Source organism: Streptomyces sp. NPDC018019, assembly GCF_044327805.1.
Classification (GTDB): domain Bacteria; phylum Actinomycetota; class Actinomycetes; order Streptomycetales; family Streptomycetaceae; genus Streptomyces.
In genome coordinates this window covers 1-57,671 of sequence record NZ_JBIRGD010000019.1, presented here as the reverse complement: position 1 = coordinate 57,671, position 57,671 = coordinate 1, and the positions used below count along the sequence as shown (strand labels likewise).

The 57,671-nt window shown below is 72.5% G+C and carries 46 protein-coding genes, 1 pseudogene and 1 riboswitch (1 of these 48 running past the window's edge); of the genes and pseudogenes, 27 read left to right on the top strand and 20 right to left on the bottom strand.

What is annotated here, in order from left to right:
- Window positions 1-956 carry the 5' portion of a S8 family peptidase gene (locus ACH4FX_RS28185; protein WP_398483556.1) on the bottom strand. 250 nt of this gene lie to the left of the window's left edge, so the window shows 956 of its 1,206 coding nt (coding positions 1-956); its start codon is at window positions 954-956; its stop codon lies beyond the left edge, outside the window.
- A gap of 380 nt (window positions 957-1,336) precedes the next feature.
- Here ACH4FX_RS28185 and glgP point away from each other — a divergent pair, with 380 nt between their 5' ends.
- Window positions 1,337-4,042, top strand: a complete 2,706-nt coding sequence (glgP, locus tag ACH4FX_RS28180) for an alpha-glucan family phosphorylase (RefSeq protein WP_398483554.1) — start codon at window positions 1,337-1,339, stop codon at window positions 4,040-4,042.
- A gap of 66 nt (window positions 4,043-4,108) precedes the next feature.
- Here the strand turns inward: glgP and ACH4FX_RS28175 are convergent, their stop codons facing one another.
- A complete protein-coding gene (locus ACH4FX_RS28175; RefSeq protein WP_398483552.1) occupies window positions 4,109-4,396 on the bottom strand; it encodes an antibiotic biosynthesis monooxygenase family protein in 288 nt (95 codons plus the stop codon).
- Window positions 4,397-4,449: 53 nt separating this feature from the next.
- Window positions 4,450-5,484, bottom strand: coding sequence for a GlxA family transcriptional regulator (locus tag ACH4FX_RS28170; protein ID WP_398483550.1), 1,035 nt, complete (start codon window positions 5,482-5,484; stop codon window positions 4,450-4,452).
- Between the two features lie 85 nt (window positions 5,485-5,569).
- Here ACH4FX_RS28170 and ACH4FX_RS28165 point away from each other — a divergent pair, with 85 nt between their 5' ends.
- Window positions 5,570-6,502, top strand: coding sequence for an NADP-dependent oxidoreductase (locus ACH4FX_RS28165; protein ID WP_398483745.1), 933 nt, complete (start codon window positions 5,570-5,572; stop codon window positions 6,500-6,502).
- 16 nt (window positions 6,503-6,518) lie between these two features.
- Here the strand turns inward: ACH4FX_RS28165 and ACH4FX_RS28160 are convergent, their stop codons facing one another.
- From ACH4FX_RS28160 to ACH4FX_RS28140, 5 genes are all read right to left on the bottom strand, one after another.
- On the bottom strand, window positions 6,519-8,135 hold the full coding sequence (locus ACH4FX_RS28160) for a sensor histidine kinase (protein WP_398483548.1): 1,617 nt from the start codon (window positions 8,133-8,135) through the stop codon (window positions 6,519-6,521).
- Window positions 8,136-8,217: 82 nt separating this feature from the next.
- Window positions 8,218-8,892 carry a response regulator gene (locus tag ACH4FX_RS28155; protein WP_398483547.1) on the bottom strand — a complete coding sequence of 225 codons (675 nt, stop codon included), beginning with the start codon at window positions 8,890-8,892 and terminating at the stop codon, window positions 8,218-8,220.
- Between the two features lie 141 nt (window positions 8,893-9,033).
- Window positions 9,034-10,686: a M4 family metallopeptidase gene (locus ACH4FX_RS28150; RefSeq protein WP_398483545.1), complete on the bottom strand. Its 1,653-nt coding sequence runs from the start codon at window positions 10,684-10,686 to the stop codon at window positions 9,034-9,036.
- A 268-nt stretch (window positions 10,687-10,954) separates the two neighbouring features.
- Complete coding sequence (locus tag ACH4FX_RS28145) at window positions 10,955-13,222, bottom strand: M4 family metallopeptidase (RefSeq protein WP_398483543.1); 2,268 nt, start codon at window positions 13,220-13,222, stop codon at window positions 10,955-10,957.
- A 345-nt stretch (window positions 13,223-13,567) separates the two neighbouring features.
- Window positions 13,568-14,626, bottom strand: a complete 1,059-nt coding sequence (locus tag ACH4FX_RS28140; protein ID WP_398483541.1) for a YncE family protein — start codon at window positions 14,624-14,626, stop codon at window positions 13,568-13,570.
- A 262-nt stretch (window positions 14,627-14,888) separates the two neighbouring features.
- Between ACH4FX_RS28140 and ACH4FX_RS28135 the strand changes: the two genes are divergently transcribed.
- Both ACH4FX_RS28135 and ACH4FX_RS28130 read left to right on the top strand, forming a co-directional pair.
- Window positions 14,889-15,395, top strand: coding sequence for a DinB family protein (locus ACH4FX_RS28135; RefSeq protein WP_398483539.1), 507 nt, complete (start codon window positions 14,889-14,891; stop codon window positions 15,393-15,395).
- Window positions 15,396-15,521: 126 nt separating this feature from the next.
- Window positions 15,522-16,523, top strand: a pseudogene (locus ACH4FX_RS28130) (carboxylesterase family protein).
- 551 nt (window positions 16,524-17,074) lie between these two features.
- On the opposite strand, the gene ACH4FX_RS28125 reads toward ACH4FX_RS28130, so the two are convergent.
- The 3 genes from ACH4FX_RS28125 to glgX all read right to left on the bottom strand — a co-directional run bounded on the left by ACH4FX_RS28125 (window position 17,075) and on the right by glgX (window position 23,228).
- The gene (locus ACH4FX_RS28125) at window positions 17,075-19,003 is read right to left on the bottom strand and encodes an ABC transporter ATP-binding protein (RefSeq protein ID WP_398483537.1); all 1,929 of its coding nucleotides are present in this window, start codon (window positions 19,001-19,003) and stop codon (window positions 17,075-17,077) included.
- The gene (locus ACH4FX_RS28120) at window positions 19,000-20,880 is read right to left on the bottom strand and encodes an ABC transporter ATP-binding protein (RefSeq protein ID WP_398483535.1); all 1,881 of its coding nucleotides are present in this window, start codon (window positions 20,878-20,880) and stop codon (window positions 19,000-19,002) included. The genes ACH4FX_RS28125 and ACH4FX_RS28120 overlap by 4 nt, the downstream gene beginning before the upstream one ends.
- 128 nt (window positions 20,881-21,008) lie before the next feature.
- Window positions 21,009-23,228 (bottom strand): glycogen debranching protein GlgX, encoded by a 2,220-nt coding sequence (gene glgX, locus ACH4FX_RS28115; RefSeq protein ID WP_398483743.1) that lies wholly within the window; start codon window positions 23,226-23,228, stop codon window positions 21,009-21,011.
- Between the two features lie 404 nt (window positions 23,229-23,632).
- Here glgX and ACH4FX_RS28110 point away from each other — a divergent pair, with 404 nt between their 5' ends.
- The 9 genes from ACH4FX_RS28110 (at window position 23,633) to ACH4FX_RS28070 (ending at window position 31,699) form a co-directional block, all read left to right on the top strand.
- Window positions 23,633-24,940: an Ig-like domain-containing protein gene (locus ACH4FX_RS28110; RefSeq protein ID WP_398483534.1), complete on the top strand. Its 1,308-nt coding sequence runs from the start codon at window positions 23,633-23,635 to the stop codon at window positions 24,938-24,940.
- Between the two features lie 217 nt (window positions 24,941-25,157).
- Window positions 25,158-26,387: an Ig-like domain-containing protein gene (locus ACH4FX_RS28105; RefSeq protein WP_398483532.1), complete on the top strand. Its 1,230-nt coding sequence runs from the start codon at window positions 25,158-25,160 to the stop codon at window positions 26,385-26,387.
- An 82-nt stretch (window positions 26,388-26,469) separates the two neighbouring features.
- Complete coding sequence (locus ACH4FX_RS28100) at window positions 26,470-27,237, top strand: enoyl-CoA hydratase/isomerase family protein (protein ID WP_398483530.1); 768 nt, start codon at window positions 26,470-26,472, stop codon at window positions 27,235-27,237.
- A gap of 275 nt (window positions 27,238-27,512) precedes the next feature.
- The gene (locus ACH4FX_RS28095) at window positions 27,513-28,055 is read left to right on the top strand and encodes an ATP-binding protein (RefSeq protein WP_398483528.1); all 543 of its coding nucleotides are present in this window, start codon (window positions 27,513-27,515) and stop codon (window positions 28,053-28,055) included.
- 486 nt (window positions 28,056-28,541) lie between these two features.
- Window positions 28,542-29,021: a hypothetical protein gene (locus ACH4FX_RS28090; RefSeq protein WP_398483527.1), complete on the top strand. Its 480-nt coding sequence runs from the start codon at window positions 28,542-28,544 to the stop codon at window positions 29,019-29,021.
- Window positions 29,022-29,081: 60 nt separating this feature from the next.
- Window positions 29,082-29,918, top strand: coding sequence for a DsbA family protein (locus ACH4FX_RS28085; protein WP_398483525.1), 837 nt, complete (start codon window positions 29,082-29,084; stop codon window positions 29,916-29,918).
- Entirely contained in the window at window positions 29,915-30,745 is an 831-nt protein-coding gene (locus ACH4FX_RS28080) for a cytochrome c biogenesis CcdA family protein (RefSeq protein ID WP_398483523.1), read from the top strand. Before ACH4FX_RS28085 ends, ACH4FX_RS28080 begins: the two co-directional genes overlap by 4 nt.
- A gap of 134 nt (window positions 30,746-30,879) precedes the next feature.
- On the top strand, window positions 30,880-31,044 hold the full coding sequence (locus ACH4FX_RS28075) for a DUF5993 family protein (RefSeq protein ID WP_398483521.1): 165 nt from the start codon (window positions 30,880-30,882) through the stop codon (window positions 31,042-31,044).
- Window positions 31,045-31,057: 13 nt separating this feature from the next.
- Entirely contained in the window at window positions 31,058-31,699 is a 642-nt protein-coding gene (locus tag ACH4FX_RS28070; RefSeq protein WP_398483519.1) for a disulfide bond formation protein B, read from the top strand.
- A 49-nt stretch (window positions 31,700-31,748) separates the two neighbouring features.
- Here ACH4FX_RS28070 and ACH4FX_RS28065 read toward each other — a convergent pair whose 3' ends face one another.
- The 3 genes from ACH4FX_RS28065 to ACH4FX_RS28055 form a co-directional block, all read right to left on the bottom strand.
- Window positions 31,749-32,096, bottom strand: coding sequence for a hypothetical protein (locus ACH4FX_RS28065; RefSeq protein WP_398483517.1), 348 nt, complete (start codon window positions 32,094-32,096; stop codon window positions 31,749-31,751).
- A gap of 234 nt (window positions 32,097-32,330) precedes the next feature.
- A complete protein-coding gene (nadE, locus tag ACH4FX_RS28060) occupies window positions 32,331-33,161 on the bottom strand; it encodes an ammonia-dependent NAD(+) synthetase (RefSeq protein WP_398483516.1) in 831 nt (276 codons plus the stop codon).
- Window positions 33,162-33,221: 60 nt separating this feature from the next.
- Complete coding sequence (locus ACH4FX_RS28055; protein WP_398483514.1) at window positions 33,222-33,776, bottom strand: GH25 family lysozyme; 555 nt, start codon at window positions 33,774-33,776, stop codon at window positions 33,222-33,224.
- Window positions 33,777-34,329: 553 nt separating this feature from the next.
- Between ACH4FX_RS28055 and ACH4FX_RS28050 the strand changes: the two genes are divergently transcribed.
- The 3 genes from ACH4FX_RS28050 to ACH4FX_RS28040 are packed head-to-tail and all read left to right on the top strand — an operon-like array spanning window position 34,330 to window position 36,273.
- Window positions 34,330-34,584: a hypothetical protein gene (locus ACH4FX_RS28050; protein WP_398483512.1), complete on the top strand. Its 255-nt coding sequence runs from the start codon at window positions 34,330-34,332 to the stop codon at window positions 34,582-34,584.
- A gap of 43 nt (window positions 34,585-34,627) precedes the next feature.
- Complete coding sequence (locus ACH4FX_RS28045) at window positions 34,628-35,266, top strand: class I SAM-dependent methyltransferase (RefSeq protein WP_398483510.1); 639 nt, start codon at window positions 34,628-34,630, stop codon at window positions 35,264-35,266.
- Window positions 35,263-36,273, top strand: a complete 1,011-nt coding sequence (locus ACH4FX_RS28040; protein ID WP_398483508.1) for an HNH endonuclease — start codon at window positions 35,263-35,265, stop codon at window positions 36,271-36,273. Before ACH4FX_RS28045 ends, ACH4FX_RS28040 begins: the two co-directional genes overlap by 4 nt.
- Before the next feature lie 111 nt (window positions 36,274-36,384).
- Here the strand turns inward: ACH4FX_RS28040 and ACH4FX_RS28035 are convergent, their stop codons facing one another.
- The 5 genes from ACH4FX_RS28035 to gcvT all read right to left on the bottom strand — a co-directional run bounded on the left by ACH4FX_RS28035 (window position 36,385) and on the right by gcvT (window position 42,867).
- Window positions 36,385-37,767: an L-serine ammonia-lyase gene (locus ACH4FX_RS28035; protein WP_398483506.1), complete on the bottom strand. Its 1,383-nt coding sequence runs from the start codon at window positions 37,765-37,767 to the stop codon at window positions 36,385-36,387.
- A gap of 113 nt (window positions 37,768-37,880) precedes the next feature.
- Window positions 37,881-39,704, bottom strand: a complete 1,824-nt coding sequence (locus tag ACH4FX_RS28030) for an APC family permease (protein WP_398483504.1) — start codon at window positions 39,702-39,704, stop codon at window positions 37,881-37,883.
- Between the two features lie 257 nt (window positions 39,705-39,961).
- Complete coding sequence (gene glyA / locus ACH4FX_RS28025; protein ID WP_398483502.1) at window positions 39,962-41,221, bottom strand: serine hydroxymethyltransferase; 1,260 nt, start codon at window positions 41,219-41,221, stop codon at window positions 39,962-39,964.
- A gap of 55 nt (window positions 41,222-41,276) precedes the next feature.
- Complete coding sequence (gcvH, locus tag ACH4FX_RS28020) at window positions 41,277-41,651, bottom strand: glycine cleavage system protein GcvH (RefSeq protein ID WP_398483500.1); 375 nt, start codon at window positions 41,649-41,651, stop codon at window positions 41,277-41,279.
- Window positions 41,652-41,739: 88 nt separating this feature from the next.
- The gene (gcvT, locus tag ACH4FX_RS28015; protein ID WP_398483498.1) at window positions 41,740-42,867 is read right to left on the bottom strand and encodes a glycine cleavage system aminomethyltransferase GcvT; all 1,128 of its coding nucleotides are present in this window, start codon (window positions 42,865-42,867) and stop codon (window positions 41,740-41,742) included.
- 140 nt (window positions 42,868-43,007) lie between these two features.
- Window positions 43,008-43,103: riboswitch (glycine riboswitch) on the bottom strand.
- A 251-nt stretch (window positions 43,104-43,354) separates the two neighbouring features.
- Between gcvT and ACH4FX_RS28010 the strand changes: the two genes are divergently transcribed.
- Entirely contained in the window at window positions 43,355-44,116 is a 762-nt protein-coding gene (locus tag ACH4FX_RS28010; protein WP_398483741.1) for an AAA family ATPase, read from the top strand.
- A gap of 253 nt (window positions 44,117-44,369) precedes the next feature.
- Here the strand turns inward: ACH4FX_RS28010 and ACH4FX_RS28005 are convergent, their stop codons facing one another.
- On the bottom strand, window positions 44,370-45,194 hold the full coding sequence (locus ACH4FX_RS28005) for a hypothetical protein (RefSeq protein WP_398483496.1): 825 nt from the start codon (window positions 45,192-45,194) through the stop codon (window positions 44,370-44,372).
- Window positions 45,195-45,381: 187 nt separating this feature from the next.
- Between ACH4FX_RS28005 and ACH4FX_RS28000 the strand changes: the two genes are divergently transcribed.
- The 10 genes from ACH4FX_RS28000 to ACH4FX_RS27955 all read left to right on the top strand — a co-directional run bounded on the left by ACH4FX_RS28000 (window position 45,382) and on the right by ACH4FX_RS27955 (window position 57,545).
- Window positions 45,382-46,179, top strand: a complete 798-nt coding sequence (locus ACH4FX_RS28000) for an enhanced serine sensitivity protein SseB (protein WP_398483494.1) — start codon at window positions 45,382-45,384, stop codon at window positions 46,177-46,179.
- Window positions 46,180-46,362: 183 nt separating this feature from the next.
- On the top strand, window positions 46,363-47,163 hold the full coding sequence (locus ACH4FX_RS27995) for an enhanced serine sensitivity protein SseB C-terminal domain-containing protein (RefSeq protein WP_360141136.1): 801 nt from the start codon (window positions 46,363-46,365) through the stop codon (window positions 47,161-47,163).
- Between the two features lie 506 nt (window positions 47,164-47,669).
- Complete coding sequence (locus ACH4FX_RS27990; RefSeq protein WP_398483492.1) at window positions 47,670-48,668, top strand: ABC transporter permease; 999 nt, start codon at window positions 47,670-47,672, stop codon at window positions 48,666-48,668.
- A gap of 70 nt (window positions 48,669-48,738) precedes the next feature.
- Entirely contained in the window at window positions 48,739-50,487 is a 1,749-nt protein-coding gene (locus ACH4FX_RS27985; protein ID WP_398483490.1) for an ABC transporter substrate-binding protein, read from the top strand.
- Window positions 50,488-50,564: 77 nt separating this feature from the next.
- A complete protein-coding gene (locus tag ACH4FX_RS27980; RefSeq protein ID WP_398483489.1) occupies window positions 50,565-51,575 on the top strand; it encodes an ABC transporter permease in 1,011 nt (336 codons plus the stop codon).
- Window positions 51,576-51,664: 89 nt separating this feature from the next.
- On the top strand, window positions 51,665-52,795 hold the full coding sequence (locus ACH4FX_RS27975; protein ID WP_398483739.1) for an ABC transporter ATP-binding protein: 1,131 nt from the start codon (window positions 51,665-51,667) through the stop codon (window positions 52,793-52,795).
- A complete protein-coding gene (locus ACH4FX_RS27970; RefSeq protein WP_398483487.1) occupies window positions 52,792-53,886 on the top strand; it encodes an ABC transporter ATP-binding protein in 1,095 nt (364 codons plus the stop codon). The genes ACH4FX_RS27975 and ACH4FX_RS27970 overlap by 4 nt, the downstream gene beginning before the upstream one ends.
- A gap of 145 nt (window positions 53,887-54,031) precedes the next feature.
- Entirely contained in the window at window positions 54,032-54,844 is an 813-nt protein-coding gene (locus ACH4FX_RS27965) for a class I SAM-dependent methyltransferase (RefSeq protein ID WP_398483485.1), read from the top strand.
- A 121-nt stretch (window positions 54,845-54,965) separates the two neighbouring features.
- On the top strand, window positions 54,966-56,369 hold the full coding sequence (locus tag ACH4FX_RS27960; protein ID WP_398483483.1) for a M1 family metallopeptidase: 1,404 nt from the start codon (window positions 54,966-54,968) through the stop codon (window positions 56,367-56,369).
- A gap of 114 nt (window positions 56,370-56,483) precedes the next feature.
- Window positions 56,484-57,545: an alpha/beta hydrolase gene (locus tag ACH4FX_RS27955; protein WP_398483481.1), complete on the top strand. Its 1,062-nt coding sequence runs from the start codon at window positions 56,484-56,486 to the stop codon at window positions 57,543-57,545.
- Window positions 57,546-57,671: the final 126 nt, after the last annotated feature.

The following is a 57,671-nucleotide window of genomic DNA, read 5'->3' as shown; positions in this document are numbered from 1 at the left end:
ACTTCCGCGCCCCAGTTGGAGAACGCGGCCCGCCGGTCCCGGGCGTCACTCGCCCCCACCGTGAGCGCCTCGCGCACCCGCCCCGGCGAAGAGGCCCCGGCCCGCCGCCCGTTGTTGCCGGCCGCGACCGTGACGGTGACGCCGGACGCGACGGCGCTGCGTACCGCCTGGTCGAGCTGTGGGCTGGGCGCGCTGCCCAGGCTGAGGACGGCCACCGCCGGGCGCCGCGCGTGCCGGGCCACCCAGTCGATCCCGGCGATGACCTGCGCGGTGGTGCCCCGGCCCGTACGGTCCAGGACGCGTACGCCGACCACCCGGGCTCGCTTGGCGACGCCGTACCGGGTGCCCGCGGCCGTCGCGGCGACGTGCGTGCCGTGGCCGTTGGCGTCGCCGGCGTCCGCGTCGCCGTCCACGAAGTCCCAGCCGCTGCGGGCCCGGCCGCCGAAGTCCCGGTGCGTGGTGCGGACGCCGGTGTCGAGCACGTACACCGTCACGCCCCTACCGCCCGACGGCGGCGCCGTGTAGGACCGGTCCAGCGGCAGGCCCGCGCGGTCCAGACGGTCCAGACCCCAGGACGGCGGGTTGCGCTGCGTACGGTCCAGCGAGACCGTCCGGTCGCGGGTCACGGACGCGACTGCCGGGTCCGCGGCCAGCCGCCGCGCCTGGGCCCGGGTCGCCCGTACGGCGAAGCCGTTGACCGCCGTGCGGTACGTGTGGCTGATCCGCGCCCCGTACCGCGCCGCCAGGGCCCGGCCCGCCGCGGACGCCGCCCGCACCTTCCCGGGCCCGGACGCCAGGGTGACGATGTAGCCGCCGCGCGCCGGGGCGGCCCCGGTGGCGGCGGCCGGCGCTCCCGGGCCGGGCGGGGCGGCGTGCGCGGGCAGGGCGGCGACCGCGAGCACGGCCGCGGCGACGGCCGCGGCCGGGCCCCCGCGGCGGGTCCGTATCGGTGACATGTGTCCCGTTCCCCTCCTCAACTCGGCGGGACACCACCGGGGTTGCGTACGGGAGCCGGGTACCGTCGCACCCGTGCCGGCGGCGCCACACCGCAGCCTTCCGCCCGGCGCGAGCCCGTACAAGAGTGCACGAGGGTGTGGAACCGGCCATATCGGCCGCAAGAGGTGGGTGGGGCCGGGGGAGGGATGCGCCGCATCCCGGCCGGTCCGGTGCGCCGCGCCGGGTCCCGGGACGGCCGGAAAGCGTCCTCCGGGGGCCCGGCTCGGCCGAACGGGTGACGGGCCAAGCGACGGCCGGAGCACGGCAGTTGGCGGCCGGATCCGTACGGATTGCGGGCTACCGGGCGAACCGGCGGGCCCCGCGCCGCTACCGTCGTAGCGTGAAGGCCATTCGTCGGTTCACCGTGCGCCCCGTCCTCCCGGAGCCCCTGCGACCCCTCAGCGACCTGGCGCGCAATCTGCGCTGGTCCTGGCACCCCGAGACCCGCGAACTGTTCCACGCCATAGCACCCGCCGGCCGGCGCCGCGCGGGGCTGGACCCCGTACGGCTGCTGAGCACCGTCTCCGCCGAGCGGCTGGCGGAACTGGCCGGGGACCGCAGATTCCTGCGCCGGCTCGGCGCCGCCGCCGACGACCTGCAGGACTACCTCACCGGGCAGCGCTGGTACCAGAGCGGCCGGGACGGGCGGCTGCCCGAGGCCGTCGCCTACTTCTCGCCCGAATTCGGCATCACCGCCGCCCTGCCCCAGTACTCCGGCGGCCTCGGCATCCTCGCCGGCGACCACCTCAAGGCCGCCAGCGACCTCGGCGTACCGCTGATCGGTGTCGGCCTGCTCTACCGGCACGGCTACTTCCGCCAGTCGCTCTCCCGTGAGGGCTGGCAGCAGGAGCACTACCCGGTGCTGGACCCCAACGAGCTGCCGCTGGACCTGCTGCGGGAGGCCGACGGGTCGCCCGCGCAGGTCGCGCTCGCGCTGCCCGGCGGGCGCCGGCTGCGGTCGCTCGTCTGGGTGGCCCGGGTCGGGCGGGTGCCGCTGCTGCTCCTGGACTCCGACGTGGAGGAGAACGCGCCGGGCGAGCGGGATGTGACCGACCGGCTCTACGGCGGGGGCAGCGAGCACCGCCTGTTGCAGGAGATGCTGCTGGGGATCGGCGGGGTCCGCGCCGTACGGACGTACTGCCGGCTGACCGGCCACGCCGCGCCCGAGGTGTTCCACACGAACGAGGGACACGCGGGCTTCCTGGGCCTGGAGCGCATCCGGGAGCTGGCGGACGCCGGCCGGGAGGGCGGCCCCGGCGAGGCCGGCGGGCCGGTCGGGCTCGGCTTCGACGGCGCCCTGGAGACCGTCCGCGCCGGCACGGTCTTCACCACCCACACCCCCGTCCCCGCGGGCATCGACCGCTTCGACCGCGAACTGGTCGCCCGCCACTTCGGCCCGGCGGCGGAGCTGCCCGGCATCGACGTCGAGCGGATTCTCGCGCTCGGCCTGGAGACCTACCCCGGCGGCGAGCCGAACTGTTTCAACATGGCGGTGATGGGCCTGCGGCTGGCCCAGCGCGCCAACGGCGTCTCCACCCTGCACGGCCGGGTCAGCCGGGAGATGTTCGCCGGGCTGTGGCCGGGCTTCGACCCGGAGGACGTGCCGATCACCTCCGTCACCAACGGCGTGCACGCCCCGACCTGGGTGGCGCCCGAGGTCTTCCGGCTGGGCGCGCGGCAGATCGGGGCCGGCCGCACCGAGGACGCGCTGTCGGTCGGCGACTCGCGGCGCTGGTCGGCGGTGGCCGACATCCCGGACGCGGACGTCTGGGACCTGCGGCGGGTGCTGCGCGAACAGCTCGTGGAGGAGGTACGGCGCCGGCTGCACGTCTCCTGGCGGCAGCGCGGCGCGGGCGCCGCGGAACTGGGCTGGATCGACGGTGTGCTCGACCCGGACGTGCTGACCATCGGTTTCGCCCGCCGGGTGCCCTCCTACAAGCGGCTCACCCTGATGCTGCGCGACCGCGACCGGCTGATGGAGCTGCTGCTGCACCGCGAGCGGCCGGTGCAGATCGTGGTGGCGGGCAAGGCCCACCCGGCCGACGACGGCGGCAAGCGCCTGGTGCAGGAGCTGGTGCGCTTCGCCGACGACCCGCGCGTACGGCAGCGGCTGGTCTTCCTGCCCGACTACGGCATGGCCATGGCGCAGAAGCTCTATCCCGGCTGCGACGTCTGGCTCAACAACCCGCTGCGCCCGCTGGAGGCGTGCGGCACCTCGGGCATGAAGGCGGCGCTCAACGGCTGCCTCAACCTGTCCGTGCTGGACGGCTGGTGGGACGAGTGGTACGAGCCGGACTTCGGCTGGTCCATCCCGACCGCCGACGGCCACGCCACCGACGAGAACCGGCGCGACGACCTGGAGGCCAACGCCCTCTACGAGCTGCTGGAGCAGCGGGTCGCCCCGCGCTTCTACGACCGCGACGCGAACGGCGTCCCGCAGCGCTGGGTCGAGATGGTCCGGCAGACGCTGGTCAATCTGGGGCCCAAGGTGCTGGCGGGCCGGATGGTGCGCGAGTACGTGGAGCGGCTGTACGCGCCCGCCGCCCGTGCCCAGCGGGCACTGACCCCGCAGGCCGCGACCGAACTGGCGGCGTGGAAGGCGCGGGTGCGGGCCGCGTGGCCGCAGGTCGCGGTGGACCACGTGGAGACCGGGGCGCTCGCGGTGGAGCGCGCGGAGCCGGCCGGCGTGCCGGGCGGCCCGCCCAACGGCAGCGCCGAACTGGGCGCCACGCTCGCGCTGCGGGTACGCGTCACGCTCGGCGAGCTGGCCCCGGACGATGTGGAGGTGCAGGTCGTCTCGGGCCGGGTGGACGAGTCGGACCGGATCACGGATGCGACGACCGTGCCGCTCAAGCCGACCGGCGGCCCGGACCTGGAAGGCCGCTGGCTCTACGAGGGGCCGCTCGCCCTGGACCGGACCGGCTCCTTCGGCTATACGGTCCGCGTCCTGCCCGCGCACCGGCTGCTGGCGTCCGCCGCCGAGATGGGGCTGCTGGCGGTGCCGTCACAGGCGACGGGCGAGGAGGCCGGGGTGCTGATGCGCTGACGGCCGGCCGCCCTCCGTACCGGCCGGGGCCGCGCACGGCGTCGTGCGCGGCCCCGGCCGTGGCGTTCACCGCGACACGAGGAAGTGGACCTGGCGGGGCCGGACCTCCAGGTCGCTCAGGCCCTCGGGTGTCGCGCCCAGCTCGCGGCCCACCTCGGCCGCCGCGCGGAAGGCCTCCTCGGTCTCGAAGGCGCCGGTGGTGACGACGGCTTCGCCGTCCGGGGTGACCCAGACCCCCACGGACAGGAAGCCCGGCTGCGACCGCGCCGCCTCGGCGACCTGGTGGCACTCGGCGACGAACTCCTCGACGTGCTCGGGAGCCGGGTAGTGGAAGGCGACGAATCCGAACGCCATGGTGGGGGTCCCCTCTCGGTGGTCCGTTCCGGTACGAGCCGGACCCGGCCAAGCTAGACCGGCTGTACGGCCGCGTACAGCCGGACGGGGGCGCGACGGGCGGGATCAGCCAGTGGGAACCGCCGGCTGGTCCCGCCCGTCGCCGCGCGAGGAGCCCGGAAGGTGCGCCGGTAGGTCTGCGGCGAGACGCCGATCGCGGCGTGCAGATGCTGCCGCAGGGACGCGCCGCCCGCGAAGCCGACCTGCCCGGCGATCAGGTCCACCGGCAGGTCGCTGGTCTCCAGCAGCTGGCGGGCGCGCAGCAGCCGCTGCTGGATCAGCCACCGCCCGGGGCTGAGCCCGGTCTCGTCGCGGAACCGGCGGTTGAAGGTGCGCAGGCTCATCCCGGCGTGCCGGGCTAGCCGGGTCAGGGTCAGCGGCTCGTCCAGGTGCTCCAGGGCCCACTGCTGGGTGGCCGCGGTGCCGGTCGCGGTCGGTGCGGGCACCGGCTGTTCGACGTACTGGGCCTGGCCGCCGTCGCGGAACGGCGGTACGACGCACTTCCGGGCCGCGTGGTTGGCGAGCGCGCCGCCGTGGTCCGCGCGCACCAGGTGCAGGCACACGTCGATGCCGGAGGCGGCGCCGGACGAGGTGAGCACGTCGCCGTCGTCGACGAAGAGCACGTCGGGGGTGAGCCGGACCTTCGGGAAGCGCCGCCGGAAGTCCTCGGTGAGCTGCCAGTGGGTGGTGGCCGGGCGGCCGTCCAGCAGTCCGGCGGCGGCCAGGACGTAGGCGCCGGTGCAGATCGACACGGTGCGCGTACCGGGGCGGACCATCGCCAGCGCGGCGGCGACCGTGTCCGGCAGCTCGCTGCGGACGTGGTCGGGGGCGATGGACGGGATCACCACCGTGTCGGCGGTGCGCAGCACCTCCGGCCCGTGCTCGACGGTGATCGAGAAGTCGGCGCCGCAGCGCACCGGGCGCCCGTCGGCCGAGCAGGTCAGCACTTCGTAGCGGCCGTCGGCGGCGCCGAAGACCCGCCCTGGTATGCCGAGCTCGAACGGATAGACGCCCTCCAGGGCCAGGACCACCACACGATGCGTACGCATGGCACGATCCTATCGGGAGATGGCCATCGTGCCATTGTCGCGGTCCGGACGGCCGATGATGCTGGACGGCATGAGCGAACACACCATGCGTGCCATCAGCCAGGACGTCACCGGCGGACCCGAGGTCCTGAAGGAAACCGAACTTCCCCGCCCCGAGCCGGGCGTCGGCCAGATCCAGATCGCGGTCCGCGCCGCCGGGGTCAACCCCACCGACTGGAAGCACCGCGCGGCCGGACTCTTCATCAAGGAGCTGCCCCGCGTCCTGGGCTGGGACGTCTCCGGCGTCGTGACGGCCGTCGGCATCGGCGTCACCCTGTTCGAACCGGGCGACGAGGTCTTCGGCATGGTCCCGTACCCGTACGGCGTCGGCACCCACGCCGAGTACGTCACCGGCCCCGCGCGCGCCTTCGTGCACAAGCCCGCCGCCCTCGACCACGTCCAGGCGGGCGCCCTGCCGCTGGCCGCGCTCACCGCGTACCAGGCCCTGGTGGACACCGCGGACATCGGGCCCGGCCGACGGGTCCTGATCCACGCGGCGGCGGGCGGCGTCGGCCACCTCGCCGTACAGATCGCCAAGGCCAGGGGCGCCCATGTGATCGGCACGGCCAGTGCGGGCAAGCACGACTTCCTGCGCTCGCTCGGCGCCGACGAGGTGATCGACTACCGGGAGACCGATTTCACCGAGGCCGCCGGGACGGTCGACGTGGTCCTGGACACCATCGGCGGCGACACCCTCACCCGCTCCCTGGAGGTGGTGCGCGAGGGCGGGACCGTCGTCACGATCCTCGTCGGCGCCACCCCGCAGGAGACCGCCCGGGCCGCCGAACGCGGGGTCCGCCTGGCACAGATGATCGTCGAGGCCGACCACGCGGGCATGCGGGAGATCGCCGCCCTCGCCGCATCCGGCAGGCTGCGTGCGCACATCGCCGCGGCCTTCCCCCTGGCGGAGGCCGCGAAGGCGCACGAAATGGGCGAGACCGGCCGGACGACGGGGAAGATCGTGCTGGAGGTGAGGTGACGGAGCGGCGCCACGGCTACCGCGCCGACGGCCGGTCCCGGCGGTGGACGACGTCCTTCGACGCCAGCCGGCCGTCCGCGAAGCACAGTTGGTACGCCACGTCGTCGGTGTACGCGCGGTAGCCGTAGTACCGGCAGGTGTGGCCGGGCGGCGGGGCGGGGGTGCCGTCCGGTGGTACGTCCACGGAGAAGAACGGCAGCCGCGCCTCCACCGCCGCCCGGTCCTCGCCGATCCGCAGCCGCTCGTACGTCCCACGGTCCAGCACCGACCAGGACGGGCTGATCAGCGCGAAGACGCCCATGACCAGCAGCAGTCCGGTGAACAGCGCGGCCGGCACGGTCACGGTCTGCACCAGCCGCCGCCGCACCCGCTCCCGGGCGGACGCCAGTTCCCGCTGCGACAGGCTCCACCGGGAGGTGTCGCCGGGGCCGCGCACCGGCGCCCGGCCGGTCGTCGGCAGCCGCGCCGCGACCTCGAAGCCGCCCGCGGGCGTCGGCCCGGCGCGCAGTTCACCGCCCGCCAGCCGGACCCGCTCGTCCAGCCCCACCAGCCCGTTGCCGCCGGAGACCGGGGCCGGGGCGGGCGCCGTGCCGGGCGGGGGCGCCGCGTTGGTGACCGTGACGTCCAGCCGCCGCCCGTCGCCGTCCAGCCGCACGTCCACCGGCGCGCCCGGCGCGTGCTTCGCGGCGTTGGTCAGACCCTCCTGGACGACGCGGTACACGGCACGCCCGCCCATCACCGGCATGGCCGCCACATCCCCCTCCGGTACCCCGGCGCGCCGCAGCGAGACGTCCAGGCCGGAGGCCCGGGCGCGTTCGACGAGGGCCTCGACGCTGTCGTCGGCGGGCAGCCGGGACGGCTCGGTCCGGTCGTCGGTGCGCAGCACGCCGATGATGTCCCGCAGGTGTTCGGCCGCCGCGCCCGCCGCCGCCCGCAGTTCACCGACCGCCGCCCGCTGGTCCGGCGCCAGCCGCGGATCGACCTCCAGGGCCCCGGCCCGCAGGGTGAGCAGCGCCAGTTCGTGGCCGAGCGAGTCGTGCATGTCCCCGGCGATCCGGGCCCGTTCGCGCAGCCGGGTGCGGTCGGCGACCACCTGCTGCTCGTGCTCCATCCGCTCGGCGAGCTGCCAGCCCGTACGGACCAGGGCCGCGTACTGGCGGCGGTACCGGCCGAGCAGCCACGGCAGGACGACGTTGAAGAGCAGGGTGAGCACCGCGGAGAACCACGGCCACATGTTGCGGGTGAGGACGACGCACAGCGGCAGGCTGACGGCCGCGACGCCCGCGAAGAGCCAGAGGGCGGCGCGGGCCCGCTCGGCCCGTACGCCGGCCAGGTACGCCAGCACGGCCAGCGCGGCGGTGTATTCCACCGTGAACAGGTCCCGGCTGGTGGCCAGCGCCAGCCCGAGGGGCACGGCGAGCGCCGCCAGCGGCCACGTCCGGCGCACCGCCACCGCCGCGCCCAGCAGCGGGATGCCGATCAGCGCCCGCCACGCCCGGGCGCCGAGGTCGTCGTCGAAGGCGGCGGTGAACGGCAGGGACAGGGCCAGCCACAGGCAGACGTCCAGCAGCCGGGCGGCCCACCAGGGGCGCCGGCCGGCGGGCGGCACGAGCCGCGGGAGACGGGTGAACATACGGGCCAGCTTCGCCGATCGGGGCCCGCCGGCGCCCCTGACGAAAGTAAGCGGACCACCGGGCGGGCCCGCCCCGGCCGGTTCACTCGTCCCGGACCAGACCCGCCTCGTACGCGAGGATCGCCGCCTGTACGCGGTTCTTCAGGCCCAGCCGGGCCAGGATCGCGCTGACGTACGCCTTGACCGTGCCCTCGACGACGTACAGCCGGCCGGCGATCTCCGCGTTCGACAGTCCGGCACCGACCAGGGCGAGCACCTCGCGCTCGCGCCCGGTCAGCTCTTCGGTACGGGTCCGGGCCGCGGCCGCCCTGCCCAGCGCGCCGCCGGCGAACTGGCTGATGACGCGGCGGGCCACGGACGGCGAGAGATACGCGCCGCCCTCGGCGGCGGCCCGCACCCCGGTGATCAGCTCGCGCGGGTCGCCGGTCTTCAGCAGGAAGCCGCTGGCGCCGGAGCCGAGGGCGCCGGCCACGTACGTGTCCTCGGAGAAGGTCGTGAGCATCACCACGGCGGTCTCCGGCAGCGTCCGGCGCAGTTCGGCCGCGGCGCCCAGGCCGTCCAGGCGCGGCATCCGGATGTCCAGCAGGCAGACGTCGGGCCGGTGCCGCAGCGCCAGGTCCACCGCCTGCCGCCCGTCGGCCGCCTCCGCGACCACCTCGATGCCGGGCGCGGCGCCGAGGATGGCGCGCACCCCGGCCCGGATCATCGCCTCGTCGTCCGCCAGCAGCACCCGGACGGTCGCCCCCTCATCGCTCATACGGGCACCCTAGTCACCGGTCCGGCACCGGACGCCGCCGGGCATGTGGAAGGGCGGTGTCCGAAGGGAGGTTGGGAGCCTCCGGACACCGCCCGGTCGTGGGGTGCGCCGTCCCGGGAGGACGGGCCGGCCGTACCGCCCTTACTTCACCGCGACACCCGTCCAGGCCGCCTCGACGCCCTTGACCTCGGCGCTGTCCGCGCCGAACAGGTCGGTGGCCGCCTTGACGGTCGCCTCACGGGCGCCCTTGTAGTCGGTGTTCGAGGTCATGTACGTGGTCAGCGCCTTGAACCAGATCTTCTCGGCCTTGTCCCGGCCGATGCCCTCGACCTTCTTGCCGTCCGCGGTCGGGCTGTCGTACTTGACGCCGCCGATTTCCTTCGCGCCGCTGCCCTCGGAGAGCAGGTAGAAGAAGTGGTTGGCGATGCCCGAGGAGTAGTGCACGTCGACGTTGCCGGCCTCCGGGGTCCAGCTGTCCAGGGACTGGCCGTCCTTGGAGGGCTTGTCCATGTAGCGCAGCGGCTTGCCGTCACCGGCGATGTCGATCTTCTCGCCGATCAGGTAGTCGCCGGCGTCCTCCTTGTTCTTCGCGAAGAACTCCACGGAGGTGCCGAAGATGTCGGAGGTGGCCTCGTTCAGGCCGCCCGACTCGCCGCTGTAGGTGAGGTTGGCGGTGGCCGAGGTGACGCCGTGGCTCATCTCGTGCGCCGCCACGTCGATCGAGGTGAGGGGCTTCTTGTTGCCCTCGCCGTCGCCGTACGTCATGCAGAAGCAGCTGTCGTCCCAGAACGCGTTGGCGTAGTTCTGGCCGTAGTGGACGCGCGAGGTGGCGCCCTTGCCGTCGCCCTTGATGCCTGCGCGGCCGTGCACGGTCTTGTAGTAGTCCCAGGTCAGCTGGGCGCCGTAGGCGGCGTCGACGGCGGCGGTCTGCGGGTCGTCGGCCTTGCCGTTGCCCCACTTGTCGTCCTCGTCGGTGAACAGCTTGCCCTCGCCGCTCTCGCTGCCGCTCAGGTTGAACGTGGAGTGGCCGCCGCGCCCCTCGTCGGTCAGCTCGAAGCCGCTGCCGCCCTTCTTCGTGCCGATCTCGACCGAGCCGCTGTAGGCGCTGGTGCCCGCGCCGTTCTCGATGCCCTGGTACTGGAAGAGCTTCTTGCCGGTGTCGGCGTCGGTGATGACGTGCAGCTGGTTGGGCGTGCCGTCCTTCTGGAAGCCGCCGACCACGGTGTCGTACGCCAGGACCGGCTTGCCGGAGGCGGCCCAGACGACCTTCTTGGGCGTCACGGCGGCGGCCTGCTTGGCGCCGAACGACTTCGCGGTGCCCTGGGCGGCCTGGGCCGCGGCCTTCGGGGCGATCTTCGGGGTGGTCGAGGCGACGGCTATCTTCGCGCTGTTGGCCTTGGTCGTGCTCTTGACCGCGCCGTCCTTGGCCCGGTGCACGATCAGGTCGCCGCCGAGGACCGGCAGTCCGGCGAAGGTGCGGTCGTAGCGGGTGTGGGTGGTGCCGTCGGCGTCCTTGACGACGTCCTTGACGACGAGCTTCTCCTGGGCGCCCAGGCCCAGTTCCTTCGCCGCCCGGGCCTTGGTGGCGCCGGCGTCGCGCAGCAGTTCGGCGCGGTGCGAGGCGGTCAGCTGGACGGGCGAGGCCGCCGCGGCCTTCGCGGCCTTCGCGGTGGTGTCGGGGCCTGTGGGGGAGGCGCCCGCGGTACCGGCCGTGACGGCCCCGGCTATCAGGGCGCCGGCCGCCGCCAGGGAGATACCGGTGATACGCGCCTTACGGGATATGTGGGGGGACACGCGTGCTCCTTCGACTTTGCCAAGGGTGGGGGTGCAAAGCGATGCGGGTGTGACTTGAGGGGGAAGACTGCCACTCGAACGCGTGCATGTCAGGGGGTGGTCGGGAAGTTGGCGGGAAATCGTCCGTAGAGCGAACATCACTGTTCGTATGCCGGAGTTGTACGCAACGGAGCGGGCGTCGCCCCAGGTGAGGGGCGACGCCCGGTCTGGTGGACGCCGAACTGGGCGGCGGGTCGCGGCGGTTGGCCCGCGCGCGGCCGCCGTCAGCTCAGAAGGTCAGCTTCCAGCTGTTGATGTAGCCGGAGTCCTGCTGGTAGACGTCCCGGACCCGCAGGTTCCAGGTGCCTTCCGCCGCCTCGGAGGAGGCGTTGACGGTGTACGTGGCCTTCACGTTCGCCGCCGAGTCGGCCGCGTCGGAGTTCTTCAGCCGGTAGGCGGTGCCGTCCGGGGCCACCAGGTCGATCACCAGGTCGCCGCGGTAGGTGTGGACGATGTCCACGTCCACTTTCAGGGCGCTCGGCGCGTTGCCCGTCCGGGTCACCTTGACCGGCGAGTTGACCGCGCTGCCCGCGTCCGGGATCTGCACGTCGTCGAGGTTCTCGAAGACGTCACCGCCGCCGGCCGGTTTGACGGTCCAGGTGAAGCTGGCCGTCCCGGTCTTGTTGGCGGAGTCGGTGACGGTGACCGTCACGTTGCCGGTCCCCGCGGTGGTCGGCGTGCCCGAGATCAGCCCGGAGTCCTGGTTGATGCTCAGCCCGGCCGGCAGCCCGGTCGCCGCGTACTTCAGCGCGCCCGCGTTGCTGCTGGTGGCCTTGATCTGGAGGCTGGCGGGCTGGCCGACGGTGCTGGTCTGGTTGCCCGGGTTGGTCACGCTGACCCCGGTGTCCGGCACGCGCTGGCCGACGTTGACCGCCGCCCAGGTGTTGGCCACCGTGTTGTACGTGGCGCTGCCCTGGCCGAACAGCTCGGCCGCGGCGGACAGCGTCGCGGTGCGGGCGCCGGCGTAGTTGGTGTTCGCGTTCATGTACTTGGTCAGCGCGGAGAACCAGATCTTCTCGGCGTTGGACCGGCCGATGCCGGGCACCGGCAGGTTGTCGTAGGTCGGGCTGTCGTAGTGGACGCCGTTGATGTCCTTGGGTCCGCTGCCCTCGGCCAGCAGGTAGAAGAAGTGGTTGGCGACGCCGGAGGAGTAGTGGACGTCGATGCCGCCGATGCCGGAGTACCAGTAGTCCTTGGAGCGGCCGTCCTTGCTGGGCTTGTCCATGTAGCGCAGCGGCGTGCCGTTGCCGTTGATGTTGATTTCCTCGCCGATGAGGTAGTCACCGACGTCGTTGGGGTTGTTGGCGTTGAACTCGACGGCGGTGGCGAAGATGTCCGAGGTGCCCTCGTTCAGGCCGCCCGGCTCGCCGCTGTAGGTGAGGTTGGCGGTGGCCGAGGTGACGCCGTGGGTCATCTCGTGGGCCGCGACGTCGATGGAGGTCAGCGGCTTGACGTTGCCGCTGCCGTCGCCGTACGTCATGCAGAAGCAGCTGTCCTGCCAGAACGCGTTGACGTAGTTGTTGCCGTAGTGCACCCGGCTGTAGGCGCCGACGCCGTCGCCCCTGATGCCGCTGCGGCCGTGCACGTTCTTGTAGTAGTCCCAGGTCAGCGCCGCGCCGTAGTGCGCGTCCACACCGGCCGTCTGGGCGTTCTGCGGGGTGCCGTCGCCCCAGACGTCGTCCGCGTCGGTGAACAGCGTGCCGGTGCCGGAGGTGCCGCGGTTGAGGTTGTAGGTCTTGTGGTTGCCGCGGGTGGTGTCGGTCAGCGTGTACGAGGGTGCGGTGCCCAGTGTGACCTGGCCGCTGTACATGCTGTTGCCGGTGCCCTCCTGGACGGCCTGCCACTCGGTCAGCTGCGCACCGGTGGCCGCGTTCGTGATCACGTGCAGCTCGTTGGGCGTGGTGCCGTCCTCCTGGACGCCGCCGACGACCGTCTCGTACGCGAGGACCGGCTTGCCGTCGGCGACCCAGACCACCTTGCGCGGCTCCCGGGCCTCGGACTTCCTGGCGCCCTGCGCCTGTGAGGCCTTGACCGCCTTCTGTTCCGCCGCGGCCGGCGCGAGCTTCGCGGTGGTGGTCGGCACGTCGAGCTGCGAGCGCACCGCCTTGGTGACGCCGCGCACCTTCCCGTTGGGCGCCTCGTGGACGACCAGGCCGCCGCCGAGCACCGGCAGGCCCGCGTAGGTGCGCTCGTAACGGGTGTGCACACTGCCGTCGACGTCCTTGACGACGTCCCTGACGACCAGCTTCTCCTTGGGGCCGAGCTTGAGCTGCTTCGCCGTTCCGGCGGCGCCGGCGCTGGCCTCCCGCAGCAGTTCCGCACGCTGCGCCGGGGTCAGTTTCGCGGGCAGCGCGCCCGGGTCGGGCTGTGCGTGGACCTGGCCGGGCCCGGGTGCGGCGGCGGTGCCGGCACCTGCCTGAACGGTCACGGTCAGCATCGCGGCCATGGCGACCACGGCGCCGGTCGCGACGGCGCGCCGATGGGGGGTGCGTCTCACACTGACTCCTTCTGCGGTGGCCGCGACCGGGGGTGCGGCCGAGGGGGACCGGGCGGCGGAGTGACCGTCCGGGCAGAGCGAGGCAGAACACGTGGAACGTGTGGGGGGAGGCACCAGGTGCGGGTGAGCCGGGCGCTTGGAGCGACGAGCGGGCCGTGGGCGCGGAGTGGTGCGGTGTGGGGCTCCGCGCAACGGATGCGGGGAAGAGTGCCATCTGAGGGCCGCGATTGTCAGTGGCCGGTCAATAGTTGGCCGGAAAACGTCCGTAGAGCGGGGGGCCGGGTCCGTATACAGGACGGGACGTTACGTCCATCCCCACCGGCCCCGCGCTCCACGGACGGCCCCTCACGCCGCGTCCGGCCCCGGCACGTACGCCAGCCCGTGGGCCCCCGCCACGCCGCCCCCGGAGATCTCCAGCGTGCGCACCGGCCGCAGGGATTCCAGGTCCACCACGGTGACGGTGCCGGAGAACGCGTTGGACACATAGGCCAGCGCGCCGTCCGGCGACGAGCCGATCGTCAGCGGGAAGACGCCGACCTCCACCTGCCCGGCCGGTTCATGCGTCCCCGGCGCATACACGTTCAGCACACCGGCCGTCTGCCGGCCCGGCGGCGAACCGCCGTCTTCGGCCACCCGCGCCTCACCGGCCAGCACCAGTCCGCCCGCGGTGGTGTGCACCGGCGTCACGGCGCCCCCGGTGGGCAGCGTCCGCACGTGCCGCCCGGTCGCCGTCTCGAACACCCGCACTCCCGTCTCCCGTACGGGCTCCGCGGTCGGGCCGGCGAAGGGCGCCGCCACGTACAGGTACCGGCCGTCGGGCGAGACGGCCAGGCCCTCGCTGCCCGGCACCTCGATCCGCCCGAGGAAGATCCCGGTCTCCGTGTCGACGACCGAGACGAACGGCGCCTCCTTGTTGGCGGCGTAGCCGCGCCGGCCGTCCGGCGCGAGGGTGAACCAGTGGGTCCCGGCGGCCAGGGTGCCGATGCGCCGTACGCGCTTGCGCGTCGTGGTGTCGTACACCACCAGCCCGCCCGGCGTGCCGTCACCGGCCTCCACGCACACGTAGAGCAGACCGCGCTCCTGGTCGAGCGCCAGACCGTGCGGGGCGTGGTCCGGGAAGGTGTCGATGATCCCGACGAGTTCCCGTGCGTCCGGATCGATGACGCAGACCTGGTGGTTGCGGCCCGTGTTCCGGTGATACGAGCCGGAGCGGTAGGTGATCGTGCAGTACAGCAGGCGCCGCCGCGGGTCGTAGCAGAGCTCGTGCGGCTCGCTCGGAACGCCGAGCGCACCGAGCTTCTCGTACGTGCCGACGGCGAAGAACCCGACCGACGACCCGCCCTGGTCGACCACCGCCAGCACATCCCCGGCGCGCGTCGGCCCACCCTGCTTCCCCAGCACCATGGACAACTCCCGTCCCTCGCGTGCGGAGTTGCTCCGCACCTGGTTCCCGCAGCCTGGAACGGACGGCGCGGTGACTCCACTGCACGCCCCGCAAGGAGTCCTTGCGCCCGGGACAAGAACGGAGGCGGCACCGTACGCGCCGCTCCCGCACGCTCCTCCGGAAGTGACACGGATCACCGCCCGTACGCGCCCGGACGGACGCGGAAACGAGGTGCGGCGGCCTCGCGCGCCCGGCAGGATCGGCGCGGTCGAAAGGAAACAGATGACCACCGAACGCCCCCGACCGCCGATGCGCGCGGGCGAGCGCGACACGCTCCGCGCCTACCTCGACTTCCACCGCGCCACCCTCGCCATGAAGTGCGACGGCCTCTCCGCCGAGGAGCTGCGCAGCCGGTCGATGCCGCCGTCCACGCTGTCGCTGCTCGGCCTCGTCCGGCACCTGGCGGAGGTGGAACGCACCTGGTTCCGGCGGGTGATCAACAAGGAGGACATCCCGCTCGTGTGGTCGCCGGAGGGCGACTACCAGGCGGCGTACGACCCCGGCACGGCCACCCGCGCCGACGCGTTCGGCGCCTGGCACACCGAGGTCGAGCACGCCCGCCGCATCGAACGCGCCGCCCCCTGTCTGGACGTGACCGGCCACCAGCCCCGCTGGGGCACCGACGTGTCCCTGCGCGTCGTGATGCTCCACGTCACCCTCGAATACGCCCGCCACAACGGCCACGCCGACTTCCTGCGCGAGGGGATCGACGGGGTGGTGGGGGCCTGACGAGCCGCCTCGCCCCGGGCCACCGGTAAAGGGCCGGCGCGGTACCGCGCGGCGGCGGGACGATGCGAGACGCCGGGGCCGCACACGCCTGTGCCCGCGCCCCGCCCGCCCGGAGGGGGAGTCGTCATGACCGCTGCCGTACCGGAACCGTCCGGTCCCGGGCCCGAGGTCCGTACGGCGGCCGGGGCGTTGCGCGGCAGCGTGGAGGCGGGTGTGGCGGTCTTCCGCGGCATCCCGTTCGCCGAGCCGCCGGTCGGCGCCCTGCGGTTCGCCGCGCCGCGGGCGGTGCCGCGGTGGGACGGGGTGCGACCGGCCCTGGCGTACGGGCCACCGCCCCCGCAAGGCGGCCAACTTCGGCATGGAAGCGTTGTCGCAGGACGCCGCCGACGACTGGCTGCCGCTCAACGTCTGTCCCCCGAACCGGGCCCGGCCGCGGGGCTGCCGGTGCTGGTGTAAATCCAAGGCGGCGCCTACATGATCGGCACGTCCGCCCTTCCCGAGTACGACGGCGGCTGCCTGGCGCGGTCCGGTGTCGTCGTGGTGACCTTCAACTACCGGGTGGGCCTGGAGGGTTTTGGACTGTTCGCAGGAGCGCCCGCCAACCGGGGCCTGCTCGACCAGATCGCCGCCCTGGAATGGGTACGGGACCACATCCGGGCGTTCGGCGGCGACCCGGACCGGGTCACGGTCTTCGGCCAGTCGGCGGGCGCCGGATCGGTCGCCTCGCTTCTGGCGATACCGCGGGCGGCCGGGCTCTTCGGCCGGGCCGTCGCGCAGAGCGTGCAGGGCACGTTCTGCGCACCGGAGCTGGCCGCCGACATCGCCGCCGCCTGCGCCGCCGAGCTGGGGCTCGAACCCACGGCGCGCAAACTTTCCACGGTGACCCCGGCCCGGCTGTCCGCCGCCGGCGACACCGTCGGCGCCACGGTGGACCGGCACGCGCCGCGCTGGGGCACCGCCGCACACCGGACCCTCCCGGTCTCACCGGTCGTCGAGAGCGACACCCTGCCGGTCCCGCCGTGGCAGGCCCTGGCGGACGGCGCCGCCCGGGCATCCCGCTCCTCGTCGGCCACACCCGGCACGAGCAGCGGCTCTTCACCGCGATCGACGGCCTGCTCGGACAGGTGACACCGGAGCAGGCCGCGACCGCCCTGCGCACCTACGGCCCCGGCCCGGACGGCGCACGCCGCTACCGCGACGCCTTCCCGGCCGCCGGCCCGGACGAGCTCTACGAACCGGTCCACTCCGACCGGCTGTTCCGCATGCCGAGCCTCCACCTCGCCGAGGCCCGGACCGCGGCCGGCGGCCGAGCCCACGCCTACGAGCTGACCTGGCAGGCGCCGGGCATGGACGGTGCCTTCGGCGCCTGCCACGGCCTGGACGTCCCGACGTCCCCCTCGTCTTCGGCAACCTCGACCGAGCCAGCCCGCCGTACTGATCGGCGACGCACCCCCCCCGGAGGCGGAGGCCCTTTCGGCCCGCATGCGCGCCGCGTGGACGGCGTTCGCCGCCGACGGCGACCCGGGCTGGCCCGCGTACGACACCGACTGCCGCCTCGTCCAGCTCTTCGCCCCCCCGGCCGACCGTCACCACATACCCGGAGGAGCCGTCCCGCCGCATCTGGCAGGACACCTTCGGCGCACTGCGACTGAGCGACGGGTAGCGGCCACCGGCCCGCCTCACACCACGCTCTCCCGCCACGCCTCGTGCAGCTCCGCGAAACGGCCGCGGTCGGCGATCAGTTCGGCGGGGGTGCCGTCCTCGACGATCCGGCCCCCGGACATGACCAGGACCCGGTCGGCCGTTTCGACCGTGGACAGGCGGTGGGCGATGACGACCGCCGTACGGCCGCGCAGGACCGTTTCCATGGCGCGCTGGACCGCGCGCTCGCCGGGGATGTCGAGGGAGCTGGTCGCCTCGTCGAGGATCAGTACGGCCGGGTCGGCGAGCAGGGCCCGGGCGAACGCGACGAGCTGGCGCTGGCCGGCGGATATCCGGCCGCCGCGCTTGCGCACGTCGGTGTCGTACCCGTCCGGCAGGGCGGCGATGAAGTCATGGGCGCCGATGGCCCGCGCGGCCTGTTCGACCTGCTCGCGGGTGGCGTCCGGGCGGCCGATGGCGATGTTCTCGGCGACCGTGCCGGAGAAGAGGAACGCCTCCTGGGTGACCATCACCACCGCGCGGCGCAGGTCGGCGGTGGACAGGTCGCGCAGGTCCACGCCGTCCAGGAGTATCCGGCCGGCGTCGGAGGCTTCCCCGTTCGCAGGGGGGCGAGGGCCTGGGGAAGGGTCGTAGAACCGGGCCAGCAGCTTGGCCAGGGTGGACTTGCCCGCGCCCGTGGAGCCGACGACGGCGACCGTCCGGCCCGCGGCCAGGGTCAGGTCGAAGCGCGGCAGCACCTCGCCGCCGGTGCGGTAGGCGAAGCGGACCCCGTCGAAGGTGACCTCGCGGCCCGGCCGGGAGCCGGGCCGGTCCGGCAGCGGCTGCGGATCGGCGGGCTCCGGGACGCCGGGACGCTGGGCGAGCAGCCCGGCGATCTTCTCCAGCGAAGCGGCGGCGGACTGATAGGAGTTGAGGAACATGCCCAGGCGGTCGATCGGGTCGTACAGGCGGCGCAGGTACAGCACCGCGGCCGCCAGGACGCCCAGCGCCAGGCTGCCGGAAGCCACCCGGTACGCGCCCCACAGGACCAGCGCGGCCACCGCGACGTTGGCCACCAGGCGCGAGGAGACCACGTACCGGGCCATCTCCAGGGTGGCGTCGCCGTTGATGCGCTCGTGCCGCCCGTTCAGGCGGGCGAACGCGGCGTCGTTGGGACGCTCGCGCCGGAACGCCTGCACCGGCCGGATGCCGTTGACCGTCTCCGTGAACTTCACGATGACGGCGGCCATCGCCGACGACTTGACGCTGTAGACGCGCTGGGACCGGCGCCGGAAGGTGCGGACGAGCAGGTACAGCGGCCCGGCGGTGGCGATGGCGGCGGCGCCCAGGCCCCAGTCGAGATAGAGCAGCGTCGCCGTGATGTAGACCGTGGCCAGGATGATGGAGATCAGCTCCTGGAGGCCCTCGGTCAGCAGCTCGCGCAGCGCCTCCACGTCGGTGGTGGCCCGGGAGATCAGCCGGCCCGACGTGTACCGCTCGTGGAAGTCCAGGCTCAGCGCCTGGCCGTGCCGGAAGATCCGGCCCCGCAGGTCGAGCAGGACGTCCTGGCTGATGCGCGCGGAGAGCCGGATGAAGACGTACTGGAGTCCGCCGGAGGCCGACGCGCACAGCAGGTAGGCCATCGCCACGGCGATCAGCGGACCGTGCCGGCCCGCGCGCAGGGCGGGCACCGCGTGGTCGATGGCGAAGGCGACCAGCAGCGGCCCGGCCTGGACGGCGGCCTGCTGGAGCAGGAGGAGGACGCTCGCCGCCCAGACGCTGCGGGTGTGCGGGCGCAGCAGCGAACCCAGGAGGGAGCGGGACGCGCCCTTGGCGGTGGGCAGGACGTCCTGTTCGAAGGGGTCGGAGGAGGCGGTGGCGGCCGGGGGAGGGGCGGGCGGCAACGGCGCGGCGCCGTCGTCCGGCGCGCCGCCCGTGGCCGTACCGGCATCGGTGCTCGTCGTCATCGCACGCTCTTCCCTTCGCGTCGGGCGGTGCTGCCGTCGTCCGCGGCGCCGGACATCAGCGCCGCGTACTCGGCGTTCTCCCGCAGCAGTTCGTGGTGGGTGCCGACGGCCGCGATCCGCCCGCCGGACAGCAGCGCCACCCGGTCGGCGAGCAGGACCGTGGACGGGCGGTGGGCGACGACCAGGGCCGTGGTGGTCGCCAGCACCTGCCGCAACGCCGCCTCGACCAGCGCTTCGGTGTGCACGTCCAGCGCCGACAGCGGATCGTCCAGGATCAGGAAGCGCGGCCGGCCGACCACCGCGCGGGCCAGCGCGAGCCGCTGCCGCTGCCCGCCGGACAGGCTCAGCCCCTGCTCGCCGACCTCGGTGTCGCGGCCGTCGGGCAGCGCGTCCACGAACCCGTCGGCCTGGGCGACGCGCAGCGCGCGCACGAGATCGTCCGGGCCGGCGTCCGCCGCGCCCATCAGGACGTTCTCCGCCACCGTCGCGGAGAACAGGGTCGGCTCCTCGAAGGCCATCGCCACCCGGGCCCGCAGCTCGTCGCGGGTCAGCGTCGTGATGTCCGTGCCGTCCAGGGTGATGCGTCCGCCGGTGACGTCGTACAGCCGGGGGACGAGCGCGGTGAGCGTGGTCTTGCCGCTGCCGGTCGCGCCGACCAGGGCCAGCGTCTCGCCGGGGCGGATGTGCAGGTCGATGCCCTGGAGGGTGGGCGGGGCCCCGGCGGGCGCGTCCGGATAGCGGAAGGTGACGTCGTGGAAGGCGAGGCCCGCCTTCTCGGGAGCGGCGCCGCCCGGTCCGCCGCCGGGCGCCGTGCGTACGTCGTCCCGGTCCGCCACCGGCGCGTCCAGGACCTCGAAATACCGGTCGGTGGCCGCCGCCGCGTCGTTGCTCATCGCCAGCAGGAAGCCGATCGACTCCACCGGCCACATCAGGGCCAGCGCCGTGGACAGGAACGCGACGAGGGTGCCGGCCGACAGCTCGCCGTCGGCCACCTGGACCGTGCCGAGCACCAGCGCCGCCCCGAGGGCCAGCTCCGGCAGAGCCATGATGAACGCCCACAGGGTGGCCAGCAGCCGGGCCTTGCGCAGCTCGGTCGTGCGCAGCCGGGCCGTCAGCGCCCGGAAGGCGCGGGCCTGGCTGCGGTGCCGGCCGAAGCCCTTGATGATCCGGATGCCGAGGACCGACTCCTCCACGACCGTGGTCAGATCACCGACCTGGTCCTGGGCCCGCCGCGCCGCCAGCGCGTACTTCGCCTCGAAGACCGAGCACAGCACGATCAGCGGCACGATCGGGGCCAGCAGCACCAGCCCCAGCGACCAGCGCTGGACCAGCAGAATCGCGCAGCCCACCAGGATCGTGGTGGCGTTGACGAGCAGGAACGTCAGCGGGAACGCCAGGAACAGGCGCAGCAGTTGCAGGTCCGTGGTGCCCCGGGAGAGCAGCTGGCCGGAGGCCCAGCGGTCGTGGAAGGCGACCGGCAGCCGCTGCACGTGCCGGTACAGGGACTCGCGCATCGTGGCCTCGACACGGGCCAGCGGCCGTGCCACCAGCCAGCGCCGCAGCCCGAACAGGCCCGCCTCCGCTATCCCGAGCAGGAGCAGGTAACCGCCGCCCAGCCAGGCGCCGGCCGGGTCGCGCGCCGCGATCGGCCCGTCCACCAGCCATTTGAGGACGAGCGGGATGACCAGCCCGATGCAGGACGCGAGGATCGCCACGAACGCCGCAAGGCCGAGCCGCGCCCCCACCGGCCGGACGAACGGCCACAACCGCAGCAGGGAGCGCACGGCGGAGCGCCGGGCCGCCGGACGCCGTCCGGTGGCGGGGGCACGGGCGGGCTCGCCGGGCTGCTGACTCGTCACCTTCGCTGTATCGGCCATCAGCACCGAGAGTACGGCTCACCACTGACATCGCTCACCGGGTTTTCGCGCGCCGTACGCGGCAGTTGGGGCGGGGGAGACGGCAGAAGCCCGGGTCCGTGGCGCGCCCGGGGGCCGGACGCCGGTGCTCAGTCGGCCATCGCGCGCAGCAGCAGCACCGACCGCTCGGGGACGGTGAGCCGCGTCCCGGCGGGCAGGGCGGTGCCGGGCGGCTCGTCCTGGTCCTCGCGCGAGGTGTCGACGACCAGTTCGTACGCGTCGGCCCAGGGCGGGCCGGGGAGGGTGAAGGCGGCCGGGCGGTGCCCGGTGTGCAGCACGACGAGGAAGCTGTCGTCGACGACCGGGCGGCCCACGGGGTCGCGCTGCGGGATGTCGGTGCCGGAGAGGTACATGCCGAGCGACGGGGTGGGCGCGTACCAGTCCGCCTCGGTCATCTCCGTGCCGCGCGGGGTGAACCAGGCCAGGTCGCGCAGGCCGTCGGGGCGCTGCGGGCGGCCGGAGAAGAACGCGCGGCGGCGCAGTACGGGGTGGTCGCGGCGCAGCGTGATCAGCCGGGACGCGAGCGTGGCCAGGGACCGCCAGCCCGGGTCCGCCAGCAGCGACCAGTCCACCCAGCTGGTCGCGTTGTCCTGGCAGTAGGCGTTGTTGTTGCCGCCCTGCGTACGTCCCATCTCGTCGCCCGCGACGAGCATCGGCACCCCGGTGGACAGCAGCAGCGTCGTGATCATGTTGCGCAGCTGGCGGCGGCGCAGCGCCCGGACGCCGGCGTCGTCGGTCTCGCCCTCCGCGCCGCAGTTCCACGAGCGGTTGCCGTCGGTGCCGTCGCGGTTGCCCTCGCCGTTGGCCGCGTTGTGCTTGTGCCCGTACGAGACCAGGTCGCGGAGGGTGAAACCGTCGTGCGAGGTGATGAAGTTGACCGAGGCGTACGGGCGCCGGCCGCCCCACGCGTACAGGTCGCTCGATCCGGAGAGCCGGTAGCCGAGGTCGCGTACGTCGGGGTGGGCGCCGCGCCAGAAGTCGCGCACGGTGTCGCGGTAGCGGTCGTTCCACTCCGTCCACAGCGGCGGGAAGGCGCCGACCTGGTAGCCGCCGGAGCCCACGTCCCAGGGCTCGGCGATCAGCTTGACGCGGCGCAGCACCGGGTCCTGGGCGATCACCGCGAGGAACGGCGAGAGCATGTCCACGTCATGCATGGAGCGGGCCAGGGCCGCCGCGAGATCGAAGCGGAAACCGTCCACGCCCATCTCGGTGACCCAGTAGCGCAGCGAATCGGTGATCAGGCGCAGCACGTTGGGCTGCACGACGTGCAGGGTGTTGCCGCAGCCCGAGTAGTCGGCGTAGCGCCGTCCGCCGTCTGCGGGCCGGTAGTAGCCGCGGTTGTCGATGCCGCGGAACGAGAGGGTGGGGCCCAGCTCGCTCGCCTCGGCGGTGTGGTTGTAGACCACGTCGAGGACGACCTCGATACCGGCGTCGTGCAGGGCCCGCACCATCCGTTTGAACTCGCCGACCTGCTGGCCGCGGGTGCCGGTGGCGGCGTACCCGGCGTGCGGTGCGAAGTAGCCGATGGAGTTGTAGCCCCAGTAGTTGCGCAGCCCGCGGCGCAGCAGGTGGTCCTCGTGGGCGAACTGGTGCACCGGCAGCAGCTCGACGGCGGTCACGCCGAGGCGGGTGAGGTGGGATATCGCGGCCGGGTGCGCCAGACCCGCGTACGTGCCGCGCAGTTCCTCGGGGATGTCCGGGTGGAGCATGGTGAAGCCGCGGACGTGCATCTCGTACAGGACGGTGTCGGACCAGGACGTCTTGGGCCGCCGGTCGTCCATCCACTCGTCGCCGCCGTCCTCCGGGTCCTCGTCGCCGACGACGACGCCCTTGGGGACGTACGGGGCGGAGTCGCGGTCGTCGCGCACGGTGTCCGCGACATGCTGCTGCGGCCAGTCGCGGACGTGCCCGTACACCTGGGCGGGCAGTGTGAACTCGCCGTCCACGGCGCGTGCGTACGGGTCCAGCAGCAGTTTGGCCGGGTTCCAGCGGGCGCCGGTCCACGGGTCCCAGCGGCCGTGCACCCGGTAGCCGTAGCGCGTGCCCGGCCGGACGCCGGGCAGGAAGCCGTGCCAGATCTCGTGCGTCAGCTCGGTGAGCGCGTGCCGCGTCTCACGGCCCGCGTCGTCGAAGAGGCACACCTCGACGGACTCCGCGCCGCCCGCCCACAGGGCGAAGTTGGTGCCCGCCACGCCGTCGGGGCCCGTGCGGCAGCGGGCCCCGAGCGGCTGCGGGCTGCCGGGCCGGACCGGTACGGGCGGCGGCGCGGCGCGGATGTCCGCGTCCGGCGCGGCGGCCGGACCGGTCATCCGGGCGGGTGGCACGCGGAGCCGGTGGCCGTTGACGGGCGCGGCGCCGCTGCCGGATCGCGTGCCGTACGCGGCGCCGGGGCCGGTGCCGTGCCCGGCGTCCGGGGCGGCCTCCCGCTCCGTGCCCGGGGCCGCCGTACGGCCGGGGCCGTCACCGTGCTGCCCGCTCCGCCCGTCGTCGCCGCCCCGCACGTGCGGTACCGACTCCTGCTCGGGTGCGCTCGACACAGGGCAGCCTCCCGCGGCTCGGGACTCGGTCGGACGGGGCCCGCACGGCGTCCCGGCCGCGCGCCGCTCCGTCCTCCCCTGTGTTCTTCCCGCAACGGGCCGCCGCCTCACGTTTCCTCCGTGCCGGGGGCCTCGTTGATCTGTCCGTGACCTATCGCGGTGTGACATATGGGGACATGGAGCGGCGAACCCTCGTACGGCGGTCTTTCGGGCGGGCCTTCGTGACGGCGCCGCCCGTGCCGCGGGCCCCGGCGGGGAGCCTTCCGGCTCGGCCGCCCCGCCGGGGCCGGGGCCCCTCCTCCAGGGCGGCCGTCACCGTCGCCGTCCTCACGGCGGCCGTGGCGCTCGCCGGCTGCGGCCTCCCCGACGCGGTGACCGGCGGCAAGCCGCGGTCGCCCGAGGAGGCGATCCTGGTGACGCCGGGCAACGGCGCCAAGGACGTCCGGGCCACGGACCGCGTCCTGGTACGGGTGCCGGACGGGCGCCTGGAACGCGTCGCGGTCAGCCGCGTCGAGGACGACGGCAGCACGCCGGTGCCGGGCCGGATCGCCCCGGACGGCCTGAGCTGGCGGCCCGCCGGGCACACCCGTCTGGTACCGGCGTCCCGGTACACGGTGGACGCGGTGGCACTGGACGGCCACGGCCGCCGGTCCGCCCGGCACACCACCTTCACCACGTACGTGCCGCCGCACCGCCTCGTCGGCTTCTTCCGGCCCGAAAACGGCGCCACGGTCGGCACCGGCATGATCGTCTCGCTGGAGTTCAACCGGCCGGTCGCCGACCGCGCGGCCGTCGAACGCGCCGTCTCGGTCACCGCCCGGCCCGCCACCGAGGTCGCCGCGCACTGGTTCGGCGCCCGTCGGCTGGACTTCCGGCCGCGCACCCGCTGGCGGCCCGGTACGCAGGTGACGATGGATCTGCGGCTGCGCGGCGTGCGGGCGGCGCCCGGCGTACTCGGCGCGCAGCGCAAGACGGTCCGGTTCAGGATCGGCCGGGATCAGACCAGCCGGGTTGACGCGGCGGCGCACACGATGACGGTCTGGCGCGGCGGGCGGCGGCTGGCCACGCTCCCGGTGACCGCCGGCGGCCCCGGCAGCCCCACGTACAACGGGAAGATGGTGATCCTGGAACGGCACCCGGTGACGCGCATGGACGGGGACACGGTGGGCTTCGGCGGCGAGTACGACATCCCGGACGTGCCGCACGCCCTGCGCCTGACCACCTCGGGAACGTTCCTGCACGGCAACTACTGGGCCCCGCCGCGGACGTTCGGCGGCGCCAACACCAGCCACGGCTGCATCGGGCTGCGCGACACCCAGGGCGGCGGGCCGGACACCCCGGCCGGCTGGTTCTACGAACGGTCGCTGGTCGGGGACGTCGTGGAGGTCGTGAACTCCCGGGACCGGGCGGTCGCGCCCGACAACGGGCTCGGTGGCTGGAACATGCCGTGGCAGGTGTGGCGCGCGGGCTCCGCGCTGCGCTAGGGACGCCGGGAAGCGGGGAGCGATCCGGCCGAGTTCGGGGCGAACCGGACTCCCTTTCGTGCGATCCCGCCCCACCCCTACCACTTGAGGCCGAACGGTGACATCGCCGGGTGAAGCCACTGTCAGTGCGGTGTGGTTACCTATCGGCTGAGCGTGCGTGGGTAGATATGCGCGTACGGGGGAGTGCGGGCCGGGCGAGGGAAAAAAGGGGCCAGTCGTGAACGTGCAGCAGGGGCAGCCGGTGCCGGGGGTGCGGCGGGCAGGGCCGGGGAGGAGCGGCGGAGCGCTCGCGCTGCTGCTGGCGGCGCTGCTGATACTGGTCACCGCCTGCGGAGGCGGTGACGAGGGCAAGCGCGGCGGGACCGACCCGGAGAAGCAGCCCTCACAGGCCAGTGTGACGATCACGCCCCAGGACGGCGCGAAGGACGTGGCCACCGACGGGGCCCTGAAGGTCAGCGCCGCGCGGGGCCGGCTGACGTCGGTCAAGGTCGTGGACGACAAGGGCAACGCGGTCGCGGGCAAGCTGACCGGCGGTTCGGTCTGGCGGCCCACCGGCAAGCTGCGCGCCGCCACGACGTACAAGGTCGACGCCGTCGCGGTCGACGACCAGCTCCGCGAGTCGGCCCGGCACGCGACGTTCACCACCCTGGTGCCGGAGAACACCTTCGTCGGCCGTTACACCCCGGAGGACGGCCAGACCGTCGGTGTCGGCATGCCGGTCTCCATCAACTTCAGCCGCGGCATCACCGACCCCGAGCGGATCGAGCAGGGCATCAAGGTCACGGCCGAGCCCGCCGTACCGATCGCGAGCCACTGGTTCGGCAACGACCGCCTGGACTTCCGCCCGGAGAAGTACTGGAAGCCGGGCACGAAGGTCACGCTCAGCATGGATCTCAAGGGCGTCGAGGGCCGTCCCGGCGTCTACGGCACCCAGTCCAAGCGCATATCCTTCACCATCGGCCGCAGCCAGGTCAGCACGGTCGACGTGCAGGCCAAGGAGATGTCCGTGGTCCGCGACGGCAAGAAGATCAAGACGATCCCGATCACCGCGGGCGGGCCGGGCACCGAGACGTACAACGGCCAGATGGTGATCAGCGAGAAGCACGAGGTCACCCGGATGAACGGGGAGACCGTCGGCTTCGGCGGCGAGTACGACATCGCGGACGTGCCGCACGCGATGCGGTTGTCCACCTCCGGCACGTTCATCCACGGCAACTACTGGTCCGGCCGGTCGACGTTCGGCTCCCGCAACGCCAGCCACGGCTGCATAGGCCTCTTCGACCAGCGCGGCGGCGACGACAGCTCGACCCCGGCCGCCTGGTTCTACGCCAACTCGCTCATCGGCGACGTGGTCACGGTCAAGAACTCGCACGACACGACGATCGCCCCGGACAACGGCCTGAACGTGTGGAACATGTCCTGGGAGAAGTGGCGCTCCGGCCGGTAGGCACGGCCCGTGCGACGGGCGGCCGGGGCCCTGGCCGAAGGGCGCCGGTCCGCCCCGCGTTAACGCGGACTAACCTGCCCCCATGACTGTGAACTTCGAGGTCGCCGAGGGCGTCGGCACCATCCGCCTGGACCGCCCGCCGATGAACGCACTGGACGTCGCCACCCAGGACCGGCTGCGCGAGCTGGCCGAGGAGGCCACCCGGCGCGACGACGTGCGCGCCGTCGTCGTCTGGGGCGGCGAGAAGGTGTTCGCGGCCGGCGCGGACATCAAAGAGATGCAGAACATGGACCACCCGGCCATGGTCCAGCGCTCCAAGGCCCTGCAGGACTCCTTCACCGCCGTGGCGCGCATCCCCAAGCCGGTGGTCGCCGCCGTCACCGGGTACGCGCTCGGCGGCGGCTGCGAGCTCGCGCTCTGCGCCGACTTCCGGATCGCCGCCGACAACGCCAAGCTGGGCCAGCCGGAGATCCTGCTCGGCCTGATCCCGGGCGCGGGCGGCACCCAGCGGCTGGCCCGGCTGGTCGGCCCGTCCAAGGCGAAGGACCTGATCTTCACCGGCCGCCAGGTCCGCGCCGACGAGGCGCTGGCCATCGGGCTGGTGGACCGGGTGGTGCCCGCCGCCGAGGTCTACGAGCAGGCGCACGCCTGGGCGGCCCGGCTCGCGGCCGGCCCCGCCATCGCGCTGCGGGCCGCCAAGGAGGCCGTCGACGCGGGCCTGGAGACGGACATCGACACCGGCCTGACGATCGAACGCACGTGGTTTGCGGGCCTCTTCGCCACCGAGGACCGGGAGACCGGTATGCGCAGCTTCGTCGAGGAGGGCCCGGGCAAGGCCAAGTTCCGCTGAGAACCCTGTGGTTGACGGGGCCCTTGAGGTTTGGCCGATTGCCGGTGCCTCGTGTGGGCGAATTGCGGAAACCGCCGCACCGCCCCGGAGGGGTCCCGTCCGCCGCATCCGTTGATCTGGTAGACACATGAAGACGCCGCAGGTCAGCCGGGTTCCGGCCGGGCCGTCACTGCCGACGGCATATGCCGCAGCGACGGTCCGGAAGTGGTGATTCCGGGCAGGGTATTCCACCGGATCCACCCCCGGGACGCGGCGGTAACGGCCATGATGGGGGCATGGCGGGCCTCGAAGGAATGGAGCAGCCGCGGCCGCGGAGCGGCACGGCCGCCGCACGCTGGGGACTTCCCGGAGGTCTCCCGGGCGCGGGCGCACCGGGCGGCCCGTCCGGCGAAGGCGACCCCGCCGCCAGAGTGCTGGAGTTGGTGGGTGACCCCACGCTGGGCGAGGTGCCGCTGCCCTCCCGTCCCGAATCGGCCCTCGCCGCCCGCCGGCTGACCCAGTCCGTGCTCCTCGGACGGTGGTCCCTGTCGCCCCAACTGACCGAGCACGCCGTGCTGTTGGTGTCCGAACTGGTCGGCAACGCGGTCCGGCACACCGGCGCGCGCACCTTCGGGCTGCGGATACTGCGCCGCCGTGGCTGGATCCGTATAGAGGTGCGCGATCCCTCCCGCGGTCTGCCCTGCCTGATGCCCGTCCACGAGATGGACATCAGTGGCCGCGGCCTCTTCCTCGTGGACAAGCTCTCCGACCGCTGGGGCGTGGATCTGCTCCCGCGCGGCAAGACGACCTGGTTCGAGATGCGGGTCATCGACCGCTGAGCCGCCGCGCCGGTCCGTTCCGGCCGACGGGCAGGCGCCGGAAACGCGACTGGGGCCTGCCCGCGCCGTACGCGGGAAAGGCCCCAGTGTCGACCGCCGCCGGGCGAAAGGGGTGTACCCGCGGGGTCTGGACGACCTGGCCCGGGTCAATGGGGGGTCGTGGCACCGACTATGGCAGGCCGGTCGTGACCTTGCCAAAGGGGCAATTGCGGACAGAGCAGAGCGAACGCGGGTCTTTTGCCGGGTGATCCAAGGTGAGCTACGACACCAGCCTTGCAAATAGCGGTTAGGTAATCGATTCCTTCGATGGTTATGCGGCCATGATCGTGGACTGTGCAACCGGTTCGGCGGGGCGGGCCGGATGGTCGGTCGCGGACGGGCGGGCCCGCGGTCCGTAGGATGGGCGGCTCACGCCGAGGATGCCGCCGGGGCGCCGGGCGGTGGCCATCGGGGCGCCCGGAACGGGAAGCGAAAGGAGACCAGGGCATGGAACGCGTACGCCGCTCGGCCGTCGCGACCCTGCTTCTCCTGCTCGCCGTCACCTTCGGGCCGCTGCTGTGCCGGGTGGGCGGCGTCCAGGCCGTACCGGCGGCATGGGCCGCGGCGGCGCAGACCGCCGAGCGGAGCGCGGACGGCACCGCCGACCGGGGCGCGACCGCTCGTACCGCGCCTGCCACCGGCGACCTCGCGACCGGCGATTCCGTGACCGACGCTTTCACGACCGGCCCGGCGGCCCACCACGCCGTCGCCCAGGCGCCGAAGAAGTGCTCCGGGCAGCACGCCCCGAGCCAGAACGAGTCGGCCCCGGTGCCCACCCCGAACCGCGGCGAGCCGCTGGCGCCCGCCGCCACCGGGCCGGCGCCGCCCGCCGCCCACGCGCCCGACTGCTTCGCGCTCGCCCGTCCGCCCACCGGGACGGCGCCCGCCACCGATCACACCGCGCTCCTGCCCGTACTGCGGATGTAGGCCGCTGCCCGCACGCACCGGCCGACACCCCATCCACCCCAGTACGTCTGGAGCCTCCGTATGCCCACTTCCACGTCATCGTCATCCGCCTCGCCCACTCGCAAGATCGCCGCCATCGGCGCCGTGGTCGCCCTGGTGGTGGCGCTCGTCGCCATCGGCATCGCCGTCGGCAAGGCCGTCGAAGGCGGCTCGGACCGCGCCACCGGCACCCCGGGCGCCGCCTCCTCCGCCGCTCCTCAGGAGGACGACGGCCAGCAGAAGCTGTACGACCAGCTCGCCCAGCAGACCAGCCGGCGCACCGACGGCGACCCGCTCGCCGTCGGCCGGAAGGACGCCCCGGTGGTCCTCGTCGAGTACGCCGACTACCAGTGCTCGTTCTGCGGTCGCTTCACCCGCGAGACCCAGCCCGAGCTGATCAAGAAGTTCGTGGACGAGGGCACCCTGCGCATCGAGTTCCGCAACTTCACCATCTACGGCGCCGACTCCGAGCGCGCCGCCCGCGCCTCCTGGGCCGCCGGGCAGCAGGGCAAGTTCTGGCAGCTGCACGACGAGCTGTACGCCAAGACCAACAAGGGCAGCGCGCTGGCCGAGGACAAGCTCGTCGAGATGGCCCGCAGGAGCGGCGTGGCCGACCTCGACAAGTTCCGTGCCGACCTCAACGGCCCGGCTGCCGCTGCCGCCCTGAAGAAGGACCAGAACGAGGGCTACGGGATCGGCGTGCAGTCCACGCCGTCCTTCCTCGTCAACGGCCGCCCGATCGCGGGCGCCCAGCCCACCGCGGTCTTCGAGCAGGTGATCGGCCAGGCGGCCGAGCAGGCGAAGAAGTCCGGGAAGCCGCAGGACTCCGCCAAGGGCGGCTCCGGCGCGGCCGGGACCTCCGGGGAGCCGGCGAAGTGACGGACATCGGCTACCTCGCCGCCTTCCTGGGCGGCGCCCTCGCCCTGCTCAGCCCGTGCAGCGCGCTGCTGCTGCCCGCCTTCTTCGCGTACTCCCTGTCCCACCCGGGCCGGCTGCTGGCCCGTACCGGGGTGTTCTACCTGGGCCTGGCCACCACGCTGGTCCCGCTCGGCGCGGCCAGCACGGCCGCCAGCCGGCTGTTCAACGGCCACCGGGACCTGCTCGTCGCCATCGGCGGCTGGGTCGTGATCGCGATGGGCGTCGCCCAGATCCTCGGCCTCGGCTTCGCCTTCAAGCGCGCCCAGCAGGCGGCGGCCCGGATCACGCCGCGCTCGGCGGTGTCCACATTCCTGCTGGGCTGCGTCTACGGCCTGGCGGGCTTCTGTGCCGGGCCGATCCTGGGCGCGGTGCTGACGGTCACGGCGGTCAGCGGCTCGCCGGTGTACGGCGCCTCCATGCTCGCCGTGTACGCGCTCGGCATGGCCCTTCCGCTGTTCCTGCTCGCGCTGCTCTGGGACCGCTTCTCGCTGGGCAGCCGGGGCTGGCTGCGCGGCCGGGAATTCCGTGTCGGGAAACTGCGGCTGCACACCACGTCCCTGCTCTCCGGTCTCTTCTTCATCGGAATCGGCGTCCTGTTCCTCACCTTCAACGGGACCAGCGCGCTGCCCGGAATTCTGGACGCGGACGCGGAGGTGCGGGTCGAGGAATGGGTCACCCGGATCGGTAATTCCGTACCGGATTTCGTCCTCATCGCGCTGGTCGCGCTCGTGGTCGCGGCGGTGCTGGGCCGTGTCGCGCTGCGCCCGGAGAAGAAGCCGGAGGACTGACGCCGTACGGCCCGGAAGGGCCGGTGACCGGCGGAGCGGACGGGGCCATCCGGCGCACGGGCGGTCCGGCATCCTGCGCACAGCGCGGAATGTCGGACCGCCCGGACGCGTTCCGGACGCTATTTTCGCCGGTCATGGACACCCTCGTCTTCGCCGGTCTGCTGGTCGCGCTTCTGGCCGTCGTGGGCAACAAGAGCCGAGCGGTGGTGCTCGGATGGTGGTGGCTGATACTGGCCGCGACGCTCGCGCTGCTGGCCCACCACATCACCAGCTCCCTCGCGCTGTCCCTCCAATACTGACCGGGGAACATTCATGAGCGCACCGTCTTTCACCGACCTGGAACCGGGGCCGCCCGCGTTCGTGGCCCGCGGCCAGTACTGGTTCGCCTGCCTTTTCGTCATCGGCTGGACCGGCATCGTCTGCGGCGGTCTCTTCTACCAGTTCGTACGGTGGGAATATCCCTGCCCGCTCTGTGTGATCCAGCGGATGTTCATGATGCTGGCCTTTCTGGGGCCCGCCTCCATCGTGCGACAGGGGCTGAACGGCACGGTCGCGCGCCGCGACTGCCTCATGGGCTGGGGCCTGGCCCTGATCGGCTGCATCGCCGGGTCCTTCGCGGCCTGGCGGCAGACCATGCTGCACATCCTGCCCGGCGACCGCGGCTACGGCAGCGAGCTGTTCGGCCTGCACCTCTACGTCTGGGCGTGGCTGCTCTTCCAGGCGTCCGTCGTCGCCATCGGCGTCGTCATGGCCTTCGCGCACAGCACCGCGGCCGACCGGCAGGTGCCGGCCTCCGGCCCGTACCGGGTCGTCGGCCGGTTCGCCCTGGCCTTCGCCGCGGTGGTCGTCGCCGTCAACGTCGTCGCGATCTTCCTCGAAGAGGGCTTCCACTGGTTCCTGCCGGACAACCCGAGCCGCTACGAGTTCTTCTACGACCTCGGCTTCCTGGATTAGGACGAGCGGGGGCGGTGCCCGGCACCGCCCCCGTCAGATGTGCCCCGCGCTACGCGCTGTGCCGCAGGGTGTGTTCCTGGCGGTCCCAGTGGTAGGGGCGGTGGGGCTTGGCGTCCGCGCGGCGACGGCGGTCGTTGCACAGCAGGCACTTGCCGTAGCCCGGAGGCAGCGGGTCCTCCGGGTCCCCGTACAGCGGGTCGACCGCGCCGTGGGGATGTATGGCGCAGCCCGTCGGGCCGGTCGGCGTGCTGAGCGAGCTGGCGGCGGTCAGCGCCTGCCGCAGGACGTCGACGAGCTGGTCGGCGTCCCGCCGGGTGGGCGCCGCCTGGAGGGAGGAGGCGATGTCGGATGCGGTCGTCAGCGCGGTCTGGAGTTCGCGCAGGTCTGCGTAACCCATGCTTCGGAGCGTAGGGGCACCCACTGACAGTTGATCTTCCGATCGCATTTCACGGCTTCGCATGTCCCCTGCATGCCCGCCGTGGGCCACGATCGTGCACACGTCCGGTGACGATCCCCTAGCCGGAGCATGACAGACGTCACACGGGGCGCCGGACGCGAAAGACGGTGCGGTCCGCTCGGGAGCGGACCGCACCGTCCCATGAGCCGGCCGGGTTCCGGCGGCCGGCGCCGCTCAGGGCGCGATCGGCAGCTCGCGCTTGTGCGCCGTGGCGTGGTAGCGGCGGACGATCACGTCGTACGCCTCCTCGCCGACCGGCTTGCCCTCCAGGAAGTCGTCGATCTGGTCGTACGTGACGCCGAGGGCGTCCTCGTCCGGCTTGCCCGGGTCCAGCGTCTCCAGGTCGGCCGTCGGCACCTTCCAGACCAGCTCGGACGGGGCGCCCAGCGCCTCGGCGACGGCCCGGACCCGGCGCTTGGTCAGACCGGTGAGCGGCACCACGTCGGCCGCGCCGTCGCCGTACTTGGTGAAGAAGCCGGAGACCGCCTCGGCGGCGTGGTCGGTGCCGACGACCAGGCCGTCCTGCGCGCCCGCGACCGCGTACTGCGCGATCATCCGCTGCCGTGCCTTGACGTTGCCCTGGACGAAGTCCTGGTGGCGCTCGTCGCGGAAGGTGATCCCGCCGGCCAGCGCCGCCTCCAGCGCGGCGTCGCTGGCCGGGCGGATGTCCACGGTCAGCAGCCGGTCCGCCTTGATGAACTCCAGCGCGAGCTGTGCGTCGTGCTCGTCGGCCTGGGTCCCGTACGGCAGCCGCATCGCGTAGAACGTCGCGTCGTGCCCGGCGGCGCGGGCCCGCTCCACCGCCAGCTGGCACAGCCGGCCGGCGGTGGTGGAGTCCACGCCGCCGCTGATCCCCAGGACCAGCGCGCGCAGGCCCGTGGACGTCAACCGCTCCGTGAGGAACGCCACCCGGCGTTCGATCTCCGCCTGGACGTCGAACGACGCGGACACCTGGAGGTCCCGGGCGATCTCCTGCTGCTGGGACATGGACGCCGGGTCGGTCACGGCTGCTCCTTCGGGCGAGGGGCGCGGTGCGCGCGGTACTGGTGCGGACAGGACAAGACTCTATGACGGAGCCGCCCACGCCTTCAGGGCGGCCCGGTCGGGGAAGTCCGCGACGTCCTTGTCCAGCGGCCGGTCCGTGTACTGATGGAAGAGCCAGTCCGCCTTGATGCGCGGGTGCCCGGCCGAGACGTAGTCGGCGATCCACAGGCCGTCGGCGGCGTAGGACGTCGTGTCGCGGTTGAGCCAGAAGTCGCGGTTGCAGTAGAGGATCACCCGGTGTGTGGGCCGCAGGCGCTTGACCTCCTTCAGGAACTGGTCCTTCTGCGCGTTGCTCGCGTACGTGCCGCCGCCGGTGCGCTCCCAGTCCGCCGCCAGCAGGTCCCCTTCCACGGACGCGCACTTCTCGACGAAGTACTTGGCCTGCGCCGCGATGTTGCCCGGCCACAGGAAGTGGTAGAAGCCCACCACGCAGCCCGCCTTGCGGGCCTTCGCCGCCTGCGCGTTCTGGTGCGGATTGATGTACGAGCGGCCCTCCGTCGCCTTGATGATGACGAAGTCCAGACCGGTCGCCGAGTACGAGGGGTTGTGCGAGCTGACGTCGACGCCGTGCAGCATGAGCGGCCTCCTGCCCGACCGAAAACGATCGATTACGATGCGTCACCTGGTGTTATCAGCAGTTCAACATGTTCACGGCATCCCGCGCCAGAGGTGTGAAGCGAATTCCCGCTGATCAAAGCGTTGTTGGCGCGCTTGTGGCCGCTGCTGACGTTCTTCGGCCGGAGGCGACCGGCTGTCATAACGGTAGCGATACGTAGGTGTAGGAACGCCGGATACGGGGGAGGGGTTACCCGGTCCGGCCAAGGAAACGGCACATACCGGCCAGAGACCCACCGAGAACCGGCCAGTCCCCCCACTCGAACGTTTCAGCCGCCGCGCACGCCCCGCCGCGGCCCGCGCGCTCTCCCGGCCCGGACCCGGACCTGGCCGCGGTCCCGCCACGACTGCCCCGGGCGCCCCCTCCATCGCACATTGACTGGTGAACAACCCAGGACTTCCCCAGCCCTTCCCCAAGTCGGGCGTGGACCGGCGAGAACGCGAGCAACACCCCCATGAACGCCGGTAATCGGTGCGGCCACCGTCCGCACCACCCGCCAGGGGGAGGCCCTCCATGAAGACTCGGCACGGCTGCACACCGGCCCGCTGCCCCGCGGCACCGGCCCCGGACCCGACCCCCTGTGAAGGCCCGCACGACGCGGTGACGATCGTCTACCGGCACGGCCGCGAGGTCGCGGGCTGCGTCCACCACTGCGCCCGGCTCCTGGCCGGCCTCGAAGGCGCCCGCGTGCACCCCTTCGCCCCGGCGGCCGCCGCCACGGAGGTCTACCTGCGGGCCCGCGAACTGCCGCCGTACGCCTGGGAGTAGGCAAGTGAACGGGGCTGTCAGTGGCGGGTCGTAAGGTGCTTCCATGACCGAACCGAACGGAGGACCGGGCGACGGAACCGGCCCGGGCGTCCAGCCGTACTACGCGCGGAACGCGACTGCGCTCGCCGACCGGTACGAAAGCCTCCGTTTCGAGACCGTGCACCAGGACATCCTCACCCTGCTGCCCCCGGCCCCGGCCCGTATCGCCGACATCGGCGCGGGCACCGGCCGCGACGCCGCCGCCCTGGCCGCCCGGGGCCACACCGTCCTGGCCGTCGAACCCGTCCCCGAACTACGCGCCGACGCCCAGCGGCGCCACCCGTCCCCCGCGATCCACTGGCTGGCGGACGCCCTCCCGGCCCTGCCCCGCCTCGACGGCGAAACCGGTCGCCTCGACGCGATCCTGCTCTCCGCCGTCTGGATGCACCTCGAAGAACCGGCCCGCCCACCGGCCATGCGACGCCTGCACGCCCTCCTGGCCCCGGGCGGCCGCCTCTTCCTCACCCTGCGCCACGGCCCGCCGCCACCGGACCGGACGATGTACGACATCCCCGCCCACGAAACGGTCGCCCTCGCCGTACGCCACGGCCTGCGCCCGCTCCGGCACAGCCACGGCGCCGACCACCTCGGCCGCGACGACATCCACTGGAGCACCCTCTCCTTCGAGAAGGACCGGCCGTGACACACGACGACTTCTACGCCACCGCCCCCTCCGCCCGCGCGTCCTGGCGACTGGCGATCCTGATGGGCCACAACGTCCGCACGTACAAGTTCGCCCTCGGCAAGGCCCTGCTCCACCACGCCGCCCGGGGCCATACGGAAATCCCCCTGCGCGACCTCGCCGCCCCGTACGCGATGACCCTCCTCGAACGCCGGGCGCCGCAGGCGCCGGGGAGCGAGGAGGAGCGCGGCACGACGGACTTCCTGTCCATAGCGGCGCAGGAGAGCGCGGAATCCCGCCGGCTCGGCCGCCCCACCGACCGGCTGCTGGACGCCGCGGAACGGTCGATGCCGGGGATGGTCATGCGCAAGTTCCACAACCACGGCGGCGGCGAGGTGCCGCACAGCTTCTACGAGGTCGTCGGCCGCGGACGCCGCCGCACGGTGCGGCTCAGCTCGGCCCTCGGTCAGGTGGCGCGCTCGTACGAGTTGGAAGGGCTCCGCGCGGAGCTGGACGCCCGCTGGAGCATCGTGGAGAACAGCTTCGCGACCGGCATAGGGCGCAGCCTGATCGACGAGGGCGTCCGCGTCGACCCGGACACCCTGCACCTCACGGACCGCCACCGGCGCCGCTCGGTCACCGGCGTGGCCGAGGCCGTGGCCGGCTTTCAGCACGGACGCTGCCACATCTGCACCGAGCCGATCGGACCGGCCGATCCGATCGCCGTCGACCACGTCTTCCCGCACGCGCTCATGAAGCGTTTCGAGAGCGTCGGCGGCTGGCGCGGCCCCGATCTGGACACGCTGTGGAACCTGGCCGTCGCCCACCGGAAGTGCAACGGCGAGAAGAGCGACCGGATGCCCACCTCGGCGGAGCTGACCCGGCTCGCCCGCCGCAACGAGGCGATCATGCGCTCGCCGTGGCCGCTGCGGACGACCCTGCGGATCAGCCTGGAAAGCGCCGGACACGGCCACCGGATACCGGACTGGCCCACCTTCCTGCGGGAGGTGCAGAAGGTCTGCGCCTAGGCCGCCCCCATCGTGCCGACGGCGCGCGACGCGTACGCCCGTACGGCGACGGCTGGGCCGGGCGTCGGCCCAGGTAGGGCCGGTCCCCGGAAAACCGGATCCGAAGAGTCCTCAGCACTCGATGATGTTGACCGCCAGCCCGCCCCGGGCCGTCTCCTTGTACTTGACGCTCATGTCGGCGCCCGTCTCCTTCATGGTCTTGATGACCTTGTCGAGGGAGACGTGGTGGCGGCCGTCGCCGCGCAGCGACATGCGGGCGGCGGTGACGGCCTTCACCGCCGCCATGCCGTTGCGTTCGATGCACGGGATCTGGACGAGGCCGCCGACCGGGTCGCAGGTCAGGCCGAGGTTGTGTTCCATGCCGATCTCGGCGGCGTTCTCGACCTGCTCGGGGGAGCCGCCGAGGACCTCCGCCAGGCCGCCGGCCGCCATGGAGCAGGCCGAGCCGACCTCGCCCTGGCAGCCGACCTCGGCGCCGGAGATGGAGGCGTTCTCCTTGAAGAGCATGCCGATGGCGGACGCGGCGAGCAGGAAGCGGACCACGCCGTCCTCGTCCGCGCCGGGCACGAAGTTCATGTAGTAGTGCAGGACGGCGGGGATGATGCCGGCCGCGCCGTTGGTGGGGGCGGTGACGACCCGGCCGCCGGCCGCGTTCTCCTCGTTGACGGCCATCGCGTAGAGGGTGGTCCACTCCATCGAGTGGGTCTCGGGGTGGCCCTCGGCGCGCAGGGCGCGGGCGCCGTTGGCGGCGCGGCGGCGGACCTTGAGGCCGCCGGGCAGGATGCCTTCCCGGGACAGGCCCCGGGACACGCACGACTGCATGACCTGCCAGATCTCCAGCAGCCCGGCGCGGATCTCGTCCTCCGTGCGCCACGCCTTCTCGTTCTCCAGCATGAGCGCGGAGATGGACAGACCGGTCTCGCGGGAGAGGCGCAGCAGCTCGTCGCCGGTACGGAAGGGGTACTTCAGCACCGTGTCGTCCAGCTTGATGCGGTCCTCGCCGACCGCGTCCTCGTCGACGACGAAGCCGCCGCCGACGGAGTAGTAGGTCTTCTCCAGGAGGGGCGCGCCGGCCGCGTCGTACGCGAACAGGGTCATGCCGTTGGCGTGGTACGGCAGGGAGCGGCGGCGGTGCAGGATCAGCTCGGTCGACTCGTCGAAGTCGATCTCGTGGTCGCTGCCTATCTCCGCCCCGAGCAGCCGCAGCCGGCCGCTCCTGCGGATCCGCTCGACCTCGTCGTCGGCCGTCTCCACGTCGACGGTACGGGGGGAGTGGCCCTCCAGGCCGAGCAGGACGGCCTTGGGGGTGCCGTGGCCGTGGCCGGTGGCGCCGAGCGAGCCGAAGAGCTCGGCCCGTACCGCCGTCGTCTGCGCGAGCAGCCCGTCCTTCTTGAGGCGCCCGACGAACATACGGGCGGCGCGCATCGGGCCGACCGTGTGGGAGCTGGACGGGCCGATGCCGATGGAGAAGAGGTCGAAGACGGAGATGGCCACGGTGGCGGACTCCCTTGTCTGCTCGTGGTGGACGGTGGAGCAAAGGGGCGGACGAAACGGAAGGTACGTTTCTGCGCCGACTGTCGAGCCTAACCCGGACGGCGGACAGACTCTCAGACGGAGGCGGTCGGACGGTTGTCCTCCGGTGCAACGGCAGACGACGCAGCGGGGGCGCTCCCGCCGTCCAGCACCGCGTCGCGGTCCGGCACCGCACCGCGGTCCGGCACCGGACCCCCTTCCGGCACCGGAGCGTCGCCGGTCACCGGGCCCCCGTCCCGCACCGCAGCACCACCGGCCACCGGGGCACCGCCCTGCGCCGGAACCTCCGCCACCGGCTCCCCGTCCAGCACCGCATCCGGTTCCAGCAGCCCCACCCGGTGGGCGTGCACCCCGGCCCGTACGGCCCAGAAGTAGAAGGCGACGGCGGAGAGCGCCACCAGCGCGATGTCCACGCCGCCGGGGAGCACGCCGTGGCCGCCGAAGTCCGGGCTGCCCAGTGCGGACAGGACGGACATCCAGGCCAGGAAGCCGACCAGCCACCAGGCGGGCGCGAACTGCCGGCGCAGGTCCCGCCGGCCGCGGCGCCGCAGCACCACCGCCGCCACCGGTGCGGCCACCAGCGTCAGCAGCGCGACCTTGCCGGTGTCCGGCCACTTCGACCAGTACAGCGCGCAGGCCGCGAAGGCGAAGGTCAGCGGGGCGAGGACGCCCGCGGCGGGCAGCCGGAACGGGCGCGGCAGGTTCGGCCTGGTCCGCCGGAAGACGCCCACCGCGATCGGGCCGATGAGGTACGAGATGACCATGGCGGCCGAGATCACACTGGCCAGCGCGTGCCAGCTGTGGCCGACGGTGACCAGCAGCAGGACCGAGAAGGCGAGGTTGAGCCACATCGCGGGGCGGGCGGTCCCGTACCGGGGGTGCACGGTGGCCAGCTTCCGGGGGAAGAAGCGGGTTTCGGCGAGGTTCTGGACCATGTACGCGGCGGACGCGACGTTGGCGATGTTGGAGCCGGCCGGCGAGATGAAGGCGCCGAACTGGAGCAGCGTGACGACCCAGTGCAGCATCAATACCTTGGCCAGGTCGGCGAAGGGCGAGCTGAAGTTCACGCCGTGCCAGCCGCCGCTCTGCGCGAGCTGCTCCGGCGGTACCGCGCCGAGGAACGCGGCCTGGAGGGCGAGGTAGATCACCAGGCCCAGCGAGAGCGCGCCGACCAGCGCGACCGGAATCGCCCGGCCGGGGTTCTTCGCGGCCCCGCCGAGGTTGATCACGGCCTGGAAGCCGTTGAAGGCGAAGACCACGCCGCAGGTGGTCACCGCGGTCAGCACGGCCGGCCAGCCGTACGGGGTGAAGCCGCCGTGCGCGGTGAAGTTCGAGGTGTGGAACCCGGAGGCGACCAGCGCGGCCACGGCGAGCACCGGGATGGCGAACTTCACCAGGGTCAGCACGGTGTTCGCGCGGGCCAGCAGCTGGACCGACCAGTAGCAGGTCAGCCACAGGGCGAAGGTCAGCACCAGCGCCACGCCCAGGCCCGTCGCGGTCAGGTGCCCGTTCGCCGGGTCGACCAGGTCACGGGCCCAGTCGTAGCTCCAGGACGCCATGTACTGGGTGGCGGCGATGGACTCGATGGGGATCAGCGAGGCGGTCGCGATCCACACCGCCCAGCCGGTCAGGAAGCCGAGCACCGGCCCGTGCGAGAGGTGGCCGTAGCGGGCCATGCCGCCGGGGATCGGGTACGCGGAGCCGACCTCCGCGTAGCACATCGCGATCATGCCGATGAAGACGGCGCCGATGACCCAGGCCACCAGCGCCGCGGGCCCCGCCACCTGGGCGGCCGCGCCGGCCCCGAAGAGCCAGCCGGAGCCGAAGATCGAACCGATGCCGATCATGATGAGGGCGAAGAGGCCGATCCCCTTGCGGTTGCCCGCGCTCATGTCCATGCCGTGCGTGTTCCGTCCCTGGTGTGGTGCGAAGGGCCCCGCGCCATGGAGGGGCCGTAGTCAGCGTATGTCGCGGGAAATCACCGTAAGGCGGACGGAAAAGCCGTACGTCCGGAGTCAACGACCCCGGACGTACGGCCTGTTCGCCCGCGGGCGCCGCCTCGGCGGCACCTCACGGGGCGCACTTCATGAAACGCGTCACACGGCCGCGGCGGACGCGCCGTACCGGCGCGCTGCCGAAGGCCGCGTGGCGCGGGTCACAGCGACGGGTACAGCGGGTGCTTGCCGGCCAGGGTGGTCACCCGGGCCTTGAGCGCGTCGGCGTCGTACGACGGCTTCAGCGCCTCGGCGATGATGTCGGCGACCTCACGGAAGTCCTCCGCCCGGAAGCCGCGGGTGGCCAGCGCCGGGGTGCCGATCCGCAGGCCGGAGGTGACCATCGGGGGCCGCGGGTCGTTCGGGACGGCGTTGCGGTTGACCGTGATGCCGACCTCGTGGAGGCGGTCCTCGGCCTGCTGGCCGTCCAGCTCGCTGTTGCGCAGGTCCACCAGGACCAGGTGCACGTCGGTGCCGCCGGACAGCACGGAGACGCCCGCCTCGGTCACGTCGGACTGCGTCAGGCGCTCGGCGAGGATGCGGGCGCCCTCCAGCGTGCGCTGCTGGCGCTCCTTGAACTCCTCGCTCGCCGCGACCTTGAAGGAGACCGCCTTCGCCGCGATGACGTGCTCCAGCGGGCCGCCCTGCTGACCGGGGAAGACCGCCGAGTTGATCTTCTTGGCGAGCTCCTGGGTGGACAGGATCACACCGCCGCGCGGACCGCCGAGGGTCTTGTGCGTGGTGGTGGTCACGACGTGGGCGTGCGGCACCGGGTTGGGGTGCAGCCCGGCCGCGACCAGACCGGCGAAGTGCGCCATGTCGACCATCAGGTACGCGCCGACCTCGTCGGCGATCCGGCGGAACGCCGCGAAGTCCAGCTGCCGCGGGTACGCCGACCAGCCGGCCACGATCAGCTGCGGACGGGTCTCCTTGGCCAGGCGCTCGACCTCGCCCATGTCGACCTGGCCGGTCTCGTCGTCCACGTGGTAGGGCACCACGTTGTAGAGCTTGCCGGAGAAGTTGATCTTCATGCCGTGGGTCAGGTGCCCGCCGTGCGCGAGGTTCAGCCCCATGATCGTGTCGCCCGGCTTGAGCAGCGCGAACATCGCGGCGGCGTTGGCCTGCGCACCGGAGTGCGGCTGCACGTTGGCCGCCTCGGCGCCGAAGAGCGCCTTGATGCGGTCGATGGCGATCCGCTCGACCACGTCGACGTGCTCGCAGCCGCCGTAGTAGCGGCGGCCCGGGTAGCCCTCGGCGTACTTGTTGGTGAGGACCGAGCCCTGGGCCTCCATGACGGCGGCCGGGGCGAAGTTCTCCGACGCGATCATTTCGAGGGTGGACTGCTGGCGGTGGAGCTCGGCGTCGACGGCGGCGGCGACGTCGGGGTCGAGCTCGTGGAGGGAGCTGTTCAGAAGGGACATGACTCTTCCTGGGGTTCGCGGGGCGCACGGCCCCGCCGGGCGGCGGGTGGGCGGGTCAGCCGGTGAAGGCGGTGTACTCGTCGGCCGTGAGCAGGTCGTCCGGCTCGTCGCTCACCTTCACCTTGAACAGCCAGCCGCCCTCGAAGGGGGCGGTGTTCACCAGCGAGGGGTCGTTGACGACATCCTCGTTGATCTCCGCGACCTCCCCGGTGACGGGGGAGTAGAGATCGCTGACGGACTTGGTCGACTCCAGCTCACCGCAGGTCTCGCCCGCCGTGACCGTGTCACCGACCGCGGGGAGCTGCACGAAGACGACGTCACCGAGCGCATTGGCGGCGTGCTCGGTGATGCCGATCGTCGAAACGCCCTCCTCGGCGGCCGACAGCCACTCGTGCTCCTTGCTGTAGCGCAGCTGCTGGGGGTTGTTCATGTCTTGATTCTCCTGGATGCGGGGGCCGGCTCGGTGCAGGGGTCTTGATGGATGAGACGGAAGCGTGGCGGGGACGGCGGTACGCGGGTCACTTCCGGCGCTTGTAGAAGGGCAGCGCCACGACCTCGTACGGCTCGTGGGTGCCGCGGATGTCCACCGCCACACCGGCCGTACCGGGCGCGGCGTGCGCGGCGTCCACGTACGCCATGGCGATGGGCTTGCCGAGGGTGGGCGAGGGGGCACCGGAGGTGACCTCGCCGATGACGGTGCCCTCCGGGCCCACGACCGGGTATCCGGCGCGCGGCACGCGGCGGCCCTCGGCGATCAGCCCGACCAGCTTGCGCGGCGGCCGGGTCTCGGCGCGGTCCCGGGCCGCCTCCAGGGCGGCGCGGCCCACGAAGTCCCCGCCGTTCGTCGTCTTCTCGAACTTCACGACCCGGCCCAGGCCGGCGTCGAACGGGGTGGTGTCCGTGGTCAGCTCATGCCCGTACAGCGGCATGCCGGCCTCCAGGCGCAGGGTGTCCCGGCAGGACAGGCCGCAGGGCACCAGGCCGGCGTCCTTGCCCGCCGCGGTCAGCGCCTCCCAGAGCGCGGGCGCGTCGGCCGGGCGGACGAACAGCTCGAAGCCGTCCTCGCCGGTGTACCCCGTACGGGCGATCAGCGCCGGTACTCCCGCCACGGTGCCGGGCAGCCCGGCGTAGTACTTCAGGCCGTCCAGGCCGGCGTCGGTGAGGCTCTTGAGGATGCCGGGCGACTCGGGTCCCTGGACGGCGAGCAGCGCGTAGGCGTCCCGGTCGTCGCGGACCTCGGCCTCGAAGCCGCTCGCCCGCTCGGTGAGCGCGTCCAGCACGACCTGGGCGTTGGCGGCGTTGGCGACGACCATGTACTCGGTCTCGCCGAGGCGGTAGACGATCAGGTCGTCCAGGATGCCGCCCTCGGCGTCGCAGATCATCGTGTAGCGGGCGCGGCCGACGGCCACCCCGCCGATGTTGCCGACCAGCGCGAAGTCCAGCAGGTCGGCGGCGCGCGGGCCGGTGACGGTGATCTCGCCCATGTGGGAGAGGTCGAAGAGGCCGGCGCGGGTACGGACGGCGACGTGCTCGTCACGCTCGCTGCCGTAGCGCAGCGGCATGTCCCAGCCGGCGAAGTCGGTCATGGTCGCGCCGAGGGCGCGGTGCGTGGCGTCCAGCGCGGTCCGGCGAGGGGCTTGGGTCATGGTGGGGCTCCCGGGCATGGGTGACAGGACGGTCTCCCCATCTGTCATCGGAACCTGAGAGGTTCACCGGAAGGCCGTCACCGGTCCCGGTTTGCACCTTGGGTGGAGCCACACCACGGCGGCCCGCTTTTCAGATCTGCCTCGCCCGCGCGGTATCGGGGCCTGAGAGATTCAAGGGAGGACTTGCTCCTTCGGCGCCCCGCCGTGGCGGCCGGGGACTCTCCCGCGCGGATTCAAGCGGCCGGTATGCAGTTGGCTGAGCGTGGCACCCGTACGGGGACGCGCACGGTGAGGCGCGGTCCCGCACTCGGCGCGCACATCATTGCACGGGATCGCCGGATACAGGAGCCAAGGTCGTACCGGTGTTCGGGGCGTGGTCGCGGTGGCGGCCGACGGCCGGACGGATCAGGCCGTTTGCTTGAGCGCATTACCTTTTCTTGACACTCTGCGGGGTAAGGGGACGGACATCACCGGACCGGGAGGGGCGATCACGGTGCACAGGCAAGCCGCATTCGCGACGAGTCCGGGAGGCGTGCCCCCGGGCTGCGTCCCGGAACCGACCCCGGCCGCCGTGCCGGGGCCCCTGCGGCTGCCGCACGGGGTGGTCCGTCCCGGCCGGGGCCGGGCCGTGGTGGCGGCCGGGGCGGTGGCCGCGTCGGCGGTGGACGTCGTCGATCTGCGGGACCGTCCCGCCGTGACCGAGATGCACTTCGCGGCGGGCGACGTGGTGGTGGTCTCCGGCCTGCCGGGCAGCGGCAAGAGCACGCTGATGCTCCGGGTGGTGCCCGCCCTCGACCAGCGGGGCACCGCCGTGCACCGCATCGACTCGCAGGACGTACGGGAGCGCTGGGAGCGCGGCAGGCTGCGCCGGCTGCCGTACGCGCTGTACCGGCCGCTGGTCCGGGCCTCCCACTATCTGGGGCTGCGGCGGGCGCTGCGCTCCGGCGGCAGCGTGGTGGTGCACGACTGCGGCACGCTCGCGTGGGTGCGCCGCTGGCTCGCGCGCGAGGCGCGGCGCGGCGGTCGCGGGCTGCATCTGATGCTGCTGGACGTACCGCCCGAGGTCGCGCTCACCGGCCAGCGGTCGCGCGGGCGCGGCGTCTCCGGCTACGCCTTCGCCCGGCACCGGCGCGCGGTACGGCGGCTGACCGCCCGCGCCCGGACCGCCCGGCTGCCCGCGGGCTTCACCTCGGCCGTCCTGCTGGACCGGCCGGCCGCGGGCGCGCTGCGCCGGATCGGCTTCGAGTGATCCGGGTGCTGCTCACCTGACGGGTCGTGGTGATCCGAATGCCGCATGTCCGACGGGCCGTGGTGAGCCGGGTGCGGGGCGTCCGACGGGTTGTGGTGAGCCGGGCGCCGCATGCCTGACGGGTCGTGGTGAACAGCGCGCCGTATGTCTGACGGGCCGTACGGAATTCCGTACGGCCCGTGTCATTACCGGTCCTGACTGTGGCGTATCTCCCGCATCTGCGCCTCCTCCGGACGCTGGGTGCCGGGCCGATTCAGAGACCCAGGGCCTTGATGAGCACCGCCGGCAGCGACAGCACCGAGTTGAGCAGCGAGCCGGCGCCCTGCTGCTGGGGGGCTTCCGCGGGCTGCTGCCGGGGCGCCTCAGCGGCCGGCCGCTGCTGTGCCTCGGCGGGCTGCTGCCGGGGGGCCTCGGCGGCGGGCTGCTGCGGCGCGTCGGCGGGCGGCTGCGGGTCGCTGGTCGGCGCCTTCGGCTGGGCCGCGGGCTGCTCGGCCGTCTCGTCGGCGTCGGCGGCCTGGCCGGCCGGCTGCGCGACGGGCCGGTTGGCGGGCTGCTGCCGCGGGGCTTCGGCGGCCGGCTGCCGCTGCACGTCGCCCACCAGCTTGTCGATGCCCAGGATCGTGAAGATGTCGGTGACGGACCGGGCGACCGACTCGGTCAGCCGGGGGGTGCTCGCCGCGTCGGCGTCTCCCGGCTCCGGGGCCCGGCGCCCCGTCAGCTCGTCCACCTTCACGCGCAGTTCCTGCGACACCCGGCCCAGCCGTACGGTGTCGGCGGACACCGTGCGGTCGGAGTCCTTGTTCAGGATCTCCGCCAGCCGCTGGGCGTCCGCCAGGACGGTGTCCAGACGGGTGCGCGCGGCCCTGACCTGCACGGAGTGGCCGCGGCTCTCGGCGGACTTCTCGGCCAGCTCGGCCGTGGCGTCGGCCAGCCGGCCGATGTCGTCGACGATGACGCTCTGGTTGCGCTCGTGGGACTTGGGGCCGTCCGCCGCGGTCGCGGTGGCCGTGGCGCCGAGGACGAGGGCGCCGACGGTGGCCGCGCTGACGAGGGCGGGGACGGTCCGGTGCGTTGCCATCAGGAGAGGTGCCTTTCTGTAGGAACGGCTGGGCAAGATCACCCAGGAGCCACCTTCGGAGCGGTGTGCACGGTCCGCAACCGCTCGCGCGCGTTCGGTGGTCATCCGGACGCAGCAGGCCGCCTGCCGCCTGCTGGCGTTAGGGTCGTCGACCGAGTAGTGCGCGGTACGGAGCGGGTGGGTGGACATGGACTTTCCGGAGCAGGGCATTCCGCAGCTGGGGTGGCCCGCCAACGAACTGGAGGAGGTGCTCGCCGCCTCGGTGGGCACGCCCGGCGCGGGCGCCCGCATCATCGAGGTGCTGGGGCGCAGCCGAATATGGGTGCCGCTGCCCAAGGGCGGCGGCCCGGAGAGCGCCGGCCCGGGCCGGCCGGGCCTCGACCTGCCCACCGTCGAGATCGGCTCGGCCGCGTACGTACCGGTCTTCAGCTCCGAGCAGGAGTTCCTGAAGGTGGCCGGGCCGCACCTGTCCTGCACCGTCGCGCCGGCCGCCGAGTTCGCGCGCGGGCTGCCCCCGCTGCTGGGCATCGCGGTCAACCCGGAGGGCACGGTCGGCGTGCCGCTGCCGCCGGACGCGGTGGCCGAGCTGTGCCGGACCGGCCGCCTCGACCACCCCGGCGCGCCGAGCGGCGCCCGGGTCCGGCTGTTCGAGCCGGACTGGCAGGAGGAGCCGGTGGACTTCCTGGCCGCCGCCGGGCTGGAGTTCTCGGCCGCGGGTTTCGTGGTCACCGCGCGCCGCGCGCTGGCCAGCGTCGAGGGGGACGCGCCCGCGCTGTTCGTCGGCGTCCAGGTGGACGCCGCGGCCGTCACGCCGCACGACCCGGCCGTACGGGACGCCGTGACCGGGGCGCTCGGGCGGGCCCTCGGCGGGGCGCCGCTGAGCTGGCCCGTCCAACTGGTCATGCTGGACCTCGCACAGGGCGACCCGGTCGCCGACTGGATGCTGGAGCGGGTCCGCCCCTTCTACTCCCGCGAGCACGTGTAGCGGCCGGTGCCGTACACCGCCCCGTACCGCGCAGGGCCGCGTCCCGGTCCGCCCGTCCGGGCCGTGTCCCCTGAGCGCGAGCGGCGTGTGCTGATCCGACCGGGGTCCGGACGCAGGCTCTAAGCTGGTGTCGCAACCGGCAGGCGTACCCCACGTGCCTGCCGACAGGAAGGGACGGACCACGTGAGCGCGGGTGCGCATCAGGGAGCGGCTGCCGGGCAGGTCGAGCAGATGCTGCAGCAGGTCTCGCCCGGTCGGTACGACGCCTACGAGGCGCTGCTTCAGGCGCTCGCCGCCGGTCAGGTCTGGATGCTGCTCTGGCACGGCCAGGCCGGTTCGCCCGATGCGCAGTACGGCAACATGGAGGTCGACGGCCTCGGCTACGCGCCGTGCGTGACCTCCGCCCCCGAACTCGCCGCCAGCGGCTGGAACCGCGCCCACGAGGTCGTCTACGGGCGCGACATCGCGGCCACCCTCTTCCCGGACCGCTGGGGCCTGTGGCTCAACCCGCACGCCCCCGGTGGCGGCGTCGGCATCCCGTGGCTGGACCTGCGGCGCATCGCGGGCGGCCTGGACCGGCTGCCGGCCGGGCCGCTGCGGATCACCGAACCGGCCATCGAGATCCCGCAGTTCTACGCCCTGCTGGGGCAGAACGCGCACCGCACGCCCGCGGTGCGTTCGCTGCGCCGGGCCTGGGTGCAGCCCGCCCTCGGCGCGCCGTACCTGGCCATCGGCCTGGACCTGTACGACACCGGCCAACCGGCGGTGGACTCGGTGCGGTTGATGATCCAGCAGTCCATCGGCGCGGTGCCGGAGGGACTGCCCGTCTCGACGGTCGCGATGAACGACGAGTACGACCCGGTCGGTATGTGGATGCGGGCCAACGCGCGGCCGTTCTTCGACCGGGACGCCTATGCGGCGGGCCCGGTGCCCGCGCCCGCCCCGGCGCCGTCGTACGGATACGGCTACCCGCGCCCGTACTGACCCCGCCGTACCGGTCCGTTCCCCGTCGCACCGGTCCATTCTTCTCCGTACCGGTGCTTTTCTCGCCGTAACGGCCCCAAACCGCCTGCCGCGCCCGGGTGTTGACGCCCGTTCCGGGCCTCGTGGTCCGCTCAGTCGCGGCGGATGTCCGTATAACGGTAGTCCGTGGTTCACATCACAGTTGCGCATCCATTCCCGGCCAGGGCTGGTGAGTGATCGCGACTCGGATGAAGACTCCCGCAGCAGAGGGCTTCGGCTCCGTCGCACGTGAGTTCCATCCGCTCGTCAGTCGCGTGACACTCCGCGGCATCTGCACCATCGGCAACACCTGCAACACCTGTCTCCGCAACGCTCGCACTACCTGCACCAGTTGCTCCAGCTGTTTCAGATTTCTCCCAGTTGCTCCAGATGCACCAGACGCACTACTCGCACCAGTGATGTGAACCAGGCCGCTGACCGCGGCGCGCATGGGCCGGCGGCGCCGGCCGAGAGGGGTCAAAGGCACCGTGACCGCACCGATCGAGACCACCGGGGCGGCTGCCGAAGCGCAGCCGGAAGCGGTGCTGGAAGGCGTCGAGAGCAAGAAGATCGAAGGGCGCTCGCTCGGCCAGATCGCCCTGCTGCGCTTCCGGCGCGACAAGGTCGCGGTAGCGGGTGCCATCGTTGTCATCCTGCTCATCGTGGTCGCGGCGCTGTCCCGGCCGATCCAGTCCTGGCTGGGCCTGGACCCCAACAGCCCGAACCAGGACCTCATCGACCCCAACACCACCCTGCCCACGGGTGACTTCGGCGGCATGAGCTGGGACCACCCGTTCGGCGTGGACCCCAAGTTCGGCCGGGACCTGTTCGCGCGGGTGCTGGAGGGCTCCTGGGTCTCGCTGATCGTGGCGTTCGGCGCGACGCTGCTGTCGGTGGCCATCGGCACCGTGCTCGGCGTGGTGGCCGGCTTCTACCGGGGCCGGGTGGACGCGCTGATCAGCCGGCTGATGGACGTCTTCCTGGCCTTCCCGCTGCTGCTGTTCGCCATCGCCATCTCCGCCTCGCTCCAGGGCGGCGCCTTCGGGCTCGAAGGGCTGCCGCTGCACATCTCGGTCCTGATCTTCGTGATCGGTTTCTTCAACTGGCCGTACATGGGCCGCATCGTGCGGGCCCAGACGCTGTCGCTGCGCGAGCGGGAGTTCGTGGACGCCGCGCGCGGCATGGGCGCCCGCGGCCCGTTCATCCTCTTCCGGGAGCTGCTGCCGAACCTGGTGGGCCCGATCATCGTCTACTCGACGCTGCTGATCCCCTCCAACATCCTCTTCGAGGCGGCGCTGAGCTTCCTGGGCGTCGGCATCCAGCCGCCCCAGGCGTCCTGGGGCGGCATGCTCAACCAGGCGGTCAAGTACTACGAGGTCGATCCCCAGTACATGATCGTCCCCGGTCTCGCGATCTTCATCACCGTGCTGGCGTTCAACCTCCTCGGTGACGGCCTCAGGGACGCGCTGGACCCGCGCAGCCGCTGACTCCGCCGGGCGCGTCCGCCCGGCCGGCCCCCACCCAAGTTTCCGACCAACGAAGGGGAAACCGACCATTATGCGAAGGTCAGTCCCGGTCGCGGCGATCGCGGCCCTCACCAGTGCGGGCCTCCTGCTGTCCGGCTGCAGCGGCAAGAGCTCGCGCGGCGGCTCCTCGGAGGCGAACGCCGCCACCAAGGGCATCGTCAACGCCTCGGACGAGAAGGGCGGCACCCTCACCTACGCGATGAGCGACGCCCCGGAGTCCTACGACCCGGGCAACACGTACTACGCCTACGTCTGGAACTTCAGCCGCCTGTACGCGCGTGCGCTCACCACCTTCAAGCCGGGCCCCGGCCCCAAGGGCAACGAGCTGGCGCCCGACCTGGCGGAGTCGATGGGCAAGTCCAGCGACGGCAACAAGACCTGGACGTACAAGATCCGCAAGGGTCTCAAGTACGACGACGGCAAGCCGATCACCTCGAAGGACGTCAAGTACGCGGTGGAGCGCAGCAACTTCGCGCGCGACGTCCTCTCGCTCGGCCCGAACTACTTCCAGACCTACCTCAAGGACAACGAGGGCGGGTACAAGGGGCCGTACAAGGACAAGAGCCCGGAGGGCCTGAAGTCCATCGAGACGCCGGACGACCAGACGATCGTCTTCCACCTCAAGCAGCCCTTCGCCGAGTTCGACTACCTGGTCAGCGCCCCGCAGACGGCGCCGGTGCCGCAGGCCAGGGACAAGGGCGCGGACTACACCAAGAACATCGCCTCCTCCGGCAGCTACAAGTTCGACACCTACGAGGAGGGCAAGAAGGTCGTCCTCGTCCGCAACCCGCACTGGGACCCCAAGACCGACCCGCTGCGCAAGCAGCTGCCGGACAAGATCGTGCTCAACATGAAGGTCGCCCAGTCGACGATCGACAAGGACCTGAAGGCGGGCAACACCCACATCGACATGGCCGGGCGCGGGGTGGACGCCCAGACCCAGGCCCAGCTCCTGACCAACCCCAAGGAGAAGGCCAACACCGACAACGCGCTCGGCCAGCGCCTGTCCTACGTGGCGATCAACCCCAAGGTCGCGCCGTTCGACAAGATCGAGTGCCGTAAGGCCGTGCAGTACGCGATCGACAAGAAGGCCGTGCAGACCGCGCAGGGCGGGCCGATCCGCGGTGACATCGCCACCACGGTGCTGCCCACCGACCTCGCCGGCTACCAGAAGTTCGACATGTACCCGCAGAAGTACAACGGTGAGAACCTCGACCTGACCGAGGCCAAGAAGCAGTGGCAGGCGTGCGGCGCCGGCAACGTGAGCACCGTCATCACCGCCCGCAGCGACCGCCAGGACGAGGTGGACGCGGCGACCTCGGTGATCAACTCGCTGAAGAAGATCGGCATCAACGCCAAGATCCAGACCTACCCGAGCGGCAAGTACTTCTCGGACTACGCGGGTGTGCCGGAGTTCACCAAGCGCAACAAGGTCGGCCTGATGATGATGCAGTGGGGCTCGGACTACCCGACCGGCTTCGGTTACCTCAACCAGATCGTCAACGGCAAGGCGATCCAGAAGTCCGGCAACTCCAACCTCTCCGAGCTGGACGACGAGACGATCAACAAGCTGCTCGACGACGCCATCGCCACCAGCGACAAGGCGCAGCGCGAGAAGGACTACGCGGAGATCGACAAGAAGACGATGGAGCAGGCCGTCATCGTCCCGCTGACCTACTTCAAGATCCTGCTGTACCGCTCGCCGAAGGCCACCAACCTGGTCTCCACCTCCGCCTACAGCGGTGAGTACGACTACCTCAACATCGGCGTCAAGAAGTAGCAGCCCCGAAAGGCAGGTGAAGGCAAGGGCTTCCGCGGGCCGGCCGGTCCGGCCCGCGGTGCCGACGCCGCAGTCCCGTGTTCGCGTACATCCTCCGCAGGTTGATCAGCGCGGTGATTCTGCTGCTGATCGTCAGCGCGGTCACCTTCGGCATCTTCTTCGTGCTGCCGAAACTGGCCGGACAGACCGCCGACCAGTTGGCCGGGCAGTACATCGGAAAGGCCCCGTCGGCCGCGGACATCGCCGCGGTGAAGAAGAACCTCGGCTTCGACAAGCCGGTCTTCGTGCAGTACTGGGACTTCCTCAAGGGCATCTTCACCGGCGTCGAATACAAATTCGGCCCGGAGCCCGCCACGTGCAACGTGCCGTGCTTCGGCTACTCCTTCAAGACCCACCTGGAGGTCTGGCCGGAGATCCAGACCCGGCTCCCGGTGACCGTCTCGCTCGCCGCCGGCGCGGCCGTGGTGTGGGTGGTCTCCGGTGTCGCCACCGGTGTGCTCTCCGCGCTGCGCCCCGGTTCGGTCTTCGACCGGATGGCGATGGGCGTCGCGCTGGCCGGTGTCTCGCTGCCGATGTTCTTCACCGGCGCGCTGGCCCTGGCCCTGTTCACCTATCAGTGGCCGGTCTTCGAGCGCAGCGACTACGTACCGCTGTTCGAGGACCCGTTCCTCTGGGCCCAGACGCTGGTACTGCCCTGGGTCACCCTGGCCTTCCTCTACTCCGCCCTCTATGCCCGCCTGACCAGAGCGAGCATGCTGGAGACGCTGAGCGAGGACTACATCCGTACCGCGCGGGCCAAGGGACTGGGCGAGCGCAAGGTCGTGGTGCGCCACGGTCTGCGTGCCGCGCTCACCCCGATCATCACGGTCTTCGGCATGGACGTCGGCTTGCTGCTCGGCGGGGCGCTCATCACCGAACAGGTCTTCTCGCTCAAGGGCGTGGGCGCGTTCGCCGTCGAGGCGATCAACGCCAACGACCTGCCGAACATCCTCGGCGTCACCTTGCTCGCCGCGTTCTTCATCGTCATTTGCAACCTGGTGGTGGACGTTCTGTACGCCGCCGTCGACCCGCGGGTGAGGCTGTCGTGACCGACTCCCCAGATTCCACCGCCGGCCACCGCGCCGGACCCTCCGTCCCGGACACCACCGCCGACGGGCCGCCCGCCGCCTCCGCCGGCCTGCCCCGGACGGGGGCCACGGCCGGCGCTCCGGCACCGGCCGGCGCCGGAGCGCCCACCGCCTTCCTCGAAGTGCGCGACCTGAGAGTGCACTTCCCCACCGACGACGGCCTGGTGAAGTCGGTGGACGGCCTCTCCTTCAGCCTGGAGAAGGGCCGTACCCTCGGCATCGTCGGCGAGTCCGGCTCCGGCAAGTCGGTCACCTCGCTCGCCGTCATGGGCCTGCACCGGGCCTCCCGGCAGCAGCGCAGCAAGGTGAACATGTCGGGCGAGATCTGGCTGGACGGCAAGGAGCTGGTCGGCGCCGACCCGGACGAGGTGCGCCGGCTGCGGGGCCGCGAGATGGCGATGATCTTCCAGGACCCGCTGTCCGCGCTGCACCCGTACTACACGGTCGGCAGCCAGATCGTGGAGGCGTACCGGGTCCACCACGACGTGGACAAGAAGACCGCGCGCAAGCGGGCGGTCGAGATGCTGGACCGGGTGGGCATCCCGCAGCCCGACAAGCGGGTGGACGACCACCCGCACCAGTTCTCCGGCGGCATGCGCCAGCGCGCGATGATCGCCATGGCGCTGGTCAACAACCCGGAACTGCTGATCGCCGACGAGCCGACCACCGCCCTGGACGTGACCGTGCAGGCCCAGATCCTGGACCTGATCCGCGACCTCCAGAAGGAGTTCGGCTCCGCGGTCATCATCATCACCCACGACCTGGGGGTGGTCGCCGAGCTGGCGGACCAGCTGCTGGTGATGTACGGCGGCCGGTGCGTGGAGCGCGGCCCGGCGGAGCGGGTCTTCTCCGAGCCGCAGCACCCGTACACCTGGGGCCTGCTGGGGTCGATGCCGCGCATCGACCGGGAGCAGACCGACCGCCTGATCCCGGTCAAGGGATCGCCGCCCAGCCTGATCAACGTCCCGTCCGGCTGTGCCTTCAACCCCCGCTGCCCGTACGCGGACATCCCCGCGGACGACCTGACCCGCACCGTCCGCCCCGAACTGCGCGAGGTCGACAGTGGGGGCACCCCCGCCAATGAGGGCGTAGCCGGCGGGGGAGGCCACTTCGCCGCGTGCCACCTGGCGCCGGAGGAGCGGGCGCGGATCTGGACCGAAGAGATTGCGCCGAAGCTGTGACCGAGACTGAGGAGACCGGCATCACCGCCGGGACGACGGACGAGAGCGCCGCGGACGCGCCGCTGCTGAGGGTGCGCGGGCTGGTACGGCACTTCCCGATCACCAAGGGCCTGCTCAAGCGGCAGGTCGGGGCGGTGCAGGCGGTCGACGGCATCGACTTCGAGGTGCGGCCGGGGGAGACCCTGGGCGTGGTCGGCGAGTCCGGCTGCGGCAAGTCGACGATGGGCCGGCTGATCACCCGGCTGGACGAGCCCACCGGCGGCACCATCAAGTTCGAGGGCCGGGACATCACCCATCTGTCGTCGGCCCGGCTGCGCCCGATGCGCCGCGACGTACAGATGATCTTCCAGGATCCGTACGGATCGCTGAACCCGCGGCACACCATCGGCGGCATCGTCGGCACCCCCTTCCGCCTCCAGGGCGTCGAGCCCGAGGGCGGTGTGAAGAAGGAGGTGCAGCGGCTGCTGGAGCTGGTGGGCCTGAGCCCGGAGCACTACAACCGCTATCCGCACGAGTTCTCCGGCGGCCAGCGGCAGCGCATCGGCATCGCGCGGGCGCTGGCCCTCAAGCCGAAGCTGGTGGTCGCCGACGAGCCGGTCTCCGCGCTGGACGTCTCCATCCAGGCGCAGGTCGTCAACCTGATGGACGACCTCCAGGACGAACTGGGCCTGACCTACGTCATCATCGCGCACGACCTGTCCGTCATCCGGCACGTCTCGGACCGGATCGCGGTGATGTACCTGGGCAAGATCGTGGAGCTGGCCGACCGCAAGGCGCTCTACGAGACGCCGATGCACCCGTACACGAAGGCGCTGCTGTCCGCCGTGCCGGTGCCCGACCCGAAGCGGCGCACCCAGCGCGACCGCATCCTGCTCAAGGGCGACGTGCCGTCGCCGATCGACCCGCCCTCGGGCTGCCGGTTCCGTACCCGCTGCTGGAAGGCGACCGAGGTGTGCACGACCACCGAGCCGCCGCTGGCGGCGCTGCGCACCGGCCACAAGGTGGCCTGCCACCACCCGGAGAACGCGCCGGACGACGCGCGGGAGAGCGCCCCCGAGAAGACCGCGGACGCCGGGGGCGGCGAAGGGTGAGCCGAGCCGGGGCGGGCCGGGCGGGAGGGCCGGTACGGGGCCCTTCCGGCGCTCCCGTACCGCCCTTGACCGGCGGGTTTGCCGACCATAGATTCGAGCGCGCCCCGGCGGCGCCCGCCGGCCGGCCCCAGGAGAGGTGGAGCCCTTGTCCGCGCAGCCCGAAGACGGCGAAACCACGGTCCCCGACCCCGCGCTGGCCGCTTACGAGGCCGTCGCGGCGGACTACGACACCATCGTCGAGGACCCGTACCTGCTGCGCTGGGTCACCTTCTACCGCAAGCTCGTCGAGCGGTACGGCTCGGGCGGCACCCGGCTGCTGGACGCGGGATGCGGCACCGGCCGCGGCACCCTCGCCCTGCGCGACCACCTCGGGTACACGGTCACCGGCTGCGACCTCTCGCCGCGGATGATCGAGGCGGCCCGGGCCAAGCCGGAGGCGGCCGGCACCCCGTTCGTCGTCGCCGACCTGCGGGACCTGCCGGACCTCGGCTCCTTCGACGTCGTCACGTGCATGGGCGAGCCGCTGGCCTATCTGTCCGGCGGCGCGGAGCTCGCCGCCGCCTTCGCGGGCCTGGGGCGGCAGCTGGCGGACGGCGGTGTGCTCGTCTTCGACATGACGACGCTGGGCAGCTTCCGGCGCGACTACGCGGTCACCAAGGTCATGGACCGCGACGGCCGGTTCGACGTGTGGCGCGGCGGACCCGTACCGGCCGGGCCGGACACGGTCGTGGACGTCACCCACGACTACTTCGCGCGCACCGGCGACGACGGCTGGCGCCGGGTGTCCTCCCGGCACCTGTACCACCACCACTCCGACGCCACGGTGCGCCGGCAGCTGGCCGCGGCCGGCCTGCGGCTGATCGCGGCGCACGGCGTCGAGGGCCGCAAGCTGACCGACACCGTGGACGAGGACGCCTGCCGCAAGATCCTCTACGTGGCCGGAAAGCAGTCCGGGTGAGACGTCAACTGGTCCGAGTGGCATGACGAGTTGGCAAAGTCAGGCGTGAAAAACGACAGAAGAGTGCAGAGTCGGCGCGGTTGTTCACCAGACGACATCCGTGTGTTCGAAGGGAAGGCTCATGGCACTCTCCCGTCCAGCACGTCGCCGCGCTCGTCCGCTCCCCCTCGCCACGGCGGTGGCCGCCGCGTTCACCCTCGCCGCGGCCCCCGCCGCCTCGCCCGGCGCCCCGGGCGTCGGTGACCCGTACTTCCCGAACCTCGGCAACGGCGGCTTCGACGCCCTCCACTACGACCTCGGTGTCAGCTACGCGCCCGGCACCGGCCGGCTCGACGGCCGCACCGGGCTGACCGCCCGCGCCACCCAGGACCTCGGCTCCTTCCACCTCGACCTCCAGCAGCTGGAGATCACCTCGATCGAGGTGGACGGCAGACGCGCGAAGTTCTCCCGCTCCGGCGACGAGATCACCGTCACCCCGCGCCGGCCCCTGGAGGAGGGGGAGCGCTTCACCGTCGAGGTCGTCTACGGAGGCGTGCCGCAGCCGCTCGGCGGTCCCATCGTCTTCGGCTCGGACTACGGCTGGATGAAGACCGACGACGGGGTCTTCGTGGCCTGCGAGCCCAACGCCGCGTCCACCTGGTTCCCCTCCAGCGACCATCCGAGCGACAAGGCCACGTACGACATCCGCATCGACACGCCCCAGGGCCTGACCGGCGTCTCCAACGGGCGGCTGGTCGACCGCCACGACGAGGACGGGCGCTCGTACTTCCACTGGCGGGAGCGCAAGCCGATGGCGACGTACCTGGCCACCGCCACCATCGGGAGGTTCACCGTCCGCACGGGCACCACCCCCGGCGGCGTCCCGATCTACGTCGCCACCGACCCCCGGCTGCCCACCGGAAACGTCGACGTCTACGGCATCACCGCCGCGGCGACCGACCACTGGTCGAAGGTCTTCGGCCCGTACCCCTTCGAGGAGACCGGCGCGATCGTCGACGACATGCCGGAGGCGGGGTTCTCCCTGGAGACCCAGACCAAGCCGGTCTACTCGGCCGTCCGCAGCGAGACGACCATCGTCCACGAGGTCGCCCACCAGTGGTTCGGCGACTCGGTCACGCCCCGCGACTGGCGGCACATCTGGCTCAACGAGGGCTTCGCCTCGTACGCGCAGTGGCTGTGGGACGAGCACAAGGGCACCCGGACGGCGTACGACGCCTTCCGCGCGGCCTACGCGGCGCGCCCCGCCGAGTCCGCCTTCTGGAAGATTGAGATCGGCGACCCGCAGCGGGACACCATGCTGGACCGGGCGGTCTACACACGCGGCGCGATGACGCTCCAGGTGCTGCGCGAGCGGATCGGCGACCGGGCGTTCTTCAAGCTGCTGCCCGCGTGGACGAAGCAGCACCGCTACGGCAACGCGGACACCGGGCAGTTCATCGCACTGGCGGAGAAGGTCTCCGGACAGCGGCTCGGTGACCTCTTCCACACCTGGCTGCACACCACCGGCAAGCCGGCGCTGCCCTGACGCGCCGGCGGGTCCGCGCGGCGGAAACCGTCCGGCGCGCGGACCCGGCCCCGGGGCGCGGGAGGGCGTGTCACGTACCGTCGGGGGTGGTACGAGCGCTGGAAGGGGAGGCGGATGAGCCTGACCGGAACCCCGTTCTTCGTGGTGCTGGTGATCGCGACGGTCCTCGCCGTCCTCGCCACGCTGCTGTTGTGGGGGAGGGCCCGGGGGCCGCGGCCCCTGCGCTGGCTGACCCGTGTCCTGCTGATCGTCGGGTGCCAGCTCACCGCCATCTGCGTCGTCGCGGTCGCCATCAACAACAGCTACGGCCTCTACGCCTCCTGGGACGACCTGCTGGGCACCGAACAGGACGCGGTCGCGATGCCCGGGCCGCCGGTCGGGCGCGCCAAGTTCAACGACGGCCCGAACGGCATCAAGGACACCTACTTCCGCGGCGCGAAGTCCCACCTGTCCGGCCAGGTGATGGTCTGGACACCGCCGCAGTACGACGATCCGGCGTACCGGAAGACCAGGTTCCCGGTCGTGATGCTGCTGCACGGCGTGCCCGGCTCACCGCAGTCCTGGCTCGAACAGGGCGGTATGCCCGGGGACCTCCAGCAGCTCGTGGACGGCGGCGGCGCCCACCCCTTCATCCTCGCCATGCCGGTCGTCAACCCGGGCAGCGTGGACACGGACTGCACCGACACCCCGCACCGCAAGACCGCGACCTGGCTCGCGACCGACGTCACGGACCTGATCAGCCACCACTTCCGTACCGCGCCGGGGCCGAAGAACTGGGGGCTGCTGGGGTTCTCCACCGGCGGGTTCTGCGCGGCCAAGCTGCCGTTGCAGTACCCGAAGACGTTCGGCGCGGGCGTGGCCTTCGACCCCGACCCGCTGACCGGCGACCCGGACGTGCTCACCGACCCGGCGCTGCGGCAGCGCAACAGCCCGCAGTGGCTGGTCCGGCACGCCCGGGCCGACGTCGGGCTGTTCCTGGCGACCTCGGCACAGGACCCGATCAGCCCGCCCGCCAACATCGAGCGCTTCAAGAAGGCCGCCGAGGGCACCCGCACCCGGGTCCGCACCCTGGTGCTGCCGACCGGCGGCCACAACTACGGGACGTGGACGCGGATGTACCCGGCGGCCTTCGGGTGGCTGAGCGAGGAGCTGACGGCACCGCGGCCGACGGCGTGACGGGCGCCGCGGGCCCAGGATGATCCGAAAGACACGGCCTAGTAGTGCTTCGTTAGCTCTGCCGATCGTGGCTGACCAGGAGCATGCTGGCAGGTATGAGGCTCGGGGAGGTGGAACGGCTCCGGG

What these genes read in the sequence shown, in the direction of transcription:
- ACH4FX_RS28175 (WP_398483552.1), bottom strand. Translation starts at nt 4,396, where the DNA reads ATGGCGTTCGGATTCGTCGCCTTCCACTACCCGGCTCCCGAGCACGTC.
- ACH4FX_RS28170 (WP_398483550.1), bottom strand. Translation starts at nt 5,484, where the DNA reads ATGCGTACGCATCGTGTGGTGGTCCTGGCCCTGGAGGGCGTCTATCCG.
- ACH4FX_RS28165 (WP_398483745.1), top strand. Translation starts at nt 5,570, where the DNA reads ATGCGTGCCATCAGCCAGGACGTCACCGGCGGACCCGAGGTCCTGAAG.
- ACH4FX_RS28160 (WP_398483548.1), bottom strand. Translation starts at nt 8,135, where the DNA reads ATGTTCACCCGTCTCCCGCGGCTCGTGCCGCCCGCCGGCCGGCGCCCC.
- ACH4FX_RS28155 (WP_398483547.1), bottom strand. Translation starts at nt 8,892, where the DNA reads ATGAGCGATGAGGGGGCGACCGTCCGGGTGCTGCTGGCGGACGACGAG.
- ACH4FX_RS28140 (WP_398483541.1), bottom strand. Translation starts at nt 14,626, where the DNA reads ATGGTGCTGGGGAAGCAGGGTGGGCCGACGCGCGCCGGGGATGTGCTG.
- ACH4FX_RS28135 (WP_398483539.1), top strand. Translation starts at nt 14,889, where the DNA reads ATGACCACCGAACGCCCCCGACCGCCGATGCGCGCGGGCGAGCGCGAC.
- ACH4FX_RS28125 (WP_398483537.1), bottom strand. Translation starts at nt 19,003, where the DNA reads ATGACGACGAGCACCGATGCCGGTACGGCCACGGGCGGCGCGCCGGAC.
- ACH4FX_RS28120 (WP_398483535.1), bottom strand. Translation starts at nt 20,880, where the DNA reads ATGGCCGATACAGCGAAGGTGACGAGTCAGCAGCCCGGCGAGCCCGCC.
- glgX (WP_398483743.1), bottom strand. Translation starts at nt 23,228, where the DNA reads ATGACCGGTCCGGCCGCCGCGCCGGACGCGGACATCCGCGCCGCGCCG.
- ACH4FX_RS28110 (WP_398483534.1), top strand. Translation starts at nt 23,633, where the DNA reads ATGGAGCGGCGAACCCTCGTACGGCGGTCTTTCGGGCGGGCCTTCGTG.
- ACH4FX_RS28100 (WP_398483530.1), top strand. Translation starts at nt 26,470, where the DNA reads ATGACTGTGAACTTCGAGGTCGCCGAGGGCGTCGGCACCATCCGCCTG.
- ACH4FX_RS28095 (WP_398483528.1), top strand. Translation starts at nt 27,513, where the DNA reads ATGGCGGGCCTCGAAGGAATGGAGCAGCCGCGGCCGCGGAGCGGCACG.
- ACH4FX_RS28090 (WP_398483527.1), top strand. Translation starts at nt 28,542, where the DNA reads ATGGAACGCGTACGCCGCTCGGCCGTCGCGACCCTGCTTCTCCTGCTC.
- ACH4FX_RS28085 (WP_398483525.1), top strand. Translation starts at nt 29,082, where the DNA reads ATGCCCACTTCCACGTCATCGTCATCCGCCTCGCCCACTCGCAAGATC.
- ACH4FX_RS28075 (WP_398483521.1), top strand. Translation starts at nt 30,880, where the DNA reads ATGGACACCCTCGTCTTCGCCGGTCTGCTGGTCGCGCTTCTGGCCGTC.
- ACH4FX_RS28070 (WP_398483519.1), top strand. Translation starts at nt 31,058, where the DNA reads ATGAGCGCACCGTCTTTCACCGACCTGGAACCGGGGCCGCCCGCGTTC.
- ACH4FX_RS28065 (WP_398483517.1), bottom strand. Translation starts at nt 32,096, where the DNA reads ATGGGTTACGCAGACCTGCGCGAACTCCAGACCGCGCTGACGACCGCA.
- ACH4FX_RS28055 (WP_398483514.1), bottom strand. Translation starts at nt 33,776, where the DNA reads ATGCTGCACGGCGTCGACGTCAGCTCGCACAACCCCTCGTACTCGGCG.
- ACH4FX_RS28050 (WP_398483512.1), top strand. Translation starts at nt 34,330, where the DNA reads ATGAAGACTCGGCACGGCTGCACACCGGCCCGCTGCCCCGCGGCACCG.
- ACH4FX_RS28045 (WP_398483510.1), top strand. Translation starts at nt 34,628, where the DNA reads ATGACCGAACCGAACGGAGGACCGGGCGACGGAACCGGCCCGGGCGTC.
- ACH4FX_RS28030 (WP_398483504.1), bottom strand. Translation starts at nt 39,704, where the DNA reads ATGGACATGAGCGCGGGCAACCGCAAGGGGATCGGCCTCTTCGCCCTC.
- glyA (WP_398483502.1), bottom strand. Translation starts at nt 41,221, where the DNA reads ATGTCCCTTCTGAACAGCTCCCTCCACGAGCTCGACCCCGACGTCGCC.
- gcvH (WP_398483500.1), bottom strand. Translation starts at nt 41,651, where the DNA reads ATGAACAACCCCCAGCAGCTGCGCTACAGCAAGGAGCACGAGTGGCTG.
- gcvT (WP_398483498.1), bottom strand. Translation starts at nt 42,867, where the DNA reads ATGACCCAAGCCCCTCGCCGGACCGCGCTGGACGCCACGCACCGCGCC.
- ACH4FX_RS28005 (WP_398483496.1), bottom strand. Translation starts at nt 45,194, where the DNA reads ATGGCAACGCACCGGACCGTCCCCGCCCTCGTCAGCGCGGCCACCGTC.
- ACH4FX_RS28000 (WP_398483494.1), top strand. Translation starts at nt 45,382, where the DNA reads ATGGACTTTCCGGAGCAGGGCATTCCGCAGCTGGGGTGGCCCGCCAAC.
- ACH4FX_RS27985 (WP_398483490.1), top strand. Translation starts at nt 48,739, where the DNA reads ATGCGAAGGTCAGTCCCGGTCGCGGCGATCGCGGCCCTCACCAGTGCG.
- ACH4FX_RS27960 (WP_398483483.1), top strand. Translation starts at nt 54,966, where the DNA reads ATGGCACTCTCCCGTCCAGCACGTCGCCGCGCTCGTCCGCTCCCCCTC.
- ACH4FX_RS27955 (WP_398483481.1), top strand. Translation starts at nt 56,484, where the DNA reads ATGAGCCTGACCGGAACCCCGTTCTTCGTGGTGCTGGTGATCGCGACG.